This is a genomic window from Streptomyces sp. NBC_00659 (assembly GCF_036226925.1).
Lineage (GTDB): Bacteria > Actinomycetota > Actinomycetes > Streptomycetales > Streptomycetaceae > Streptomyces.
On record NZ_CP109031.1, the window covers coordinates 4,597,554 to 4,652,283 of the forward strand.

Here is a 54,730-nt window from a genome sequence, read left to right on the forward strand (position 1 = left end):
GGCCTTGGCCACCGCCTTGAGCTCCTGCTGGGTGAATCGTTCCTCCAGCTCGGCCACCAGGTCGCTGCGCGGACGCCGCCGGTTGACCGCGTGCAGGACTTCCAACGGATCGGCGTGCTCACGTTCCTCCGGGGTCAACAGCCTTCGCATCCCCTGCTGTTCGAGCCACTCGACCAGATCCCTGGCCACCTTCTCGGCGGCGTGCCCCGCGTACAGCCGGCAGACCGGCCCGTCGAAGTCGAAGAGCACGAAGCGCGCGCCGGTGATCGTGTCCCGCAGGTTCTCCGTCTGTGTCGCCACCGCATCAGTCTGCGTCGTATCAGAAGTCACTACGAGAGTCTGAGGTCCTTGGTGATGGTTTCCCAGAGGGCGTTGAACCACTTCTGGGACTCGTCCACGAACGCGGTGTCCCGGCCGCCGGTCCGCTTCTCGAAGGAGAAGAGCAGGGACTCGGCGCCGAGGGCGTCGTAGATGTCCAGTTTCTCGTCGTCCGAGATCTCCTCTTCCCGCCTGGTGATCGTGTAGTACGCCATCAGCGCCTCCGACCCGTTGAGCAGGTACAGCTTCACGGGCGGGGTGAAGGGCAGGGCCCGGAAGGTCACATGGACCTCGATGCCGTGGGAGGAGCGCAGGGACTGGAGGTTGTGGCGCAGGACGTGGCCCTGGGCGTTGCGCTGGTCCAGCCAGCGCTTGTGGACCGGGTCGTCGTCGCCCTGGTCGTCGACGGAGACGGGGAACGCCAGGTTGATCTCCCGGCTGGGCAGCAGGATCCGCACGTCGATGCGCTCCGGGCGGATCCTTCCGTCGTGGATCTGGCGGACCGGCTCGGCGAGCGCCACCATCAGCGTCTCCGCGGTGAGGCAGGCCGCGTCGATCCGCACATGGGGGACGGAGAACGCCTCGGTGATGCGCGGGGCGAGGGCCACCATGGTCGGCTGGGGCCCGTTCCGGGTGGGAGTGACTTCCGCGATCCGCGGCGGACTGCCCTTGCTGACGTTGCTGAGCAGGCCGCCTTCCTGGAGCTCGCGCAGGGCGAGGCGGACCGTGCCGCGCTCGACGCCGAACTCGTCGGCCAGTTCCGCCTGGGTGGGCAGACGGTCGCCGGCCTTCAGCTCACCGGTGCGGATGCGCTTCCGCAGGACGTCGGCGATCTCCTGGGGCGAAAGCCTTCTGCTGCTGTCACTCGCCACAACGTTCTCCTGAGTCACGACCAAACGGTACAACTCTCTCCCATCTTTGGGGAGTTACTCGAAAGTTGTTTATCGATACTTACCAAGTGGGGACAACCTAACCAGAGTTGGTTGCCAACTTGGCCAAGATGGCGGAAGTTTTGCCTCCCCTCGCCCATCCGTGGCACCGAGCACCCCGAGCAGGTCACCGATAGAGAAGCAGGAGGAACCACCATGCCCGCCATCGCCCTCCTCTCCGCCGTCTTCGTCGTCGGCTTCGAGCAACTCGTCCAATGGCGGTACGGCCCGACGGGCATCGTCGGACTGCTGCTGCTCACCATCGGGATCAAGGCGAAGAACCCCACGTGCAGCACCATCGGGGCCGTCGTCCTGGCCCTGCTGGTGGCGGGGCCGGCCGTCAGTTCGTGATCAGCAGTTCCGAACTGATCGTCTCCCACAGCGCGTTGAACCAGAGGTGGGACTGTTCCACGAACGTGGTGTCCCGCAGTCCCACCCCCTGACCGAAGGGGAACAGCATCGACTGCGTACCTTCGGCGTCGTACATCTCCAGGTATTCATGGTCGATCTCCTCGCCCCGTCGGGCGAGTGTGTAGTACGCGAAGAGCGCTTCGGCCTCGTTGAGCAGGTACAGCTTCACGGGCGGGGTGAAGGGCAGCGCGCGGAAGGAGACCCGCACGTCGATGGCGTGCGTGGCGCGCAGCGCCATCAGGTTGTGCCGCAGCACCTGCACCTGGGCGTTGCGCTGGGCCAGCCAGCGGCGCCGCGGACGGTCGTCCGTCATGTCGTCGACCGGCGCGGGGAACGCGAGGTCGATGTCCCTGCTGGGAAGCAGCACCCGGACGTCGACCTTGGCCGGTTTTATGCGTCCCGCGTGAATCTCGCGCAACGGCTCACCCATGGCGAGGGTGAGCGACACGGCGGTCAGACACAGCGCGTCGATCTCCACGTGCGGGACCTCGAAGGCCGCCGTGATCCGCGGGGCGAGCGCCACCACGGTGGACTGCGGCTTGTCCTGCGGCCCGGTCGGAGCCCGCTCGGGATGGTCCGCGACCGTCGCCGGGCTCCCCTTGGACACGTTGACGATCAGGTGCTCCGACTGGAGGATGCGCAGCGCCTGGCGCACCGCGCCGCGTTCGACGCCGAACTCGTCGGCCAGTCTGGCCTGGGTCGGCATGCGCTGGCCGGCCCGCAGCTGACCGGACCTGATCCGGCTGCGCAGCTCGTCGGCCACCTCTCGGTGTGACCTCGGCGGCCGTGGTGACCTGTTCCGTCCGTTGACGACGGCATGCTTCGGCTCCACAACCAGAACACTACAACTTCCCGCCATCTTTTGGCAGTTGCCGGACAGGTGGTTATGAGTCGTCCCAACACGGAGATAACCAAGAGTGAGTTGGTCGCCAACTTGCTCAACATGGTCAAACTTCCGGAGGGTTGGCCGCCGAAGTTCCGCCCGGATGCTGGGCGGTCGGGGCGGACGGTCCTCAGCGGGGGTCCGCCTCCCCGTCCCGAAGGAGGGACCGTCATGCCGCTCATCGCCCTCGCCATCGCCGCCCTGGCCATCGGATTCGAGCAACTCATCCAGTGGGAGTACGGGCCGATGGGCATCATCGCGTTCGTCGCGCTGTCCGTCGGGCTCAAGGCCCGGAACGCCACCGTCAGCGGCATCGGGGCCGTGATCCTCGTGATGCTGCTCGCCCAGTCCGGCTGAGCGGACGCCACGTCCGCCAGTCCGGCTGACCACGCTCCCCTCCGGAGGGGAGCCGGGAGCATGGTCGGTCCGCACCACCGCGTCAACCCGCACCACCACAACTGAATCGCTACGGATCGGCAGTCCCAGCAGTCGACACCCGCACGGGAAGGAGAACGTCCCTACAGGCAGCCGCAGTTCAGAAGATGTCCGGGCACCACGGTCGCCTGGACGTCCGCAGCAGGGCGTCGGCCAGACGGGCGGCGCCCTCTTGCCGTTCCCGGACCCGGCCCAGCGCCGCCAGCCGCACCGCGGACTCGTCCCCGAGCCACAGCGTCGCCAGATCGGCGATGGAGAGCGACAGGGCCGCCTCCTCGGTGGTCGGCGCGCAGGTCGCCGTACCGTCCGACGCGGCCCGGAGCCGATAGCGGCCTCCGTCCGGTCCGCTCTCGTCCGTCACGTCGAGCACGAGCGTCCCGGCGGTCCCGTACGTCCGCGCCTCCAGAGCCCGTACGACATCCAGGATCCGCACCCAGAGCCAGTCCGACTGGCTGGTGACACGGGCGGCGCGCGGGTCCGGCAGGAACAGCGGCAGCAGGTCGTCGGGGGCGCGCCGGCCGGACTTGACCCGGGTGATCCAGTCGATCGAGCAGAGGTAGCTCCACAGGGCGCGCTCGGCCGCCGGCGTCACCGCGAGCAGCCAGTTCACCTCCGCCGTGTTGCGGGGCTGGTTGGAGTCGCCCCACTCGTCGTCCGAGGTGTAGGAGACAAGGCCCTCGATCTCGCCCGTCGCCGAGCGGTACGCGGCGTAGAACGGTTCCTTCCAGGGGAAGCCGCCGAACCTCAGCAGACCGGTGTTCATCTGCCACCAGCGGGCGTCGCGGCTGATCACGCCCGGCCGGTCGCGCCGCAACCGTTCGTGCAGTTCGGGTCCCGCCTTGCGGACGTCCTCGGCGTCCAGGAGGTCGACACGGCCGCCGTCGGCCGGACCCGCCCAGCGGGGGTCGAGACCGGTGCGCGGTACGTCGACGGTCCACTCGGTGGTGCTGGTCGCGGGGCCGAAGCCGTAGCGGCCGTAGATCGGGTACTCGGCGGCGATGAGGGTCGCGACGACATCGCCCCGCTCCCTCGCCGCCGCCAGGTCGGCCTTCATCATGCGGGTGAGCAGGCCCCGGCGGCGGTGCGTGGGCGAGACGGTCACGCCGGAGATCGCGTCCGCGGGGACGGCCGCGCCGCCGACCGCGGTGAGCTCCTGCGGGAACGACCTGAACGTCGCCACGCAGCGGGAGCCGTCGAACGCGCCCTGGGTCCTCCCCAGGATGAACGCCGCTCTGCGGTTCTCGACGTCCTCGTCCGAGATGACCGGCTCCTGCAGGAACCCCGTCTTCACGGCGCGCAGCCAGTCGGGGAGGTCGGAGGCGGTGATCGACCGTACGTCGATCGTGTCGCCGGCGTCTGTGGCGTCGATGGCGTCGCTGGCATCATGCGGGGTCATGGAGCCACGCTAGGCGGACCCCTGCCGGGGTGTCGCGCGGATTTCCGCACGGCCCCTCCCGGCCGGTCCTCCCTCTCCCCACCCGTATCCCGGGCAGGCCGGAGGGCCGCACGATCCCGGGCCGGAGAGCCACAGGGATCCCAGGCCGGAGGGCCGCACGGAGTCCAGGCCGGACACACCCGGACCCCGGGCTGGAGGACCACACGAACCCCGGGCCGAACGCACCCCGATCCCGGACCGGGAGACCACACGGATCCCCGGCCGGACACACCCCGATCCCGGACCGGAAGGCCACACGGATCCCCGGCCGGACGCACCCCGATCCCGGACCGGAAGGCCCTACGGATCCCAGGTCCGACCCACCCGCCCCCGGGTCAGAAAGCCGCCCGGATCTCCCCCACCTCGCGGCCGCCGCCCAGCAGGGGCGCGCTGCCGATCCTCGTCACCACCGGCCCCTCCACACCCAGCAGGCCCAGAGCGCGGGCCAGGACGGGGCCCAGTGCCCGGCCCCCGCCGTCGTCGATCTTGAAGGCGAGGGCGCGGCCGTCGGGCAGCGCGACCGCCTGGACGGCTTCGGCGCCCATCTTGGACAGGGCGCCCGGGACCTCGCGCATCAGCCAGGTGTCGGGGCGCCGGGTGCCGGCGACGTACTCGGGGTGGGTGCGCATGGCGTCGGCCACCCGGCGTTCGGCGGAACCGGGGGCCGCGAGGACGAAGGAGCGGAAGGCACGGGCGAGACCCGTGAGGGTGATCGCCATCAGGGGCGCCCCGCAGCCGTCCGTGCCGACCGCCGCGACGGGCTCCCCGGCGGCTTCCTCGACCACGGAGTGGATGAGCTGCTGGAGGGGGTGCCCGGGATCGAGGTAGGACTCGGTGGACCAGCCGCGCTGCGCGCACACCGCAAGCATCGCCACGTGCTTGCCGGAGCAGTTCATGGTGACCCGGTCGCGGACGGCACCGGAGGCGAGGTAGGACTCCGCCTCGACGGGGTCCAGCGGCAGGTCCGGCGGGCACTGGAGCTGCCCGGCGTCCAGCCCGTGCTCGACGAGCATCCTCTGGACCAGGTCACGGTGGAAGATCTCGCCGGAGTGGCTCGCGGCGGCCAGGGCGAGGCGTTCCCCTGCCAGGTCGAGTCCCGCGCGCAGGACGCCGGCCGCCTGCATGGGCTTGTTCGACGAGCGCGGGAAGACGGGTGCCGCGACGTCGCCGAGCGCCAGCTCGACCGTCCCGTCGGCGGCCAGCACCACCAGGCTGCCGCGGTGGTGCCCCTCGACGAAGCCGGAGCGAACGACCTCGGCGAGCACCGGGAGCACGTCGGACGTGCCGGACCGAGGACTCCCCTCGGACACGGGAGCCGTGCCGGGCGTACGGGCGGTGTCGAGCGTACGAAGCGTGCCAGGGGTGCCGGAGGCGCCCGGTGTGCCGGCCTCACCCGGTGCACCCGGTGTGCCGTCGGATATGGGCGGGTCTTCGGGCGTGCGGGGAGCTGCGGACATCGGCGGTGGCCTTCCGGAACGGGGACCCGCTCGGAAGGCGGGAGCCGGGTCGTGTCCCGGACCGCGCCCCCACCCGCGCGGAGCGGAAGCGCGCCTCCTGGATTCCGGCGCGCCCCTCGGCCCCGGGATCACCGGTGCCGCCACGTCACATGAGCAGGTCGTCTACTTGTGCTTCCCCTTCACGGTACCTGCGGGCGATCTCGGCACTGCAATCGTCGGCCGTGCGCTGGAGCTGCTGGCGCCGCCGGGAGACCTGCTGCTCGTAACGGACGAGTCGGCCGAGTCCCGCGCCCAGCTCTTCGTCCGTACGGGCCTCCAGGTCCGACAGCTCCACCTCGGCGAGCATCTCGGCGGCCAGCGCCCGGTACTCCTCGCCGTGCGGCGTGCCCACGGTGACATGGCGGGCCGAGGAGCGGTACCGGGCCGGCGCGTCCGTGAGGATCTCCGAGAGCCGCTCGACGACGGAGTGCTTCCCCCGGCCCACGGGCGAGAGGTGTCCGGAGGCCGGGGCGGGCATCCGGTGCTCCCCGCGGCGCGCGAGCTCCGCGCGCAGGATGTCGATGCGTCCCTGGAGCAGCCGCCGGACATAGCTGAGGTCGGCCTCGTCCCGCTGGGCGTCCCGGCGCAGCGTCCGCAGTTCGGGCAGCCGGAGCACGGTGACGCCGGTCGGGGCCGGATCCGCCGCCAGCGGGCCGCTGTCGGTGCGCTGCACCGGCGGCCGGGCGGTCATCGCTTCCGCCCGTGCGCTCGTGCGGGTCAATGACACGGCTCCGGTCTGCTGCCCGGTCCTCGATGTGCTCATGTACCTCTACCGTCCCCTCGACCGGCGCGGTCCGCCCAACGGCCGGACCGCAACACCCCGCATGGTGCCACCCCAGATGGCCGCTATGTGACCGAGTGACCCGATCAGCCCCAGATGGCGGGTTGGTTACCCCGGAAAATCACGCGAAGGGCCCGCACCGCGCGACGGGACCATGACACGGCATCATGGTCCGCATGCGTGCGGTGGTGCAGAGAGTGGACGGCGCGAGCGTCGTCGTGGACGGCGAGACGGTCGGCGAGATCAGCGGTGAGGGCCTGTGCGTCCTCGTCGGGGTCACCCACGAGGACACCAAGGAGAAGGCGGCCCAACTGGCCCGCAAACTCTGGTCCGTCCGGATGCTGGCCGACGAGCGGTCCTGCTCCGACATCGACGCGCCGCTGCTCGTCGTCAGCCAGTTCACGCTCTACGGCGACGCGCGCAAGGGCCGCCGCCCCACCTGGAACGCGGCCGCCCCCGGCGATGTGGCCGAGCCCCTCGTCGAGGAGGTCGTCGCCCAGCTCCGCGCTCTGGGCGCCACGGTGGCAACGGGCCGTTTCGGCGCCCGGATGCGGGTCTCCCTGACGAACGACGGCCCGTTCACCGTCCTCCTGGAGATGTGAGCCCTACGGCTCGACGACGACCTCCTGGGCCGCCGCCGTCGAGTCCGCCATCAGCGGGGCGTCCACGGGCACGTTGCGCTTCACGAGGGCCAGCGCGATCGGGCCGAGTTCGTGGTGGCGTACGGATGTGGTGATGAAGCCGATCACGCGGCCGTCGGGGGCCTCGTCCGCGACGCGCAGCTCGGTGCCGTGCGGGGGCAGGACGACCTCGCTGCCGTCGAGGTGCAGGAAGACCAGGCGGCGCGGGGGCTTGCCCAGGTTCTGGACGCGGGCGACCGTCTCCTGTCCGCGGTAGCAGCCCTTCTGGAGGTGCACCGCGGTACCGATCCAGCCCAGCTCGTGCGGGATGGTGCGGTGGTCGGTCTCGAAGCCGAGGCGGGGCCGGTGCTGCTCGACGCGCAGGGCCTCGTGGGCGAGGAGTCCGGCGGGCGGTCCGGCCTTCTCCGCCCAGGAGTCCAGGTCCGCGCGCGGCAGGAAGAGATCACGGCCGTACGGCGTCTCGCGGACGACCACGCCCTCGGGGGCCTCGGCGATCGAACCGGCCGGAAGCTCGACGACCGCGAAGTCGGCCGTGCGGTCGGCGACTTCGACCCGGTAGAAGAAGATCATCGACTCCAGGTAGGCGACCAGCGCCTCCTGGGTGCCGGGTTCCGTGTGCATCCACACCGTCGTGCCGTCGTCGACGAGGTACAGCGCGTGCTCGATGTGGCCGTTCGCGGAGAGGATCAGCGCCTCGGTGGCCTGGCCGGCCGGGAGGTCGGTGACGTGCTGGGTGAGCAGGAGGTGCAGCCAGGCCAGCCGGTCGTCCCCGGTGACGGTGACGACACCGCGGTGGGAGAGGTCCACGAAGCCGACGCCGTCGGCGAGCGCGCGCTGCTCACGGAACAGGTCGCCGTAGTGGGCGGCGACGCCTTCGTCCACACCTTCGGCTGGAACGGCGCCGGGCAGGGACAGGAGGGAACTCTTCATGGACATACACACTACGACCGCGCGGTGACCGATTTTATTTCTGCCGGCTCTGCCAGTCCTGCCGACTCTGTCAGTCCTGCCGACTCTGTCAGTTCTGCTGGGCCTGCTGGGCCTGGCAGTCCGTGCAGCGGCCGAAGATGGCGAAGTGCTTCATCTCCGTCTCGAAGCCGAAGGATTCCCGGAGCTTGGCGGTGAACTCGGCAGCGACGGAGACGTCGGCCTCGATGACGTTCGAGCAGTCGCGGCAGACGAGGTGGATGTGGTGGTGCCGGTCGGCCAGGTGGTAGGTCGGCGCGCCGTGTCCCAGATGGGCGTGGCTGACCAGCCCGAGCTCCTCCAGGAGCTCCAGGGTCCGGTAGACCGTGGAAATGTTGACCCCCGACGCCGTCTTCCTCACTTCGCCGAGGATGTCGTCGGGGGTCGCGTGTTCCAGGGTGTCCACTGCTTCGAGGACAAGCTGGCGCTGAGGCGTCAGCCGGTAGCCGCGCTGCCTGAGGTCGCTCTTCCAGTCGGTGCTCACCACACTGGAAGTCTAGGACCATTCCGGTGGGCACCGCCCTGGGGAACGGTACGGCGGCCGGAGACCGGGCGGCGGCCTCCTACTTGAAGAAGGCGATCCCGTCGTCCGGCATGTCGTCGGGCAGGTCCTTCGCCCAGCGCTCGACGTCCTCCGGCGTGACGACCTTCTTCAGGTGCCCGGACATGTAGGGACGCAGCTCGACCTCGGGGGTCGCCTTCTCGCCGACCCACATGAGGTCGCTGTTCACATAGCCGTACAGTCGCTTGCCGCCGCTGTAGGGACCGGAGGCGGCGGTGCGGGCCACGGCGTCGGTGACCAGGTCGATCTGCGGCTTCTTGTCGGCGAGCTCGCCGTACCAGATCTCGACGACGCCGTCGTCGCGGGTCATCACGACCTCGACCTTGCGCTCGGCGTCGACGCGCCAGAAGCCGGTCTCCGTCTCCAGCGGCCGGACCTTCTCACCGTTCTCGTCGAGCACCCAGCTGTGCGAGCGGTACTCCAGGAAGTCCCGCCCGTCGTGCGTGAAGCTGACCTCCTGCCCGAAGTTGCACTTCTCGGAGCCGGGGAAGTCGTGGACACCGACTCCGGCCCACTCGCCGAGCAGGAAGACAAGGGGGACCAGGTCCTTGTGGAGGTCCGACGGGATCTCGATCATGAGCTGAACAGTTCCTTGGTGGGGGTCAGCGCTGGCCCTGGTACAGCTTCTTCACGGTCAGCGCGGCGAAGGCGAGCACGCCGACGCAGACCAGGGCCAGCAGGGTTTCGAAGAAGATCTCCACGCGGTGCTCCTCGGTGAGCGGAACGGGGTCCCCGCTCGGGCACAGCCGAGATGGGGGGAGTACACAAAAGCCGGGCCCCAGCTTACGCGGCCGGGGCCCGGCGCTCTCTTCCAGGTGGGCCCTGTCGGGGCCTTCGCACTCAGCCGAGCAGTTGACTCTGGAGAACCACCGTCTGCTGGAAGGGGATCGCCCGCGCGGAGCCCTTGCGGGACTGCACCACCAGACCGAGGGTGTCCCCGGCCGCCAGGTACGCCTGCCTGACCTGCTCGGCGCCGTACGGCTTGGTCTCCGTGTACGTGTAGCGGGCGATGTCGTCGAGCTGGGCGACGCCCGCGAAAACCTCGTCGCTCTGCATGGAGGCCGCGCCTCGCAGCGCGAAGCCCGGGCTGCCCCAGTTGGTGAACTCGTCCTGATAGAGCAGGTCGACGACCGCGGCGGTGTCGAACTGGAGCAGATAGATCTGCGTGTGCGTGCCGTCCGGAGTGGTCCAGCCGCGGGCGGCGATGTGCCGCAGGGCGTGGTCGGTCAGCACCTGGTCGACGGTGTCCCGGTCCGTCTTCTCCGCGTACTGCGCCACGAAGGACTTCTTCGCCAGCCAGCCGTCCTCGCCGCGCAGCGCCGGGTCCGCCTTGGCGCCCTTCGGGGAGGGGAGCAGGAGCTTGCGCAGGTCGGCGGAGTGGACTCCGGCCTTGTTGGACTCGGCGAACGGCCCCGGGCTGCCGGACGGCAGCGGCGGCTTGACGATGGCCGGGTAGTCCCAACGCCCGTCGGCCTTCGTCGCCAGACCGGGTACGTCGGTGCGCTCCATCCTGGTGATGCCGTACGCGACGGACGAGCCGACCGCCGCGAAGACCAAGGTGGCGGCGGTCCAGCGCAGGACGGCGCGCAGCACCCGACGGTCCTTCTTGACCTTGACCAGCGGCACCTCGGGCTCGCCGGCCACGGGCGGCGCGACAGGTGACGGCGGCACCGCGGCCTCGGCCCCGGCCTCCGTGCCGGCTTCCGCCACGACAGTCGGCTGCTCCGGCTGCGGTACGGGAGCCTGCGGCTCGGCGGCGCGCGGCTCGTCCCGCTCGGCGGACGCCTCCTGCTCGACCTGTGTCGTGTCCTCGACCGGCCTCATGTCGTCGACCGGTGTCGTCTGCTCGGTCATACCGCCTCTCCCGGCTCCTGGATGCGGTCGAGCTGCTCACGGAGCAGGTACGCGACCCCGTCGGTGGTCATCGGCTTGGCCGCGTACGCGATGGCACTGACCAGCACGTCACCCTGATAGGCGGAGCAGATCATCATGTCGAGCTTCTCCTCCTTCTCCTTGGGCGACAGGAAGCACTTGGCGTTCTTGTGGCCCTCGATCTTCGGTCCGGAGCGGAAGATCTTGAGGGCGTCGAACAGCTCGTTCTGGAACGTCGACATGTTCCGCACGGCCCGCTTGTCCTCGATCTGCGCCAGTTGGATGCTGACGGTGACGACGCCTTCGTCGGGGAAGCGGCCGTCGAGGTAGCTGCGCATGGCCATGCCCTTGGTGTGCTGCTTGTCGATCCCCTTCTCGATCTGCCGCCGCTGGGAGCGGGGCAGGCCGCGGACCGCCTCCTTGCGCAGGGCGGTGGCCTCGCCCCCGCTGAGCGCGGCGTCGGAGCCGAACCGGGCGATGTCCGGACCCCGGCTCCAGGTGTCGTCGTACGGCACGAGCACGGCGGCGAGCGAGGAGGCCGCCTTCGTCTTGGCCTCGCCGCTCGTGGCCTTCGGGAACTTCCAGGTCGGCGCGCCCGCGTCCCGGTCGGCGTCCTGGACGGTCACCACGGTGTAGGCGCTGCCCGCGACGACAGCACCGACGAGCAGCACGGAACCGGCGATGGCGGCGATACGGCCACGCCTGACGGGCTTCCTGGCAGGAGCGGGTTCGGCGGCGGCCACAGCGGACTCGGAGGTGACCGCTTGCGGTACGACGGACTCCGGCAGGGTCGGTTCCGGTGTCTCAGGTTCCGCCGCCGCGGGAACCGTCGGCTCCGGTGCGGCCGACGCCGGAACGGGCTCCCCGGGGTTCACGGCTTCCGCGTTCTCCGGGTTCGGGGATTGCTCGTTCACAGCCGCTCCAACTGCCGCTTGGCCAGGTCCATGATCTTCGACTTCGGGATCGGCTTGGAGTCGTAGATCCAGATCTCCATGGCGATGTCACCGCGCGAGGCCGTCGCCTGAGCCCTGTAGAGCGGCAGGTAGCCGGCCTTCCTCTCCGGCTTGAAGAGGTAGACCATGCCGTCGCTCGCGCCTGGGAGGGGCCACTCGCCACTGGAGCCGTACACGTACCAGTCACTCGCCCGATCCGCGGCACCGAGCTTCTCCTCCTGGCGGTACTGCACCAGCCGGATCTCGGCGTTGCCGTCGCTGCCCACGTTCCAGCTGACCCCGACGCCCCGGCGGAACTCCACCTCGGCCAGACGGCCGAACGCGCGGCCCGATTCCTTCAGCGAGTGCGCATAGGCGGCCATGTCCAGCCAGCCGTCCTGCTCCAGCGCCCAGTCGGGCACCTTCGTACCCTTCGGCCGGGGAAGCAGCAGCTTGCGCAGGTCGCCGTCCGTCTTCACCCGGTGGTCCTGGGCGGCGGACAGCGGCTCGGGGCCTTCGCCCTTGGCCTGGGCCACCACCGGCTGCGACAGCGAGGGCAGCTTGGTGGGCTCGCGGTCGGCCTGGACCAGATATCCGGCGCAGGTACCGGCGACGAGACCGAGCACGGCGGCCGTGGCGATGAGCAACGTCGTACGACCGCGCCGACGGGGCCTGGGCCCTGACGGAGCGTCCGACGCCGTACCGGGATCGACGACCGGCGCGTCGTCGGGCGCGCTCGGTCTTTCCGGTGTTTCGGGTCCTTCGGGTACTACCAAGACGTCCCCCCACAGAACGTGAAGTGCGGATTCCGTATCCGCGCGCACAGGAGACCCATGGCTGGTACATGGGGTTGCGCGGATGTTGATCACGATTCGGACTACCATGGCGGCCATGGCGGCCATGGCGAACAAGCTCGTGATCAAGGTGACGGCGGGGGCCGATGCCCCGGAGCGGTGCTCACAGGCGTTCACCGTCGCCGCGGTGGCCGTGGCCAGTGGTGTGGAGGTCTCCCTCTGGCTGACCGGCGAGTCCTCCTGGTTCGCGCTGCCGGGCCGCGCCGCCGAGTTCGAGCTGCCGCACGCGGCACCGCTGCCCGATCTGATCGACTCGATCCTGGCGGCCGGGCGCATCACCCTGTGCACCCAGTGCGCGGCCCGGCGCGACATCACGGAGAAGGACGTCCTGGAGGGTGTACGGATCGCCGGTGCGCAGGTGTTCGTGCAGGAGGCCATGGCGGACGGGACGCAGGCGCTGGTCTACTGACCGGCGTTCCGCCGACGGGGGGCGACCCTGCCGACGGGGGTGGCCCTCGTCGCCGTCGGTCCGCGGGCCGCTACTGACCTCGTCTGCGCCGCCCGCGGGTGTCCACCCAGAGACAGAAGGGGTGGCCCGCCGGGTCGAACAGCACCCGTACGTCCTCCTGGGGCTGAAGCTCGGCGAGCCGGGCGCCCTGCTCCACGGCGCGGGCGGTCTCCTCGGCCAGGTCGTCGACCTCGATGTCGAGATGGAGCATCATCCGCTGGTCGCCTGGACCGGCGGGCCACACCGGCGCCGTGTAGAGCGGTTCGGTCTCGAAGGCGAGCGCGACCTCTCCGAACGGCGGGCCGATGAGCACCCAGTCGGGTTCCTCGGCCCGCACCTCGTACCCGAGCAGCCTCCGGTAGAAGCCGGCGAGTTCATGGGCATCGGGCGCGTCGAGCACCACGGTGGACAACCTCGTACGCGACATAGACGCTTTCCGCTCCTACTGCTGGCGCCGTTTCTTGCCGTCCAGCTCGTCCCACCACTCGTCGGACTTCGGGTCCCCGGACGGGTCGTCCCACCATCGGTCCTCGGGCCCCCGCCGGTTGGCCACCATCGCGGCCACCGGCGGAATCAGCATGGCCACCACGCACATGGCGACGGCCGCGGGGACCGACCACAGCCGTACGACAGCCCAGGCGAGGACGAACAGCACGACGCACGTCCCCATCATGGCGAAATACAGATGACGCCTGCGCGCGTACATACCACCAGCGTAGGCCCGGACAACCCGTCCGGCGCAGTGCCGACGGGCCCCGGAGAGCCCCCGGGCACGGGCCGGAGCGCAGGCCGGGGCACAAGGGCACGGCGGGCGGGCGACGCGGGTGCCGCGCGGGCAAGCCGAAGGGCCGCACCCCGATCCGGTAAGCGTCCAACCCCCGGGGGTGCGGCCCTTCGGCCGTTCAGTCGACTGCCGTCAGGGACGGCGGTCCGCCGTTCAGACGGCGATCGCGACCTCGGCGAGGCCGCCCGTCTGGGCGACGACCGTGCGGTCGGCGGTGCCACCCGGGACCAGGGCCCGGACGGTCCACGTGCCCTCGGCCGCGTAGAAGCGGAACTGACCCGTCGCGGAGGTGGGGACCTCCGCGGTGAACTCGCCGGTCGAGTCCAGGAGACGGACGTAGCCCGTCACCGGCTCGCCGTCGCGGGTCACGTGACCCTGGATCGTGGTCTCACCGGGCTTGATCGTCGAGGCGTCGGGGCCGCCGGCCTTCGCTCCACACATATTTCGATTCCGTCCTTCAGGCCTTGGGGGTTACTTGTTGGCGCCGAGCTCGATCGGCACGCCGACGAGGGAGCCGTACTCGGTCCAGGAGCCGTCGTAGTTCTTGACGTTCTGCACACCGAGGAGCTCGTGCAGCACGAACCAGGTGAGCGCGGAACGCTCACCGATGCGGCAGTAGGCGATCGTGTCCTTGGCGAGGTCGACCTTCTCGGCGGCGTAGAGCTCCTTGAGCTCGTCGTCCGACTTGAAGGTGCCGTCGTCGTTGGCGTTCTTCGACCACGGGATGTTGCGGGCGCTCGGGACGTGGCCCGGACGCTGCGACTGCTCCTGCGGAAGGTGCGCCGGGGCGAGCAGCTTGCCGCTGAACTCGTCGGGCGAACGGACGTCGACCAGGTTCTGCGAGCCGATCGCGGCGACGACGTCGTCACGGAAGGCGCGGATCGAGGTGTTCTGGGCCTGGGCCTTGTAGGCGGTGGCGGAGCGCTCGGGGATCTGCGAGCCGTCGACCAGGTCGCGGGAGTCGAGCTCCCACTTCTTGCGGCCGCCGTCGAGCAGCTTCACGTTCTCGTGGCCGTAGAGCTTGAAGTACCAGTAGGCGTAGGACGCGAACCAGTTGTTGTTGCCGCCGTAGAGGACGACCAGCGTGTCGTTGCCGATGCCCTTCGACGAGAGGAGCTTCTCGAAGCCCTCCTGGTCGATGAAGTCACGGCGGACCGGGTCCTGGAGGTCCTTGGTCCAGTCGATCCGGATGGCGTTCTTGATGTGGTTCTTCTCGTACGCCGAGGTGTCCTCGTCGACCTCGACGACCGCCACGTTCGGGTCGTCCAGGTGGTCCTGGACCCAATCGGCGTCTACCAGGACGTCGCTGCGGCTCATGCTCGTTCTCCTCCGGGGCAGTTGCGGCGGGGTGGTGCGTTTGGAGAGGGTGCGCGGTGCGGTGCTGCATGCCGGTGAGGGCTGCGCGGCGCAATCGTGGCCCGGACAAGAGAGGTCCAGGGGCCCGGCTCGCGGAAGACGGAAACGCTTCCGCTCAGAAGGTGCGACAGAGCATGGCGGCGACGCGGCACAGGTCTACTGCCCGCCGCTTCGTGAGGTCCGCCTGTCGCTTCATGGGTCCGATCGTAGGGACGGACAGGCGGGCATGTCACCGGCGTGTCGAATGCTGAGACGCGATCGTCCGCACTATGATACGCGAACGCCGTCGAAGCCCGGCCCGCACGGATTCCGGTGGGCCGCGTCGGTCATCGCTTCGACGGCGTATCTGCGGTACGGACAGGGCTGTCTCGCCTTTCGGACAGCCGCCCCTCCGACGGGGGTCTTCCACCGGACACTTCCGGAAATTCTTCGTCCCGGACGGGCCCGGACCGGTCCGGTAGGTCTTTCTACGAGCCCGATCCGGCACGACTTCTGCCGGACCTGGTCCGGCACGACTTCTGCGGACCTGGTCCGGCAGGACTTCTGCGGGCCAGGTCCGGCGGCAGGGCTTCCAGGGGCCTGGTCCGGCAGAGCTCCTACGGGCCGGGGCCGGCGGACTGCCTTCTACCCGACCAGCCGGACGTCCGAACCCTTCACCGTGATCTCGACACCGCCCGGGGCCGCCTGGACACTGTCGAGCTTGATGCCGCCGGGCAGCTGGTCGATCTTCTGCTGGAAGTCGGTGATCGAGCGGATCCGGCCCTCGGCGAGCTGGACGCCCAGCTTGGGCAGCGAGTCGGCGTGCACCTTCACGGTGTCGCCGGAGACGCTGAGGGAGCTGAGCACCGAGACCGGCTCGGACAACTTCTTGCCGAAGACGGTTGCCGAGACGGTCACCTTGATCTTGCCGTTGCCGCCGTCGGAGAGGCCGATGATCTGGGCCTTGACGCCAGGCGTCACCTCCGTGGGCCCGGGCTTGGCCGCCTTGAGCAGTTCGGCGTACGAGATCGACGCGCTGCCGGTGGCGCTGCCGGCCGTGGCGGAGCTGTAGCCACCGTTGAAGGAGACGCCGTGCATCTCGGCGTCGAGGTCGTCGATGCGGATGGTGCCGGCGGAGGAGTCCGTACCGCCGGTCGACGCCTCGTAGCTCTTGATGCCGATCTTCACGTCGTCGAGCTCGCCGCCGACGACCTGGGTGAGGAACGGAAAGCCCCCGATGGACACGTCCGGGGTGGTCGCGAGACCTTCTGCGCTCTTGATCCGGCCGGCCGCCTCGTCCTCCGCGAACCCGACCGCGACCCGGTCGGCGAGCACGAACAGACCGCCGAGAACGATCACGAGAATCAGGGTTATTCGCAGTGCGCGCATGCTCGATGTTCCCCCACCTGGGACGGCCCCGTCTGAGCGGCCGAGTAGCCGCCCGAGCGCGAGCCTAACGCCGAAGGGCCCCCGAATCGGGGGCCCTTGAAGGCAGTTGTCGATCACCTGTGACGATTCGGCGCCCCGTCGACCGGATCCGGCCGACGGGATCCGGCCGACGGGATCGGCGGTCAGCCGAGCGCGCGGCCCAGGAGGTAGACCGCCGGAGCGGCGGCGGCCAGCGGCAGCGCCACACCCGCGGTGAAGTGGACGAAGCGGGACGGGTAGTCGTAGCTCGCCACCCGGTGCCCGATCAGCGCGCAGGCACCCGCGCCGAGGCCGAGGAAGGCGCCCTGCGTGCCCAGGTCCGTCATCCCGCCGACCGCGATGCCGGCGCCCGCGGCGGCCAGCAGCGCGACGACCACGGAGGCCGCCGTGGGCAGCGGCAGCGCCCGGGCCAGGATCGCCGCGGCGACCGCGGCCGCGCCCACCGTCACGGCGTCCGGCTCGGCCGCCAGATGACCGGCCGCGATGATCGACAGCGCCGCGGAGACGACGGTCGCCATCAGGCCGTACATCCGCGTGTCCGGGTCGGCGTGGCTGCGGAGCTGGAGCACGAGGGTCAGCAGGACCCACACGCCGAGGGTGCCGAGGATCGCGGCGGGCGCGTTCTCCCGGCCGGCGACGAGCAGCGCCACGTCGGCGGTCACCGCGCCCAGGAACGCCAGCGCGATGCCCTGCCGGGCGGGCCACATCCCGTTCAGCCGGAACCAGCCGGCCGCGGTGACGGCCTGGAGCAGGACGAGCGGCACGACGAGCGCGTACTCCCCGATCGCCGCCGTCCCCGAGAGCAGCAGCGCGAGCAGCGCCGTCAGCGCGGCCGGCTGGATGCCCGGCTCGATGACCGGCGACCGTCCCTCGGCACGGGCACGCTGCGCGTCGGTGATCCGGCTCTGCCCGGTGACCGTCGCGGGCCCGTAGGCGACACCGGCCTCGCTCACGCTCTCGGGCAGGGTCCCGCTGTCACGGAGCGTCCCGCCGGGGCGGGACGGGTCCGCCGGGCCGCCGGCGGCCGGAGCGTGGTCCGGGTTCCACGGCTGCGCCGGAGCCTCGGGCGGCAGGGTCGCCCCCGCGACGCCGCCGTACCCCTGGGACTCGCCGTAGGTCTGGTAGCCCTGCGGAGGCAGGTGCGAGCTGTCGGCCTCCTGGACCGGTGCCTGCGCCTGCGTCTCCCAGGTCCGCCCCTCCCACTGCTGGGTGTGCTGGGGCCAGTCGGCGTGCTGCCGGGGCTCCTGCGACGGGTGCCCCTGCGGTTGCTGATACGGGTCGTATCCCTCGCGGCGACCCTCGTACGGCTGGTTGCTCATCGTCTCGCTCACCCTCCTGCGAACGGCGGGAGCACCTCGACCGTGCCGCCCTCGGCCAGCCGTACCGTCTCATGCCCGCGGGTCCCCACGGGATCACCGTCGATCAGGAACGAGCATCGCCGCAGGACGCGGACGAATTCGCCGGGGTGCCGTTCGCGGGCCGCGTCGAGCGCCTCGGCGAGCGTGCCGGCGTCGTACGGCTCGTCGCCGACGCCTGCCGCGGCCTTGGCGGCGGCCCAGTAACGCACCGTGCCCTTTGCCATCTCGTTCCTCAATCAGCGATCTGGTGTGCTCTTGTGTGTGGTGTCCTCGCACCTGTGTGCGTGGACCCCGCCAGGCTAGTTCCTGTCGTCAAATTCCCGCATGGGCGGCGCCCCAGCCCGCGATACGGCTGAGCAGGCCGTCGGCGGCGGCGTTCTCCGCGTGCCCCATGCCGTGCTCCAGCCACAGTTCGGCGTGCCCGCCGGAGGCGTCGGCCAGCATGCGCGGGTGGTCGACCGGGAAGTAGCCGTCCCGGTCGCCGTGGACGATGAGGAGCGGCGTCGGCGCGATGTGCGGGACGCACTCGACCGGGGACGCCGGCACCGGGTTCCAGTCCCGGTGGTGGATACGGGTCCGCAGACCGACCCGGCCCACGATCCGGCCCGCCGGACGGGTCACCAGCCAGTGCACCCGTCGCATGGGGGCCGTACCCCGGTAGTACCAGCGGGCCGGCGCGCTCACCGACACCACCGCGTCCGTACGCGCCTCCGTGCGCCCCTCGTGCTCCAGGCCGGGCACCGGCTCACCACCCGCGGATTTCCCGCCGTAGAGCGCCGCGTGCCGCAGCACCACCGAGCCGCCCATCGAGAAGCCGACCGTCACGATCCGGGTGTGCCCGAGTTCCCGCGCCCAGGCGACCGCCGCCGCCAGATCGTGGACCTCACGGTCACCGACCGTGGAACGGCCGCCCGATCCGCCGTGACCGCGGAAGGAGAAGGTGACCACCGCCCCTTCGCGGGCGAGGACGCCGGCCGCGCGGCGGACGTGCGGACGGTCCAGACCGCCCGTGAATCCGTGTGCGACGATGAACGCAAGGTCACCGGAAGACTCCGCTCCGGGGTCGTACGCCGCATCGATCGTCACACCGTCGACCGTGCGCAGAAACGTCCGCGAAGGGACGCGTGGCGTTGTCTCAAGGCGTGGACTTTTGAAAGATCGCGTCACTTGACCTGCCGGACCTGAGCTCATGTGGGCTATTCTGCTGGGCATGAGGACTCGGGCAGAGTAGCCCCCGGGTCCTTTTGTGCTTTCGGAAGCGTTGTATACGAAGCGGGAAACCGCAGGTGTACGGGCCGCGAAGGCGCAGCGGATCCTGGAGGCGCGGGAGCCGCGAGTACCAAGCAGTGCCGCAAACGTCCTCGCAGGGACCGAGGAGGAACCAGACGTTATGGGCGAGCGAACCGTGCACGAAGGCAGGACGACCCGAGTGGGTGAGGCTCGATGAGCTCTCTCCTGCTCCTGACCAACGCCCTTCAGCCGTCGACGGAGGTGCTTCCCGCTCTCGGCCTGCTGCTGCACAACGTGCGCGTGGCGCCCGCCGAAGGCCCGGCCCTCGTCGACACCCCCGGTGCCGACGTCATCCTGATCGACGGACGCCGTGACCTCCCGCAGGTGCGCAGCCTGTGCCAGCTGCTGCGCTCCACGGGACCCGGCTGTCCGCTCGTCCTCGTCGTGACCGAGGGCGGCCTCGCGGCCGTCACGGCCGACTGGGGCATCGACGACGTCCTCCTCGACACGGCGGGCCCCGCCGAGGTCGAGGCGCGCCTGCGGCTCGCGATGGGCCGCCAGCAGATCGTCAACGACGACTCCCCGATGGAGATCCGCAACGGCGACCTCTCCGTGGACGAGGCGACCTACAGCGCCAAGCTCAAGGGCCGGGTCCTCGACCTGACCTTCAAGGAGTTCGAGCTCCTGAAGTACCTGGCGCAGCACCCGGGCCGCGTCTTCACCCGCGCCCAGCTCCTCCAGGAGGTCTGGGGCTACGACTACTTCGGCGGTACGCGGACGGTCGACGTCCACGTACGGCGGCTGCGCGCGAAGCTCGGACCCGAGCACGAGTCGCTGATCGGGACCGTCCGGAACGTCGGTTACCGATTCGTTACCCCGGAGAAGGTGGAGCGCGCCGCGGACGGGGCGAAGGCCAAGGCGGCCCAGCCAAAGCCGGATGATGCGGACGAGACGGCGCACACGGACGCCGCCGCCCCGGCACAGGCCCCGGCACAGGCCGCGGTGGAGCCCCAGGAAGCCGCCGTACGCCCTGCCCAGAGGTAGGTCCATCCGCGTAGACTCCGTGCGTGGCCAAGGTGACTAGGGATGACGTAGCGCGACTGGCGGGTACGTCCACCGCCGTCGTCAGCTATGTCATCAACAACGGACCCAGGCCGGTCGCCCCGGCCACGCGCGAGCGCGTTCTCGCCGCGATCAAGGAGCTGGGGTACCGGCCCGACCGGGTCGCCCAGGCCATGGCCTCGCGGAAGACCGAGCTCATAGGACTGATCGTGCCGGACGCGCGCCAGCCCTTCTTCGGGGAGATGGCGCACGCCGTCGAACAGGCCGCCGCCGAGCGCGGGAAAATGGTCCTGGTCGGCAACTCCGACTACATCGCCGAGCGCGAGGTGCACTATCTGCGCGCCTTCCTCGGCATGCGGGTCTCCGGACTGATCCTCGTCAGCCACGCGCTGAACGACCACGCGGCCGCCGAGATCGACGCGTGGGACGCCCGTGTGGTGCTCCTCCACGAGCGCCCCGAGGCGATCGACGACGTCGCCGTCGTCACCGACGACATAGGGGGCGCCCAGCTCGCCACCCGGCACCTTCTGGAGCACGGGTACGAGTACGTGGCCTGTCTCGGCGGTACGGCCGAGACCCCCGCCGTCGGCGACCCCGTCTCCGACCACGTCGAGGGCTGGCGGCGTGCCATGCAGGAGGCCGGCAAGCCGACCGAGGGACGCCTCTTCGAGGCCCCGTACAACCGGTACGACGCCTACAAGGTCGGCCTCGAACTGCTCGCCGGACCGCACCGGCCTCCGGCCATCTTCTGCTCCACGGACGACCAGGCGATCGGTGTCCTGCGCGCCGCGCGCGAGCTGCGCATCGACGTGCCGGGGCAGCTCGCGGTCGCCGGGTTCGACGACGTCAAGGAAGCGGGCCTGACCGACCCTCCTCTGACAACGATCGCATCGGACCGGCCGGCGATGGCCCGCGCGGCCGTGGACCTCGTGCTGGACGACGGACTACGGGTGCCCGGCTCCCGCCGCGAGCGGTTGAAGCTGTTCCCCTCGCGCCTGGTGGTACGCCAGTCCTGCGGCTGCGCGTAGGCCCCTCCGGGGCGGCCTGCCGCCCCGCGCACCGCACGTGCGGACCCCGCGAACGGACACCACATGCGGACACCACACACGGACGACAGCGGAGATCCCCGCGCCCCTGAGGGGACGCGGGGATCTCTGTGTGCTGCGACAGGTCTGATGGGACCTAGAACAGCAGGTTGTACTGGTTGAAGCCGGTGCCGAGGCTCTTACGGGTGCCGAAGAGGCTGCTGGAGGCCCTGTTGGTGCCCGGGTAGAGCCAGAGCGTGCCGCCCGAGTCGCGGGCGATGACGTCCGCGATCCCGTCACCGGTCACGTCGCCGTTGGCCACGTTCGAGGTGAAGTTCCAGCCCGTACGGACCTGGATGCGCGCGGAGAACGGGGTCTTCTCGACCTGCGTGCCCCGGTAGAGGTACAGGACGCCCGAGCTGTTGCGGACCAGCAGGTCGGCGCGGCCGTCGCCGGGGGACGGCGTACGACTTTTGACTTGCGCTCCCTCCTGAAGCAGGGAGATTCTGGCCTGCTCGCTCGATGCTGTGCCGCTACGCGGCACGGGTGTCGGGCGGGCTTCCGTGGCTTCCTGTTTCTTCGCGCTGTGCCGGGACGAGTCCTGGTCCTACCGGCGCTCCGCAGGCTGTCACCGCCAGTCCGGCGGCCGTTCTGATGTTGATCGCGGCATTGTGGTCCCGGTCGTGGAGGGTGCCGCAGGCGATGCAGGTCCATTCCCGGATGTGCAGGGGTTTGGGGCCGTCCTTGACACCGCAGGTGGAGCAGGTCTGTGAGGTCGGCTCGAACCGGCCGATCTTGACCAGGGTGCGCCCGTACCGGGCGGCCTTGTACTCCAGCATGTGCACGAACTGTGCCCAGCCCGCGTCGTGCACGCTCTTGGCCGGCCTCGTGCGCGCCAGTCCTTTGACCGCCAGGTCCTCCACACCGATCGCTTGGTTCTCGCGGATCAGCCTCGTGGAGAGCTGGTGGTGGAACTCGTGGCGGGCGTCGGCCACTTTCGCGTGGGCGCGGGCGACCTTGAGGCGGACCTTCTCCCGGTTCCTGGATCCCTTCTGCTTGCGGGACAGCTCCCGCTGGGTTCGTTTTAGTTTCTTCTCCGCGCGTCGCAGGAACCGCGGGGAGTCGGTCTTCGTACCGTCGGAGAGGACGGCGAAGGAGGTCAGGCCCAGGTCGATGCCGACCGCCTGGTCGGTGTCGGGCATCCGGGCGGCGTCCGCGGCCGGGTCGGTGTCGATGACGAACGAGGCGAAGTACCGTCCGGCCGCATCCTTGATCACGGTGACCGAGGACGGCCGTGCGGGCAGGGCGCGGGACCACTTCACCTTCACCGCCCCGATCTTCGGGAGGTTCAGTTTCCCGGAACCGGTGATCGACCAGCGGGCATTGGCCGTGAACCGGATCGACTGACGGCTGTCCTTGCGGGACTTGAACCGGGGCGCACCGCTCTTCGCCCCCTTGCGCTGACCTTTGAGGGAGGCGAAGAAGTTCCGGTACGCGGATTCCGCGTCGCGCAGGGACTGCTGGAGGACGACCGCAGAGACCTCACCCAGCCAGGACCGCCCCGGTGTCCGCTTGGCCTCGGTGATCAACTTCTGGGACAGTTCAGCGGCCTTCGGGAACGGCTCGCCCGCCGCGCGGGCGTCCTCGCGGGCGCGCACGGCATCGTTGTACACGACGCGAGCGCACCCGAACGCCCTGGCCAGCGCGATGCGTTGGCCCGGTTGCGGGTACAGCCTGAAGGCGTACCGAAGCTGCATGCGGCGATCGTACGAACGAGCACCACCCGCCACCAGCGGGAACATACGTACGGCCGGTACCCCCCTTGAGCCGGGGAGCGGAACAGGGGACGTTACCCGGCTTCGCCGGAGCGGGGCGGGACCACACCCCGTGCGCGACCGAGTACGCGGCGAAGTGCGGCGCAACCGCTCGGCGCACCCGGCGAGGACGCACAGGCGGTTCTCAAGTTGCCCGCAGGGGTCTCTCAGGCGGCTCGCAGGAAGCGCCTTTATATAGGGCATACGAGGTTCTGTCGGGCTTCTCAGGGGCCACTCAGGGAGCTCTCATGATCGGGGGACAGTCTTTTTTCATGACCGAGAGCTTCCGCCGTAGCGGCGAGTACCCCCAGGGCGACCACCACGGGTCCGCGTACCCGGAGCAGCAGTCGCACCCCTCCTCCCCCGTGAACCCCGAGTGGCCGCCACCCCCGGCGTACGACCCGGCCGCGCCCGTCCACGTCGAGCCGGGCACCACCGTGTGGCCCGGCTCCGGTCACGGCGGCAGCGGCGGGCACGGCGGCCACGCCCCGTACGCCGGGCACCCCGAGCCCGAGCCCGCCGGCACCACCGCCGTGTTCGCCACGGTGGGCGCCGGCCACCCCGAGCCCCCCGCCGACGCGACCTCCCGGCGGCGCGCCAAGGGTCCGTTCGCCCTGCTCGCCGCCGTGGCGATCGTCGCGGCGGCGATCGGCGGCGGTACCGCGTACGCCTTCCAGGAGCTGACCGGCAACGGCACCGTCGCCACCTCCAGCACCACCAGCGCCAACGTCGTGCCCACCAGCCAGCGCGGCACGGTCTCCGGCGTCGCCAAGGCGGTCAGCCCGAGCATCGTCGAGATCAGCGCGACCTCGAACGCGGGCTCGTCCACCGGCTCGGGCGTGATCATCACGACCGGCGGCGAGATCATCACCAACAACCACGTCGTCTCGGGCGCCTCCGCGATCAAGGTGCAGCTGAACAACGGCACGTCGTACGCCGCGAGCGTGGTCGGCACCGACAGCAAGAAGGACCTCGCGCTGATCAAGCTGGACAACGCGCCGTCCGATCTGAAGCCCGCGACGCTCGGCAACTCCGACGGCGTCCAGGTCGGCGACCAGGTCGTCGCGATCGGCTCCCCCGAGGGCCTGACCGGCACCGTCACCAGCGGCATCGTCTCCGCCCTCGACCGGGACGTGACCGTCTCCACCGACGAGAGCCAGAGCCAGCAGCAACAGCAGGGCGGCGGCAACGGCCAGTGGCCGTTCGAGTTCGGCGGCCGGCAGTTCAACGGCGACACCGGCTCCTCCACCACGACGTACAAGGCCCTCCAGACCGACGCCTCGCTCAACCCGGGCAACTCCGGCGGCGCCCTCATCGACATGAACGGCAACATCGTCGGCATCAACTCCGCGATGTACTCGGCCGCTTCGGACTCCTCGTCGTCCTCGTCCAGCGCGGGCAGCGTCGGCCTCGGCTTCGCCATCCCGATCAACACCGTCAAGTCCGACCTGGCCACGCTGCGGGCCGGCGGTTCCGACAGCTGACCCCGGAGGTCGCCATGATGATCAAGAGCGTCCAGCACACCGCGCCGGCCGCCGACCCGGCCGGACTCGGCGTCGCCCTGGCGGTCGCCCGCGAACTGCACCCGCCCGTCCGGCGCGCCCCCGAACTGGCCCCCGCCGTGTCCCGGCCCGCCCAGCGCCGCACGTCCGGCCGCCGCCGTACCGTACGAAGCTGATCCATTCCGGGACAGCCAGGAACGTGCGAGGCTGAAAACACCGGATCACACCCCATCCCACCCGAGGAACCCGACGCCCATGAGCTCCGCCGAAGGCGACCGTGACACCCAGCGCATCCTGATCGTCGACGACGAGCCGGCCGTGCGCGACGCACTCAAGCGCAGCCTCGCCTTCGAGGGGTACGACACCGAGGTCGCCGTCGACGGCGCGGACGCCCTGGAGAAGGCGACGGCCTACCAGCCCGACCTGGTCGTCCTCGACATCCAGATGCCCCGTATGGACGGCCTCACCGCGGCCCGTCGGATGCGTGGCGCGGGCACCACCACGCCCATCCTCATGCTGACGGCCCGGGACACGGTCGGCGACCGGGTCACCGGGCTGGACGCCGGGGCGGACGACTATCTCGTCAAGCCCTTCGAGCTCGACGAACTCTTCGCCCGGATCCGCGCGTTGCTGCGGCGCAGCTCGTACGCGGCGTCCGCGGGCGCGGTGGTCGAGGACGACGCGCTGGCCTTCGGCGACCTGCGCATGGACCTGTCGACGCGCGAGGTCACCCGTGCGGGGCGCCCGGTGGAGCTGACCCGCACCGAGTTCACCCTGCTGGAGATGTTCCTGGCCCACCCGCGCCAGGTCCTCACCCGCGAACAGATCCTGAAGGCCGTCTGGGGCTTCGACTTCGAGCCGTCGTCGAACTCCCTCGACGTCTACGTCATGTACCTGCGCCGCAAGACGGAGGCGGGCGGCGAGCCGCGCCTGGTCCACACGGTGCGGGGCGTGGGGTACGTGCTGCGGTCCGGTGGCGCGGAGTGATGCGCAGATTCAGGTCGCTGCCCCTGCGTTCCCGGCTGGCCCTGCTGGTAGCCGCAGCCGTGGCGTTCGGCGTGGCGACGGTCTCGGTCACCTGCTGGTTCATCGTGCAGGGGAAGCTGTACGAGCAGGTCGACAACGATCTGCAGAGGGGCATGAGAGGCCCGCCGGGTGCGATCCTCAACGCCCTCAACTACTGCTCCGTGACCCCGGACAACACTGATTCCCCCTTCCGGAACAACTACGTCCAGGTGGTCAAGGAGAACGGAACCGCCTGCCTCGTCGACAACTCCGTCGGCAAGGTCAAGGTGACCCAGTCCGACAGGACGGCTATCAAGAGCGGCGAGCTCAACAAGTCCTACTTCCGTGACGGCACCGACGAAGACGGCAACGCGGTGCGTGTGATGCTCAAGCCGCTGACCACCGCCACCGCCGATGGGCAGCCCGGCCCCAACGTGGGCCTCATGATCGCCGCCTCTCTGAAGAGCACCCAGTCCACGCTGAACGACCTGGCCCTGGTCCTGCTTCTCGTCTCCGGACTCGGAGTGGTCGGCGCCGGGGCTGCCGGGCTCTGGGTCGCGCGGGCCGGGCTTCGGCCGGTCGACGAACTCACCGACGCCGTGGAACACGTCGCCCGCACCGAGGACCTCACCATCCGCATCCCCGTGGACGAGGAGAGCGACGACGAGATCGCCCGGCTCTCCCGTTCCTTCAACTCGATGACCGCCTCCCTCGCCAGCTCCCGCGAGGTCCAGCAGCAGCTCATCGCCGACGCCGGACACGAACTGCGGACGCCGCTCACCTCCCTGCGGACGAACATCGAACTCCTCACCCGCAGCGAGGAGATCGGCCGCCCGATCCCCCCGGCGGACCGCAAGGCACTGCTCACCTCGGTGACCGCGCAGATGACCGAGCTGGCGGCGCTGATCGGCGACCTTCAGACGCTGTCGCGATCGGACGCGGGACACCCGGCCGACCGGGTGGAGGTCGTGGCACTCCAGGACACCGTGGAAGCGGCCCTGCGCAGGGCCCGGCTGCGCGGCCCGGAACTGACGATCACGGCCGACCTTCAGCCCTGGTACGTCCGGGCGGAGCCCTCCGCGCTGGAGCGGGCGATCGTGAACATCCTCGACAACGCGGTGAAGTTCAGCCCCGCGGGCGGAACGATCGACGTCCGGCTGAAGGGCGGCGAACTGACCGTGCGCGACCACGGCCCCGGCATCCCCAGCGAGGAACTCCCCCACGTCTTCGACCGCTTCTGGCGTTCCCCGGACGCGCGAGCCCTCCCCGGTTCGGGCCTCGGCCTGTCCATCGTGGCCCGAACCGTCCAGCAGTGCGGCGGCGAGGTGACGCTGAGTCCCGCGGAGGGCGGCGGCACGATCGCGGCCGTACGGCTTCCGGGGGCTCCGACAGCCCCGCCCGACACGCCCTGACCCGCTCTCCGGCGCGAGCGAGCCCCCACCCGTCAGCGGGTGGGGGCTCGCTCGTCATCGGTCGGCGTCCGGACCGGGCCGCTCCGGACCGGGCCGCTCCGGTCCGGCGGACGAGCGCCGGACCGGTCGGTGGTTCCGGCTACTTGACGATCGTGATCCGGTCCGCCGCGGGGACCGGGTACGGCGTCGCGGCCGAGGAGCTGGCCGTCAGGTAGGCACCCAGGGCCGCCAGGTCGTCGCCGCCGACACGGACGTTGCCGCCCTTGCCGAGCTCGGCGAAGCCGTCGCCGCCGCCCGCGAGGAAGGAGTTCATCGCGACGCGGTAGGTGGCGGCCGGGTCGATCGCGGTGCCGCCGAGCTTGACCGAGTCGGCCACGACCCGCGCCGCGCCGGTCTTGGTCAGGTCGAGGGTGTAGGTGAGGCCCTTGGAGATCTGGAGGATCTTCGGGGAGGCCTCGTTGGCGCCGCTGACCTGCTGCTGGAGCGCGGTGATCACCTGGGCGCCGGTGAGGTCGACCAGGTTGACGGTGTTGGCGAACGGCTGGACCGTGTACGCCTCTCCGTAGGTCACCACACCGTCTCCCTCACCGCTGCTCGCGGTGTAGGTGAGTCCGGCGCGGATGCCGCCCGGGTTCATCACCGCGAGGTCGGCCTCGGGGTCGACGGACTTGGCGTACGCGAGCTGCGCGTCGGCGATCAGGTCGCCGGCCTGGGACTCGGTGCCGGTGTTGGCGATGTCGCCCGCGATGTAGCCGAGGGGACGCGAGGCGACCGGCGCGGAGAGCGCCTTCCACTTGGTGACCAGCGACGTCATGTCGGCGGCCTTCGCGACATCACGGGTGACCACGTGGTTCGCGGACTTCACCGCCGTACGGGCGATGTCGCCGGTCCAGCGGTCGTACGTCAGGGTCGTGTCCGTGTACAGCCGGCCGAAGGAGGAGGCCGAGGTGACCATGCGGGGCCGGCCCGCCGGGTCGGGGATGGTGCACGCGTACGCCTGGTGGGTGTGGCCGGTGACCAGCGCGTCCACGGCCGGCGTGACGTTCTTGGCGATGTCGACGATCGGCCCGGAGATGCCGTTCCCGGCACCGGGGCTGTCGCAGTCGTAGTTGTACGCCGTCGACGCGGGCGACCCGCCCTCGTGGATCAGCGCGACGATCGACTTCACACCCTGGCGCTGGAGCTCCTTGGCGTACTTGTTGATCGTCTCGACCTCGTCGCCGAACTTCAGGCCCTTGACGCCCTCGGCGGACACGATGTTCGGCGTGCCCTCCAGCGTGACGCCGATGAAGCCGACCTTGACGCCGTTCTTCTTCCACACCCAGTAGGGCTTGAGGATCGGCTTCCCGCTCTTCTCGTCGGTCACGTTCGCCGCGAGGTAGGGGAAGTCGGCGCCGGTGAACTTCTCGCCGCCGTAGCAGCCGTCCGTCGGGTGGCAGCCGCCCTTCTGGAGCCGGGCCAGTTCCTTGGCGCCCTCGTCGAACTCGTGGTTGCCGACCGAAGTGACGTCGAGGTCGAGGCCGTTGAGCGCCTCGATCGTCGGCTCGTCGTGGAAGAGGCCGGAGATCAGCGGGGAGGCACCGACCATGTCGCCGGCGGCCGCGGTGATCGAGTACGTGTTGCCCTTGCGGGCGTTGCGCAGATGCGTGGCCAGGTATTCGACACCACCCGCGTCGACGGTCTTCGTCGTACCGTCCGCCTGGAGCTCCGTGACCCGGCCCGAGGAACCGGTCGGCGGCTCCAGATTGCCGTGCAGGTCGTTGAAGGACAGCAGCTGGACGTCCTGGTAGCGGCCGCTGCCGTGGTGGTGCGACGGTGTCGGCTTGTCCTGGTGCGCACTCGCCGGGATCGCGGCGGCCAGCGCCCCCACGGTGGCGAGGCCGGCGGCGGCCGCGAGGAGTCGATGCGTGCGTCTGTACCGGATCGTGGGCGGCATGGTTCCCCCTGGAGAACGGTGAAAGGCCGAAACTGTGTGCTGTGCTGGAGCCGAGCGGGTGGTGCGTGCCCTGCGCGTCGTGCGTGAGCCGAGCGGATGGTGCGTGCCTGCGCGTCGTGCGTGAGCCGAGCGGATGGTGCGTGCCATGGGTGCCGTGCGGACCGTGTGCGAGCTGATGAACGGCCGTAGCTTTGCACGCACTTTAGAATCAACGCGCGTAGCGCGAAAGGGGGTTACGGGTTACGGACTGATTGCCATCACCACACCGGAAGCCGACAACCACGTCACCGCAGCTCCCCGCCGCACCCTTCGTCTCTCTTCCGCGAACCAGGGAAGCCCGCTCCCGGCCTCCCCTGCCGAAGCGCGATCCACCCTCCCCGGCCGCCCCCTCCCGCCACGATCCGTGTCCGCGTCGCCCAACTCCTCGTCCCCCCATCGCCGAGCCGTACCCTCGTATCCATGACCAGCGACGACGCGGCACCCTTCGCCCTCTCCCGCTCCATCGAGACCTACTCCGTGCTCTCCCCGGACCAGGCCGAGGACGTGCTCCAGCTGCTCGCGCAGGCCGCTCGGGCCGATGGACAGCAGGCCGTGTCCGAGCAGGGCCGCCTCCAGCTGAAGGGCGGGAGCCGTGAGGGCGTCCGGCATCTGCTGCTGACCGTCGGCGACGAACTGGTCGGCTACGCACAGCTGGAGGACACCGACCCGGTCGAGGCCCCTGCCGCCGAACTCGTCGTCCACCCGGCGCACCGGGGGCACGGCCACGGGCGGGCGCTCGGCTCGGCGATGCTCAACGAGTCCGGGAAGCGGCTGCGGGTGTGGGCGCACGGCGGTCACTCCGCCGCCCGGCATCTCGCACAGGTCCTGGGCCTCACCCTCTTCCGAGAACTGCGCCAGATGCGCCGCCCGTTGGAGAACCTCGACCTGCCCGAGCCGAAACTGCCGGAGGGCGTGACCGTCCGGACCTTCGTACCGGGCCAGGACGACGCCGCCTGGCTCGCCGTGAACGCCGCCGCCTTCGCCCACCACCCCGAGCAAGGCTCCCTCACCCAGCGCGACCTGGACGACCGGACCGCCGAGCCGTGGTTCGACCCGGCCGGCTTCTTCCTCGCCTTCCGGGGCGAGGAACTCGTCGGCTTCCACTGGACCAAGGTGCACGCCGAGGAGGGGCTGGGCGAGGTGTACGTCCTCGGTGTGCGCCCCGGCGCCCAGGGCGGCGGGCTCGGCAAGGCCCTGACCACGATCGGACTGCGCCACCTCGCCGCGCAGACCCTGCCCACCGCGATGCTCTACGTCGACGCCGACAACAAGGCGGCGGTCTCCGTCTACGAGCGTCTCGGCTTCATCACCCACGAGACGGATCTCATGTACCGCACGGAGTCCTGAGCCCGCGGCGTGCGAGGGCCGTTCCGGAGTCCTGAGCCCGCGGCGTGCGAGGGCCCTCCGGAGGCCGAAGTCAGCGGCGGGCGAGGACGGTTGTCCGGCGTCGCCGCAGGGGTTCGCCCAGGGAGCGGGCCCCCGCCAGCACGACCACGACCAGGACGGCCGCCCATCGTCGGTGCGCGTCGTCCCAGTGCGGGTCGGACGGACCGACGAAGAGCTCCCAGCGCGCGGGAAGCAGTACCGCGGCGGCGAAGAAGGCGCCCACCAGTCCGGCGGATATCGCGATCCCCGGTTCGGTGGCCCCCGAGTGCCGCACGGCGATGAGCCCGGAGGTCAGCGCGAGGGTCATGACAGCGGCCGCTTCCAGGGTGATCGCGCCCATCGGGGGCCGTCCCTCGACGGGTATGAGGAACAGCGCGGCCGTCCAGCACACCGCCATGAACGGTACGACGAGCACCAGCCGCAGCCCCGTCCGCACCGGGCGTCTGGTCGGCACCGTGGCCGTGGTGTGCCGGGCCGGGTCGTCGAACAGGAACGCCAGCCCCAGGCCGAAGGCGAGGGCGGCGGCCCGCAGCAGGTTGAGACACAGCCACGGGTCCGGTTCCTCGGAGACCGTCCGGGAGGATCCGGCCAGCACCAGCCCGAGGACGGCGCCTGTCATCACGGCCCACCGGGGCAGACCGCGCCACACCGGGCGGACCAGGGCGCGGGCCACGACGTGCGTGGGTGGGGGCCCGGCGGGTTTCGTGCGGCCCTCGGTGGAAGCCTCTGTCATCGTCTTCACTCCTCCTCGCACGAGCCGCTCCCCGAGTCCGCCGCGATCCCCTTGCCTCCGGCCGGTACGCCGAGCAGCTCGGCCACCCGTGCCGTGGACGTCTTCGCGGACGTCAGTTCCGTCCAGTGCGCCTTGACCTTCGCGGCGACGCTGTAGTGCGGCTTCTGAAGCAGCTCGCGCACCACGGTGGTCTGCTGGGCGGACATCGAGACAGGGCTCGTGGGGGCCAGCGCGACCGCCGAGCCCTCGATGGTGTCGTCGAGGCGGACATCGCGCAGGGACTGCATCGGGTCCGGCTGGGTGCTCAGAGCCAGCCACATGATGGTCACCACGCGGGCGTCGCACATCTCTCCGGCGGTCTTCTCGGTGCCCGCGACCAGGACCGAGGCGACGCCGACCGCGAACTCGGGAAGGCGGTTGCCGCCCCAGCTCGTGCCGACGGTGACATGTCCGGGCGTGGTGGAGGGGGGAATCGCGGCATCGCTCTGAAGGCCGTAGCGGGCGTCGATCCTCTGGCGTACGGTCAGCCGCTCACCTCCGGCGGAACCGCCCGCGCGGGACTGGATGCGGTCGACCGCCTCGGCCCAGTCGGCGGTGCGGCCGGTCCACTCCGGGAAGGCGCAGTACGTGGACCGTCCGTGCCGTACACAGGTCTGTTCCTTCTGCGGGCTCACGGACGCCTTGGTGCGGGCGGCGATCAGCGAGGCCGGCTCGTCCGGGGACTGCCCGGCCACGCCGACGGCCGTCGCGGCGAGGGCGAGAACGGTCACCGCCGTGATCAGCCTCGTCCGGCCGCCGCTCACCAGCAGGGCGACGCAGAACAGCAGAACCACGAGGCCCGTCAGATAGAGCGCGTGCCAGGCGGCCGGGCGGCCCAGCAGTTCGGAGGGGAAGGGGCCGGCTCCCTCTTCCACGACGACCGGTCCGAGCCAGCTCACCCAGTGCTTTCCCTGGGTGGCCGCGGAGACCAGGGTGGTGAGGACGAATCCGCCGATCACGAAGGGCGGGGCGACGAACCCGACCGGTATCACCCGGGCGAGCAGGACGCCGAGGACACCGGCCAGCAGGACCACCAGCGGGCCCACGACCAGCTCGGCGGGTGAACCGTGACCGACGGCGCCCGGCTTCAGCGCCGCCCAGGTGTACTGGAAGCCGACGACGAGCGCCGTGATCGCGCCGAGGGGCAGGACGGACAGCGCGTGTGCCGCCGTACGCCGCCAGTGCTCCATGGGCAGGATGTCGAAGTGCTGGTCGGTGGACTGTCGGCGGGACCGCAGCACGGCGCGGTTGACGCAGACGAACACGGCGACGGCCAGCAGCATGGGTGTCGGCTGGGTGGCCCTGTCGGTGTCCTGGAGGACCGGGAAGTCGTCCATGCCGTCGCCCCCGATGAACAACCTCCAGCCGGCAAAGCCGACATACAGCGCGAGGAAGAGGAGGACCGGGATCTGGAGCAGCAGTTCGTGTGCTTCGAAGCGGGCGAGTGCCAGGACCGCGGCCGGCCGGGACACCTGGACCTCGGCGGACGGCTCCACCCCCGTGGGAGCCGTCCGCCTGACCGTGTCGGTGGTGCTCATGCGGCCACCTCCGCGGTCCGGGTGTCCAGCGTGAGCAAGTAGCCGTCCTCCAGGGTCGGTTCGAGGAGGTCGGCACCCTCGGGCGGATCGCCGACATTGCGGAAGGCGCCCGTGCCCGTACGCCATCCGGCTCGGGCGGACGGATCGCGTTCCGTGCTGCTCCACACCCGGCCGGCCGCTCGCTCGGTCAGCTCCGCGGGGGTGCCCTCGAAGCGGATACGGCCGGCGTCCATGACGATCACGCGGTGGCAGAGCATCGCGACGTCCTCGGTCTGGTGGGTGGAGAGCAGGACGGTTCGGCCCTCTCCCGCCTGTGCGATCAGTTCCCGGAAGCGCATGCGCTGTTCGGGGTCGAGCCCGACGGTCGGTTCGTCGAGGACGAGGAAGCCGGGGTCGCCGATCAGGGCCGCGGCCAGTGCGACCCGTTGGCGCATGCCGCCGGACAGCCGCTTGATGCGCTTGCCCCGCACATCGGACAGGCCGACGCGGTCCAGGACGCGGCGCACCTCGCGGTGCCGGGCCCCACGGTCGGTCAGCTCCTTGAGAATGGCCACGTATTCGACGAACTCGAAGGCGGAGAAGTCCTGGTGGAAGCCGGGGGTCTGCGGAAGGTAGCCCAGCGCGCGCCGCACGTGCAGGCGTCCGGCGGTGGTGCCCGGGTCATGGCCGAGGACGGTGAAGGAGCCCCGGTCGGTAGGGACGGCGGTGGCGAGCACCCGCAACAGGGTGGTCTTTCCGGCGCCGTTGGGCCCGAGGAGTCCGGTGACCCCTTCTCGTAGGCGGAGAGAGACGTCGTCGAGCGCGAGCGTGCCGCCGAAACGGAGTGTCAGCCCGGAGGCGGAGACGGTGGGGATCATGCTGCGTTCCTGTCGGTGAAGTCGGTGAACGGGAGGCGGGACGCGTCGAACCGGTCCCGTGCGAGATAGAGGAGTACGGCGGCCAGTGCCGCGACGGCTCCGGAGACGCCTTGCCCGGCCGCGGTGAACGGGGCGAGCGTGGTGTCGGACTCCGAGGTCGCCCGGGCCACGGCCAGCAGGCCGACCCAGCCGCCACCGACCAGCGAGGGGGCGAGGACGGGACCGAGCCGGGAGCTGAGCGCGAGTCCGGTCGCGGTGAGGGCGAGGGCGGGCAGCAGCCAGGCCAGGGCGTGCAGTCCGTAGGAGGGGAGGGCGAGGGTCGCGAGGCCGCTGAGCCCCAGGCACACGGTCAGTACGGCGACCGTGCGGATCATCAGCAGCCGGAAGCCGTGCAGGGGTGAGACCACGGCCATCTCGTACGTCGGGTCGATCCCCGGGCCGTAGGACACCGCGACCCCGGCGAGCGGGAGCAGCGGCGCGAGGGCCAGGAAGAGCGTGGGCGTGGTCCCGGCCCGCACCGCGTCGGCCGCGACCACGGTCATGACCAGGAGGGCGCCGATCGCGCCCAGCCAGGAGCGGCGCAGGGCGGGGGAGGCGGTCAGCAGCCGTGCCGTGTGGTCGGCGACGCCGAGCCGGATGAGCAGCCATTCGGCGGGGCCCGGCCGCGGGGCGTCGAGTTCGGCGTCGAGCCGCTCCCACCCGGCGTCCAGGGCGACCGGGTCGCTGATCGCGGCGAGTGTCTCCCGGCACCGCGCGCACGCGGCGAGGTGGGTGTCGGCGGACCACAGGTGGGGTGCCGTCAACTCGCCCTGGACATAGGCCCGGAGGTCTTCCTCCGGCACGTGCCAGGCCGTACGGCCGTGACCGTTCATCTCGTCGCCATCGCTTCCGTGACGGTCGTCGCTCATGCCAACGCCTCCCGCAACTGCTTGCGCGCACGCAGTGCCCGCGTCTTGACCGTGCCCGGCGGAATGCCGAGCAGGACGGCCGCTTCCCTGGTGGTGAGTCCGTCGATCACCGTGGCCTGGAGCACCGCCCGGAGTTCGGGCGAGAGTCTGGTCAGCGCGCCCGCCAGGTCCCCGTGTTCGACGCCTGCCAGCACGCGCTCCTCCGCCGAGGCCTCGTCGCGGTGCCTGAGCCGGGCCAGCGCGTTGCGGAGCCGGCCGCGCGCGCCGTCGCCGCGCACCGAGTCGACGAGGCGCCGTGAGCCGATGCGCCACAGCCAGCCGGCCGGGTCGCCCTCCTCGCGGTAGCGGGCGGTGCCGCGCCAGACCGCGAGGAAGGTCTCCTGGACGACGTCGTCGACGATCCCGGCGTCGGCGCACCGGCCGCGCAGCCGCGCGGTCAGCCATGGCGCGTACCGCCGGTACAGCTCTTCGAAGGCGCGACGGTCCCCGTCCGCCGCGATGGCCCGCAGCAGCTCTCCGTCGCTTCTCGTTTCCCTCACATCCCCTCATCGGACGAGCCCCGCCGATCGGTTCACACATCGGCCGGGAATTTCCGAACGCGTCGCGCACCCGCCGGACAGCCTGATCCGCCACAGGATCCATCACGGGACTGACCAGCGGATTCCAGCGGATTCACCAGCGGATTCACCAGCGGAATCACCGCAGGATCCACCGCCGGAGCCACCGCCCCGCAGTACCGGGGCGGTACCGGAGCAACACCGTCCGCTCGTCCGGGACTTGACCTCGACCCCTACCTTGCATCACCCTTTCACTACTCAATTAGTGAAAGGGTGGTTGTCCGAGTGCTCGCGTACCGCATCGACCGGCGCAGCGGCGTCGCCACCTACGTCCAGATCGTCCAGCAGACGAAGCAGGCGCTGCGCCTCGGCCTCCTCGAACCGGGCGACAAGCTCCCCACGGCCCGCGAGGTCGTGGAAGCCACCGCCATCAATCCGAACACCGTCCTGAAGGCGTACCGGGAACTGGAGCGCGAGGGACTGGTCGAGGCCAGGCGCGGTCTCGGCACGTTCGTCCGCAAGACCCTCGGCGCCGCCCCGGCGGACTCGCCCCTGCGCGAGGAGCTCGACGCCTGGGCCCGAAGCGCCCGCGCCGCGGGCCTCGACCACGAGGACGTGGCGGCGCTGTTCGCCTCCGTACTGGACGCACATTTCCCGAAGGGGGACCAGTGAGCTCCACCAGCACCACCCGATCCACCGTCGCCATAGAGGCGCACGGCCTCACCGTGCGCCACGGCCGGCGCTCCGCCGCGGCCCTGGACGACTGCTCCTTCCGCCTCCCGGCCGGGCGGGTCAGCGCCCTCGTCGGCCCCAACGGCGCGGGCAAGTCGACGCTGCTGGCGACCGTGGCCGGGCTGCTGCGCCCCGCCGCCGGCACCCTCACCGTGCTCGGCTCCGGCCCGGCCGAGGCCCGCGAGGCCATCGCCTACCTGGCCCAGGACAAGCCCCTGCACCCCCAGCTCACGATCGCCGAGACCCTGCGCCTGGGCGCCGAGCTCAACCCGGCCCGCTGGGACGCCGCGCACGCAGCCGCGATCGTGGAACAGGGCTCGCTGGACCCCGGCACCAAGGTCCGGAAGCTGTCCGGCGGCCAGCGGACCCGTGTGGCACTGGCCCTCGCGCTGGGCAAGAGGCCCGACCTGATGCTGCTGGACGAACCGATGGCCGACCTGGACCCGCTGGCCCGCCACGAACTGCTGGGCACCCTGATGGCCGACGCCGCCGAACACGGGACCACGGTGCTGATGTCCTCGCACATCGTCACCGAACTGGCCGACGCCTGCGATCACCTGCTGCTCCTGGGAGGAGGACGCGTCCGGCTCGGCGGCGGCCTGGACGACCTGCTCCTCGCGCACACCCTGGTGACCGGCCGCGGCACCACCGCCGACCTCGCCCCGCACCTCGTCGTCGAGTCCCGCGCCGCCGGCCGCGGTCTCACGGCCCTGATACGCAACGACGGACCGGTGGACGAGCGCTGGGAGGCCGAACGCCCCTCCGTGGAGGAGCTGGTCCTCGCCCATCTGCGCTCCCCGGAAGCCCCCGCGCTGCTCACCCCCGGCACGACCGTGTCCCCCGCGGCGGTGACCCGATGAGCGCCACCACCACGACGGCTCCCCCGCGCCGCGCCCTGCCCGCCCCGCGCGGCCTGGTCTGGACGGTCCTGCGGCTGCACCGCACCGCGCTGTGGGTCTGGACCGGCTTCGTCGCGCTCACCGCCGGACTGCTGCTGTGGCTGTACGGCCCCGGCGCCGGCCACACGCAGCACCTGCTCGACACGTTCGGATACGCGGGCGTGCAGGAGGACGCCTGGACCGTCGGGATCACGGGCACGCTCTCGGGCACCTACAACGACCTCTTCCAGGACCCGGCCTCCCTGCTGAACATCGCCTCGTTCGCCGTCGCGGTCTTCGCGGCCGGGTCGCTGACCTCCCGCGAACTGGAGAACGGCACCGCGCGGCTGGCCTGGACCCAGTCCGTCACCCCGGCCCGCTGGCTCGCCGCCAAACTGGCGGTGCCCGCGCTGTTCATCACCGTGGGCACGGGCCTGCTGGTCGTGCTGTACCGGATGCTGTGGTCCGCCCACGCCAATCTCCTGCTGGCAGGCATCGGACCGCGCGCCCTGTACTTCTCCATCGGCCCGGCCACCGTCGCCGCCCCGCTCCTCGGGCTGGCCATCGGCGCCGTCGCCGGTCTCGCGCTGCGCCGCACCCTGCCCGCCCTGGCCGTCGCGGGTCTCGCGCAGTACGCGGTCAACGCGTTCCGCGCGAACTCCTGGCCCTTCCAGGGCAGTTACCAGCAGCCCGAACTGTCCGTCCGGAGCCGGGCGATCACCTCCACGGGCGCGGAGATCCCCGACCCGGGCTGCTACGACAGCCGCGCCTGCCTGGCCCGGCACGACGTCGTCCGCTTCACCCGCGAGTACCTCCCCTCCCCCGACTACTGGCCCCGCCAGCTCCTGGAGACCGGCGTCCTGCTGGCCGCCACCGCGATCCTGGTCACCGTCGCCTTCGCCGTCCTGAGGAGGAGGTCGACCTCATGAGCGCCCCGACCCTGCACCGCCCCTCCGGCCCGTCCCCGTACCGCCCGCCCCGCCCGTCCCCGTACCGCCCGTCCGGCCTGACCTGGACCGTGCTGCGCCTGCACCGCACGGCCCTGTACGCCTGGGGCGCCGCCCTGCTCATCGCCGCGGCGGCCCTGATCTGGATGCACGCCATCGGCCCCGACGCCCGCACGGCAGCCGACGGCTGCGACGCGGGGGACCCGTTCCCGATGGACTGCGGAATCATCAAGGAGACCGCGGCGGACAAGATCTACGCCTACGGTCTGGCGCTGGTCTCCTCCTGTGTCACGTATCTGATGTACGCGGTCGCGGTCTGGGCGGGTGCCGCGCTGATCGGCCGCGAACTGGAGAACGGCACCGCGCGGCTGGCCTGGACCCAGTCCGTCACCCCGGCCCGCTGGCTGGCCGCCAAGCTCGCCGTCCCGGCGGTCCTGCTGACGGCGGGCACCACACTGGCCGTTCTGCTCGGCGCCTGGGCACGCCGTGCCGGGAACGGGGAACTGTCCGGCGGCTGGTTCATCACGAAGGTCTTCATCTCCTCCGGGCCGGTGGCCGTCGCGTACGCCCTCGCGGGACTCGCCCTCGGGGCGCTGGCGGGCCTGTTCCTGCGCAGGGCCCTGCCCGCCGCCGCGGCCGCCCTCGCCGCGGCATACGTCCTGCACGAGGTGCTGGACAGGTTCCGGATGAGCCTGTGGCCTGCCGAGACGGCCACCGGACGGGCCGCACTCCAGCTCCCGCACGGCACCCTGGTCCTCGAACACGGTGCCGTCACCGGCGACGGCGAGCGGCTGGGCAACAACATGGCCTGCGTCGGAACCGACAGCGCCGCCGCCCTCGGGAAGTGCGTGAAGCGGACGGGGCTGACCGATTTCTGGACGACTTATCAGCCGGAGTCCCATTTCTGGCCTCTCCAGCTCGTGGAGAGCGGCCTGCTGCTGGCCGTCACGGGGCTCGCGGTCGCCGCGGCCTTCGCCCTGCTGCGCCGACGGTATTCGTAACCGGCGGTAGCACCGACGGACGCGCACGCGGCGCGGGCGGGTGTTTACAGGGCTCCCGGACATGCAGACGTCCGGGAGCCTCCCCCAGATATCCCGCACGTCATGTCGTCGTAACCATCGATTCAGGTGACCTTGCGACGCTCAAGGAATGCAGCCCGCCGTGCCCGAGCCTTCTCCCCCGCCGGAGAACGAGTCCTCACCGCCCACGGGGAGTCAGCGTACGCCAGCCAAGCGGAACGGGATCATCCGCATGAGCGCGCTGGTGCCCGCCCTCTCCGACGCGCCGGTCTCGCCTCCGGCACGGAAGAATGGGTCCATGACCCAGCGAAGCGCCCAGGCACCCGTTCAGCACCCGCAGCCCTCCGTCGGCTCCATCGCCGCCCACCGCCCGCACACCGTGGCGGCGAACGTGTCCGACCTGGAGCCCGACCTCGACGCCGACCTCGACGAGTACGAGGACCTGGAGCAGGACGGGATCATGCTGCCGCAAGGCCGCTTCCTGGACCGCGAGCGCAGCTGGCTCGCGTTCAACGAGCGCGTTCTGGAACTCGCGGAGGACCCGAACACGCCCCTCCTGGAGCGCGCCAACTTCCTGGCGATCTTCGCCAGCAACCTGGACGAGTTCTTCATGGTCCGGGTGGCCGGCCTCAAGCGCCGCATCGCCACCGGTGTCGCCACCAAGTCCGCGTCGGGCCTCCAGCCCCGCGAGGTCCTGGAGATGATCTGGGCCCGCTCACGCGAACTCATGGCCCGGCACGCCGCCTGCTACCAGGAGGACGTCGCCCCCGCACTCGCGGAGGAAGGCGTCCACCTGGTCCGCTGGAGCGAGCTGACCGAGAAGGAGCAGGCCCGCCTGTTCACTCTCTTCCGCCACCAGATCTTCCCGGTCCTGACCCCGCTGGCGGTCGACCCCGCGCACCCCTTCCCGTACATCTCGGGACTGTCCCTGAACCTCGCCGTCGTCGTACGGAACCCGGTCAGCGGCCACCGCCACTTCGCGCGCGTCAAGGTCCCGCCGCTGCTCTCCCGCTTCCTGGAGGCCTCCCCGAACCGCTACGTCCCCATCGAGGACGTGATCGCGGCCCACCTGGAGGAGCTCTTCCCCGGCATGGAGGTGCTGGAGCACCACACCTTCCGGCTCACCCGGAACGAGGACCTGGAGGTCGAGGAGGACGACGCCGAGAACCTGCTCCAGGCCCTGGAGAAGGAGCTCATGCGGCGGCGCTTCGGTCCGCCGGTGCGCCTGGAGGTCGAGGAGTCCATCGACCGCTACGTCCTCGACCTGCTCGTACGCGAACTGAAGATCTCCGAGGCCGAGGTGTACCCGCTGCCGGGTCCTCTGGACCTCACCGGCCTCTTCGGCATAGGAGCTCTGGACCGGCCCGAGCTGAAGTACCCCAAGTTCATCGCGGGCACCCACCGCGATCTCGCGGAGGTCGAGTCGGCGTCCCCGCCCGACATCTTCGCCGCGCTGCGTGAACGCGACGTCCTGCTGCACCACCCGTACGACTCCTTCTCCACCTCCGTGCAGGCGTTCCTGGAACAGGCCGCGGCCGACCCGGACGTGCTCGCCATCAAGCAGACGCTCTACCGGACCTCCGGCGACTCGCCGATCGTGGACGCCCTGATAGACGCGGCCGAGTCCGGCAAGCAGGTCCTCGTGCTGGTCGAGATCAAGGCCCGCTTCGACGAGCAGGCCAACATCAAGTGGGCCAGGAAGCTGGAGGAATCCGGCTGCCACGTCGTGTACGGCCTCGTCGGTCTGAAGACCCACTGCAAGCTGTCGCTCGTGGTCCGGCAGGAGGGCGACATCCTGCGCCGCTACTCCCACGTCGGCACCGGCAACTACCACCCGAAGACCGCCCGGCTGTACGAGGACCTCGGACTGCTCACCGCCGATCCCCAGGTCGGCGCGGACCTCTCCGACCTCTTCAACCGGCTCTCGGGCTACTCGCGCCGCGAGACCTACCGCCGTCTGCTCGTCGCACCCAAGTCACTGCGCGACGGGCTGATCGCCCGGATCAACAAGGAAGTTCAGCACCACAAGGCCGGGCGCCCCGCCTTCGTCCGCATCAAGGTCAACTCGATGGTGGACGAGGCACTCATCGACTCGCTGTACCGCGCTTCCCAGGCCGGCGTGCCGGTCGACGTGTGGGTGCGCGGGATATGCGCCGTCCGCCCCGGCGTCGCGGACCTGTCCGAGAACATACGGATCCGCTCCGTCCTCGGCCGCTTCCTGGAGCACTCCCGGGTCTTCACCTTCGGCAACGGAGGCGAGCCCGAGGTGTGGATCGGCAGCGCCGACATGATGCACCGCAACCTCGACCGGCGGATCGAGGCCCTGGTCAGGGTCACCGACCCGGCTCACCGCGCAGCCCTCAACCGGCTGCTGGAGACCGGCATGTCCGACACCACGGCCTCCTGGCACCTCGGCCCCGACGGCGAGTGGATCCGCCACGCGACCGACGCGGAGGGTCAGCCCCTGCGGAACGTCCAGGAGATGCTCATAGACGCCCGGAGGCGCCGGCGTGGCACAGCAGCACCTTGATCCCCCCACCGGCTCCGTGACCGGGGCGGCACCCCTCGGCGAGGGAGACATCCCGATCGGTGACGCCCTGGCGATCTACCTGCGGGCCCAGGCCACGGAATTCCTCCGCTCGCTGCGCCAGCACCGGGAGACCGGTGGCGCGGCGAGCGGAGGAGGCGAGTCCGGCGACGCGGCGCGCTCCCTGCGCCACTCCGCCCGCCGTATCAGCGGCAGCCTGCACACCTTCCGGCCGCTCCTCGACGCGGACTGGTCGGAGGGGATGCGCCCCGAACTGGCCTGGCTCTCGGGCACCCTGGCGCGCGAACACGCCTATGCCGCGCGCCTGGAGCGGCTGATCGGCGCGCTGAACCGGCTGTCCGGCACGGCCGCCCTGCCCGGCCAGACCGGGCGCGCCCCGGCCGCGGCACCCAAGGCCGGCCGCCTCACCGTCGGGGCCGCGAAAGCGGGCGCGCTCCTGGACCGCCAGCTCACGCTCGCCCGTACCCGCGCCCACTCGGCGGCCCTCCAGGCGCTCGGTTCCTCCCGTTTCCACGCCGTCGCCGACAACGTCGCCGTCCTGGCCAGCGAGGTTCCGCTGGCCCCGGCCGCGGACACCGCCGATCTGCGTCCGCTGGCCGCCGCGGCCCAGGACCGGCTGGCCGACGCCGTCAGCGCGCTGCCGCTGGTCGTCGCGGGACACCCCTACAACGCCGAAGCCCTGGTGCACGGCCTCTCCGCCGACACCGCTCCCCAGCCGCAGGACGCGCCCTGGCACCAGGTCCGGCTGCTGCTGCGGCTGCACCGCTACGCCGGTGAGGTGCTGCACGGGGGAGAGTTCCCCGTCGACGTGCGCCTGCTCGGCGCGGGCAAGGCGCTCAACCGGCACCGGGACGCGGCGGAGGCGGCGTCCGCCGCGGCGTCGGCGGCCCGCACCCCGCGCATCGCTCCGGCGACGGCGTACGCGCTCGGTGTGCTGCACGCCGAGCAGCGGCACGAGGTGGAGGCGGCCCGGTTCGCCTTCCAGCAGGCCTGGCAGAAGGAAGCCGTACGCATCCCCTGAGGGAGGCCCCATGGCCGACGACACCATTCACGCGGCGGGCTGCGTCCTGTGGCGCCGCTCCCCGGTCGACTCCGCGCTGGAGATCTGCCTCGTCCACCGGCCCAAGTACGACGACTGGTCGCACCCGAAGGGCAAGCTGAAGCGCGGCGAGGGGTTCCTGACCGGCGCGCTGCGCGAGGTCGAGGAGGAGACGGGCTACGACGCCGTCCCCGGCGCCGTCCTTCCCACGCTCCACTACCTCGTCGACGGACGCCCCAAGGAGGTCCGTTACTGGGCCGGTGAGGCCGCCGCCGGCCGCTTCGCCCCGAACGACGAGGTCGACCGCGTGCTCTGGCTCTCCCCCACCGCCGCACGCCACCGCCTCACCCAGCCGCGCGACCGTGATCTGGTGGATGCCCTGCTGGACGCGCTGCGTCCGGCCTGACGTGTTCCCCTGTATATGAGCGCTGCTCCTGGCGTCCGGCATATGCGGGCACCGTTCCTGGCGTCCGGCGCGGCGCCTCGGCATACGCGGAAACCAGCCCGGGAGCCGACGACGGGCACTCACCGTAGTGAGCGGGCCCTTCGCTGTGGCTCATGAGGAAATCGGGGCGAACGAGCTATGACGGGAACATGGGCACTGCCCGTCACGTCCGCACCCGTTCGATTACCTGGAGTTTCCCTTCCGGCCCCCTCAGCCGGGACACGGCCGTGTCCTCGACGTGAGCGTTCCGTGACCTCACCGCACCGCCGTCAGGGGTTCACCCTGCGTTCACCTTCGACCTTCGGCGCCTTCACCTGATCTGCTTAATTTCGGCCTTACGCGGTGCGAGGGACGCCTTGGTGCGAACCCTTCGCCTCGCTACAGAACGCAGTTCACAGACATCGCACGCCGCCACCTGACGGCGGCTCCTGGAAGGAACTCCCGAAGTGAAGCTTCAGCGCATGAACCGGCGTGCCCTCACCCTCGGTGCTCTCGCCGTCTCCGGCGCCCTGGCCCTCACGGCGTGCGGCTCTGACGACACCGGCAACACCAACGGTGGCGGCAGCTCGGCCTCGGCCAGCAACACCGGCGCCATCAAGTGTGACGGCGCCAAGGGCCAGATCCAGGCCTCCGGCTCCTCCGCGCAGAAGAACGCGATCGACGCCTGGGTGAAGGCCTACACGGCGGCCTGCAAGGACGTTCAGATCAACTACAACCCGACGGGCTCGGGCGCCGGTGTCACGGCGTTCACCCAGGGTCAGACCGCGTTCGCCGGTTCGGACTCGGCCCTCAAGCCCGAGGACGCCGCGGCCGCCAAGAAGGCCTGCGCCGGCAACGCCGCGGTCGACCTGCCCATGGTCGGTGGCCCCATCGCGCTCGGCTACAACGTCGACGGTGTCGACAACCTGGTCCTGGACTCCGCGACGATCGCCAAGATCTTCGACGGCAAGATCAAGACCTGGGACGACGCGGCCATCAAGAAGCTGAACCCCGACGCGAAGCTCCCCAGCACCAAGATCCAGGCGTTCCACCGCTCGGACGAGTCCGGCACCACGGACAACTTCACCAAGTACCTCATCGCCACCGCCCCGTCGGACTGGAAGTACTCCGGCGGCAAGGCGTGGCAGGCGAAGGGCGGCCAGTCCGCTCAGGGTTCCTCCGGCCTCGCCCAGCAGGTGAAGCAGACCCCGGGTGCGATCTCGTACTTCGAGCTCTCCTACGCCGCTGACGGCATCAACACCGTCGACCTCAAGACGGACGCCGCCACCCCGGTCAAGGCCACCGTCGAGAACGCCACCAAGGCCATCTCGACCGCCAAGGTCGTCGGCACCGGCAACGACCTGGCCCTGGAGCTCAACTACAAGCCGACCGCCGAGGGCGCCTACCCGCTCACGCTGGTCACCTACGAGATCCTCTGCGAGAAGGGCAACAAGGCCGACACCCTGGCCGCCACCAAGTCCTTCCTGACCTACATCGCGAGCGAGGACGGCCAGAACCAGCTGACCGCCGCCCAGTACGCCCCGATCCCCGCCGAGATCATCACCAAGGTTCGTTCCACCATCTCGAACCTGGGCTGATCCGAGTGTGCGGCCCGCCTCGCCGAGGCGGGCCGCACCGTCCGGTGCACCGCCGCCTGGAGCCGCCACTCGATCCGGCTCCGCAGACCGGAGACTCATGATGGACATAACGACACACAACACCGAAGCGCCTCCCCCCACCCCACGATCTTCGGGTGCCTCGCGGAAGCGCGCCGTCCGCGGCGCCACCCGCCCCGGCGACCGCGTGTTCCTCGCGCTCTCCCGCGGTTCCGGCATCCTCCTCCTGGTGATCATGGCCGCCATCGCGGTCTTCCTCACCTATCGCGCGTCCCTTGCGCTCAGCAAGAACGAGGGCAACTTCCTCACGACGTTCGAGTGGAACACCAACACCATTCCGCCGGTCTTCGGCATCGCGGTGCTGGCCTTCGGCACGGTGGTCTCCGCGATCATCGCCATGGCCCTCGCGGTCCCGGTCGCCGTCGGAATCGCGCTGTTCATCACGCACTACGCGCCGCGCAAGCTCGGCGGACCCATCGCGTACGTGATCGACCTGCTCGCCGCCGTCCCGTCCATCGTGTACGGCCTCTGGGGCGCCATCGTCCTCGTACCGCACCTGAACGGCCTGTTCGGCTGGCTCGACCACTACTTCGGCTGGACCGGCATCTTCGCCTGGCAGGGCGGAGCGCCCCGCTCGATGCTCACCGTCGGCCTCCTGCTCGCGATCATGATCCTTCCGATCGTCACCAACGTGAGCCGTGAGGTCTTCCGCCAGGCGCCGCAGATGCACCAGGAAGCCGCGCTGGCCCTCGGCGCCACGCGCTGGGAGGTCATCCGCATGTCGGTGCTGCCCTTCGGCCGCTCCGGCGTGATCTCCGCCTCGATGCTCGGCCTCGGCCGCGCGCTCGGCGAGACGATGGCCGTCGCCACCGTGCTCTCCCCGAGCTTCGACATCCAGGCCAGCCTGCTCGACCCGGGCGGCGGCACGTTCGCGCAGAACATCGCGAGCAAGTTCAACGAGGCCACCGTGTTCGGCCAGGACGCCCTGATCGCCTCGGGTCTCGTCCTGTTCATCATCACGCTGCTGGTCAACGGCGCGGCGCGCTACATCATCAACCGCCGCAAGGAGTACTCGGGGGCCAACGCATGAGCAACGCACCCGTCACCCGGAAGCACGCCAGCACGCTGCGCGGCAACACCCTCCCCAAGTGGTCCTCCTGGGCCATCGCCGCGGGAGCCGTCGCCGTGGCCGTGGGCATCGGCCTGGGCGCCGGCCTGGACAGCAAGGTCCAGTGGGGCCTGATCGCCGCGATCCTCTTCGTCCTCGGTACGTTCGTCGTCGCCGCACGCGTCGAGGGCCGCCGCCAGGCCAAGGACCGCGTCGCCACCACCCTGGTGTGGACCTGCTTCGTCGTCGCCGTCATCCCGCTGGCCTCCCTGATCTGGGAGACCATCGAGCGTGGCGCGAAGGCTTTCGACATGTACTTCCTGACCCACTCCATGGGTGTCGTCGCCGACAACGAGCCCGGTGGCGGTATCTACCACGCGCTCCTCGGCACCCTGGAGCAGGTGGGCATCGCGACCCTGATCGCCGTGCCGATCGGTGTGCTCACCGCGATCTACCTCGTCGAGTACGGACGCGGCAAGCTCGCCGGCGCGGTCACCTTCTTCGTCGACGTCATGACGGGCATCCCGTCGATCGTCGCCGGCCTGTTCGTTCTCAGCTTCTGGATCCTCATCCTGGGTATGGGCTACTCCGGCTTCGCCGGCGCGATGGCCCTGGCGATCCTGATGATGCCCGTGGTGGTCCGCTCCACCGAGGAGATGCTCAAGCTCGTCCCGAACGAGCTGCGCGAGGCCTCCCTCGCGCTCGGCATCCCGAAGTGGCGCACCATCATCAAGGTGGTTCTGCCGACGTCCATCGGCGGTATCACCACGGGTGTGATGCTCGCGGTCGCGCGTATCGCCGGCGAGACCGCTCCCGTGCTGCTGTTGGTGTGGGGTACGAACTTCATCAACAACAACCCGTTCGACGGCCCGCAGGCCTCGCTCCCGCTGTACATCTACCGCCAGTACAGCGCCGGAACCGATGCGGCCACCGACCGGGCGTGGGCCGCAGCACTGGTCCTCATCCTCTTCGTCATGATTCTCAACATGGGGGCGCGCGCCATCGCACGCTGGAAGGCTCCCAAGACGGGCCGCTGACGCGGCCGATCAGCGACCCGATCCTTTCGAAAGAAGCAGTGACTGACATGGCCAAGCGAATCGACGTAAGCGGTCTGACCGCCTACTACAGCGCCCACAAGGCGATCGAAGACATCTCCATGACGGTCGAGCCCCGCTCCGTGACGGCCTTCATCGGCCCCTCCGGCTGCGGCAAGTCGACCTTCCTGCGCACCCTGAACCGCATGCACGAGGTCACCCCCGGTGGCCGCGTCGAGGGCAAGGTGCTCCTGGACGACGAGGACCTGTACGGCACCGGCATAGACCCGGTCGCCGTGCGCCGCACCATCGGCATGGTCTTCCAGCGCCCCAACCCCTTCCCCACCATGTCGATCTTCGACAACGTGGCGGCGGGCCTGAAGCTGAACGGCAGCTACAAGAAGTCCGAGCTCGCCGACGTCGTGGAGCGCTCCCTCAAGGGCGCGAACCTCTGGAACGAGGTCAAGGACCGGCTGAACAAGCCCGGGTCCGGCCTCTCCGGCGGTCAGCAGCAGCGTCTGTGCATCGCGCGGGCGATCGCGGTGGAGCCGCAGGTCCTTCTCATGGACGAGCCCTGCTCGGCCCTGGACCCGATCTCCACCCTCGCCATCGAGGACCTGATCGGTGAGCTGAAGGAGCGCTTCACGATCGTCATCGTGACGCACAACATGCAGCAGGCCGCGCGCGTCTCCGACCGGACCGCCTTCTTCAACCTCTCCGCGGTGGGCCAGCCCGGCCGCCTGATCGAGATCGACGACACGGAGCGCATCTTCTCCAACCCGTCCGTCCAGGCCACGGAGGACTACATCTCCGGTCGCTTCGGCTGACCGGACCGCCTCCCGGAACCCCTCGCGGTGCTGCATGGCGGTGCCACCGCGAGGACGAGAAGGGCCCGCCCCTGGCTCCCAGGGGCGGGCCCGTTCGTTTTCCCTTCCGAGGGCCGCTTCCGAGGGCCCGTTCGTCTTCCCGCACTGAGCCTGGCGTTGGACACCCCGGCCGCTGATCTTCGGCCCGTCCGGCGTTCGAGGACGAGGCCGTTCAGACCGACACGGGGGTCCGGGGGCGGCAGCCCCCAGGTACGGGACGGGTAGCGGTGGGAGGGGGCGAAGTCCCCGAGGCCGGACCACGACGGACCTGCTCCCACGCGAACTCCCGAGGCCGGACCACGACGGGCCGCGCCCACACGAACCCCCGGGCCCCGGAAACGCAAAAGGCCGGCCCCGAAGGACCGGCCCGCGCTCTGCCGGACACCCCAGCAGCGATCACGTCCTACAGGAACGCCAGGTTCACGACCCAGAAGGCGCACGCCGCCACGATCGCCGCGGCCGGCATGGTGATGAACCAGCCGAGGACGATGTTCTTGGCGACACCCCACCGCACGGCGTTCACCCGCTTCGTCGCCCCGACACCCATGATCGCCGAGGTGATGACATGGGTCGTGGAGATCGGCGCCTTGAAGAGGTAGGCCGACACGAACATGATCGACGCACCGGTCGTCTCGGCGGCGAAGCCCTGCGGCGGATCGAGCTCGATGATCTTCCGCCCGAGCGTCCGCATGATGCGCCAGCCACCCGCGTACGTCCCCAGCGACAGCATCGCCGCGCAGACGATCTTCACCCAGACCGGGATCGGGTCGTTCGGCCCCTGTTCGCCGGCGATGACCAGCGCCATCACCACGATGCCCATCGTCTTCTGGGCGTCCTGGAGACCGTGCCCGAGCGCCATCCCGGCCGCGGACACCGTCTGCGCGATACGGAAACCGCGCTTGGTCTTGTGCGGGTTGGACCGCCGGAAGATCCACATGATCGCGGTCATCACGAGATAGCCGACGAGCAGACCGACGACCGGCGACAGGAACATCGGGATGATGACCTTGTCGAGCAGCCCGCTCCAGTAGACCGCCGTGCCACCGGCCAGCGCCGCGCCGACCATGCCGCCGAACAGGGCGTGCGAGGACGAGGACGGAAGACCGAAGTACCAGGTGATCAGGTTCCAGGTGATCGCGCCGACGAGCGCCGCGAAGAGGATGCCCATCCCCTTCGAGCCCTCGGGCGTCTGGATCAGCCCCTCACTGACGGTCTTGGCGACCCCGCTGCCGAGGAACGCGCCGGCGAGGTTCATCACCGCGGCCATGGCGAGCGCGGCCCGCGGCGTCAGGGCACGCGTGGACACGGAAGTGGCGATGGCGTTCGCCGAGTCGTGGAAGCCGTTCGTGTACGTGAATCCGAGCGCGACCCCGATGGTCACGATCAAAGCGAAGGTGTCCATGAACGGGTCAGGACTCCTTGACGGCGATGGTCTCCACCGTGTTCGCCACATGCTCGAACGCGTCGGCCGCTTCCTCCAGCACGTCCACGATCTGCTTGAGCTTCAGCACCTCCATGGCGTCGTACTTGCCGTTGAAGAGGTGGGCGAGCAGCTTGCGGTGGATCTGGTCGGCCTGGTTCTCCAGACGGTTGACCTCGATCCAGTACTCGGTGAGGTTGTCCATGGTCCGCAGGTTCGGCATGGCCTCGGCGGTGAGCTCCGCGGCCCGCGCCAGCACCTCGATCTGCTGCTCGACGCCCTTGGGCAGTTCCTCGACCTGGTACAGGACGACCAGATCGACGGCCTCCTCCATGAAGTCCATGATGTCGTCGAGGGACGAGGCGAGGTTGTAGATGTCCTCGCGGTCGAACGGCGTGATGAAGGAGGAGTTCAGCTGGTGGAAGATCGCGTGTGTCGCGTCGTCACCGGCGTGCTCCGCGGCCCGCATACGCTCTGCGATCTCGGCCCGAGCGGAAGTGTCCGCCCCGAGCAGTTCCATCAGGAGTTTCGAGCCCGTGACGATGTTGTCCGCGGATGCGGAGAACATGTCGTAGAAGCTCGTCTCCCTGGGGGTCAGACGAAAGCGCACGTTGGGGTCCTCGGGGTGCTTCGATTCGGTCAGGCTGATGCTAGGCGCATCATCCGGCCACGGCTAATGGGCCGCCACCCAGTGTCGCCCATCAGCCACGGTGATCGGCACGGGGTCCGGTACCGGTGCCGGGCAAGGGCTCCTTACCCAGCAAAGTTCGGTACGATATACCCACCAGGGGTATATGTAAGTGGCGTTTCAGACAGGATCGCCGATCGGATCCAGCAGGAGGACGCGATGACGACCACCGAGGCCGGCGCGACGACGCCCTCCGGCGACGCGCAGAAGATCGTGACCGACCACGACCGCGGTATCCACGGCTACCACCAGCAGAAGGACGAGCACCTGAAGCGGCTGCGCCGCATCGAGGGGCAGATCCGCGGCCTGCAGCGGATGGTCGACGAGGACGTCTACTGCATCGACATACTTACCCAGGTGTCCGCCTCCACCAAGGCGCTCCAGTCCTTCGCCCTCCAGCTCCTGGAGGAGCACCTGCGTCACTGCGTGGCGGACGCGGCCCTCAAGGGCGGCGACGAGATCGACGCGAAGGTCGAGGAAGCGACGAAGGCGATCGGCCGCCTGCTGCGCACCTGAGCCGCCCGCCGGCAGCGCAAACCACGAGAAGCACGCGAAACGTGAGAGATACGACGCATGTGACATCCGCGACGCGCGCGCCTCGGCCACCGGACGGGGCCGCATGGGGGCCGGAAAGGACTAGTCCTCCACGCCTCGCTGCCCGGGAGCGCGTTCTTCGGCCACTTTCAGCACCGCGTCGATGCTCTCCAGGCTGAGGCGGTCCTCGTGCGCCGCCGAGGCCGCGATGATCAGCTCGGCGCACAGGTCGATCTCGGCGAGGGCCACGTGGTCCTGAACTGCCGCACCGCCGACCGGAGCCACGCGCATCACCTCTTCCTGCCGTAACCGACTTCCTAGAGTAGGGAGCGGCCTACACACCGCGCATGGCACGGAAGGGCCATTTCCAGCCCTCCTCTGAAGCTACGGCTCCGGATGCTCTTGCCCATCTCTCCGGAAGCCACTACTCCGCGATCTTCCCGGCGTAGATGTCCGAGGAATCCGGGAGCCGTACGACGGCGGGGCTGCCGAAGTCGTACAGCAGGAGCGTCGAGGCGACCGCGACGGTGCCCGTCCGCTGTCCGTTGACGAAGCTGAACCGGTGCCGGACCTTGCGCAGCCGCCCCTCGTCGTCGAGGTAGGCGTCGAACGGGACCTCGGTGGTGGCGAACCCCTTCGCCGCCGCCCTCAGCGCCGGCCGCTGCCCCGCCGAGGCGTCCCGCGCGGCGGTGCCGAGGTCGGCGGTCCCTCGGTAGTGCCGGACGGAGATCCCGGCGACCTCGGTCTTCCCCACGTAGGTCACCGACCGCGCGCCGCGCAGCAGTTCGGCCGCGGCGTACGGGTCGGTGGCGCCACCCGTGACCAGGTTGCCGTCCGTGAGACCGGCCGTCTCCACGCGCACCCATTTGTCGGCGGGCACCCCGGCGCCCCGGTTCTTCATGAACAGAGCGCCCGGGGAGAGAAGTTCGGTGATCGGACGGTGCTCGGCGGCTCCCGCGGGGTCCTGCGGCAGCAGCACCTTCAGCCGCCCGGTCTGCTTCCTGAAGTCGTACACACCCTGCCCGCGGATGGTGACCCGGGTCCCGCCGGTGGCCATCTCCATCGACGTGCTGGCCTTCGCGCTGCCGGCGCGCTCCAGGACGGCCACCGCCTGGCGCAGCGTCCCGGCCGTGTCCGGCCCGGCGCGGACGTCCTCCGCGGCCACCCCGCCGCCCGAGCACCCGGTGCCGCAGACGATCAGCCCCGTCGCGACGAACGCGACCAGGACCGCCGCCCGTTCCTGCTGCTGCGCCACCATCGTCCACCGACCCCCAGCCGGTCCGTCCCGGGCCTTCCCGTCGTTCCGGTTAACGACAGGTGAGGGCACCCGTCACGCGGCAGGAGTCCGTTCACCGGGCTTGGGTAACGTTGGGCGTGTGGAGCATCTGGATGAGACGGACCCTCTCCCCGGCCACCGGACAACCACGGTCGAGCAAGGCCCCTTCTGCCTGGCCCGCTGCACCTGCGGCTGGCGAGGACCGGCCCGCCGCGCCAGGAGCCAGGCCCGCACGGACGCGGCGACCCACGCCCTGGCGATGACCTCCTGAAACGGTCCGCCGCACCAGCCTTCTCTCGCCCCTCCACCCCTGCCCGACCCGTACCCGGGGCTCCGCGCCCCACCCCCCGCCGTCTTCGCCCGGAAACCGGCGTGCTGGGATGCCGAGTGCTGTAGCCGTTCTGCGACACAGCCGCGCGGAACCCCGGGGCCCGGGGACCCGTCTCGTTCCACGGAACCCACGGGAGGCACACATGCAACGGCGTTCGTTCATCGGCGGAGCCACCGCCGTCCTCGCGGCGGCGACGACGTCCGCCTGCAACGGCAGCGACCAGGGCGGCGCGGGCGCCGACGGCAAGGCCGGGAGCACGAGCGCCACGAGCACCGCCGCCGAGAGCACCGGCATCCGCACGGAGACCGCGGCGAACCGCGCGTCCGCCAACTGGACCGCGCTGTCCCACCAGCTCGACGGCGCCCTGATCCGCCCCGGCGACCGGAGCTGGCCCGCCGCCCACCAGCTCTACAACACGCGCTTCGACAATCTGAAGCCCGCCGCCGTCGCCTATGTCGCGCACGCCGACGACATCCGCACCACCATGGACTACGCCCGCGCCCACGGTGTGAAGGTCTCGATCCGCAACGGCGGCCACTCCTACGCGGGTTGGTCCTCCGGCGACGGCCGCCTGATCATCGACGTCTCCAAGCTGAACAAGATCCGCGCGTCCGCGAACGAGGCGGTCGTCGGCGCCGGTTCCAAGCTGATCGACGTCTACCGCGCGCTGGCCGCCAAGGGCGTCACCATCCCCGCAGGCTCCTGCCCCACCGTGGGCGTCTCCGGACTGACCCTGGGCGGCGGCCACGGCGTCGTGTCACGGGCGTACGGACTGACCTGCGACAGCCTCACCCAGGCGACGCTGATCACCGCCGACGGCAAGCAGCTCACCGCGAACGCGACCGAGAACAAGGACCTCTTCTGGGCGCTGCGCGGCGCCGGAAACGGCAACTTCGGCGTCGTCACCGAGCTCCGCTTCAGGACGCATCCCGCGCCGCAGGGCGTCTCGGCGTACATGACCTGGCCGTGGGCCAAGGCCGCCGCGGTGGTGAAGGCCTGGCAGGAGTGGGGCCCGAGCCAGCCGGACGAGATCTGGTCGTCCTGCCACCTGTCCAACGCGGCCGGCGGCACACCCACCGTCTCCATAGCCGCCTTCTCCCTCGGCACCTACGGCGAACTCCAGAACGCGGTGGACCGGCTGGCGGACCGGATCGGCTCCCCCGCGCGCAGCGTCTCCCTCAAGAGGCGTTCGTACGAGGAGTCGATGGAGGTGTACGCGGGCTGCTCGTCGTTCTCGGCCGACGCCCAGTGCCACCTGCCGGGGTCGACGCCGGGCCGCAGCCCGCAGGGCGCCCTCGGCCGCGAGACGTATGCGGCCCGTTCGGACTTCTTCGACCGGTCGATCTCGGCGGCCGGTGTCCAGACGCTCCTGAACCAGATCTCCGCCGTCCGCGGCGGCGCGGGCAGCATCGCGCTCACCGCGCTCGGCGGCGCCGTCAACCGCGTCGCGCCCACGTCCACGGCGTTCGTGCACCGCCGCTCGCGCATGCTCGCCCAGTACATCGTCTCCTGGCGGGCGGGCACCTCCGGCACCACCGCCCAGTCCTGGCTGACCGGCGCCCACAACGCGATGGCCCGGTACGCCTCGGGCGCGGCCTACCAGAACTACACCGACGCGACCCTGACCGACTGGCGCAAGGCCTACTACGGTGACGCGGCCACCCGCCTGACGGCCCTGAAGCGCCAGTACGACCCGCACCGCTTCTTCTCCTTCCCCCAGGCCCTGTGAGGGTGACCGGGGGTGCCGTGCGGGCGCCGTGACCGGTCCCGGGAGTTACGCGGCGAGGTCGCGTTCCTCGGTGTGTTCGGTGCGCGCCCCCGGGATCAGGGCCTCCTGCCCGGCGGGTGCGGTGCCGCGCGCCCGGATCAGCCGGCCCGCGCGCGGAGCCCTCTCCACGGCCTTCATGACCGGGGTCAGCAGGGCCGTGGCGAGGGGCGACAGCAGCAGGACGACGGCTGTGCCGAGGGCGAATCCACCGATGACGTCCGTCGGGTAGTGCGCGCCCATGAAGACCCGGCAGAACCCTTCGAGCAGCGCCAGCGCGATCCCGGCGAGTCCGAACTTCCGGTGGACGACGAAGAGTCCGACGCCCACCGCCATGGTGATCGTCGCGTGGTCGCTGACGAAGGAGAAGCCGGTCCTGCCGCCCACGAGGACGTCCAGGCCCGTGTGGTCCACGGAGGGGCGCGGACGCTCCACGAAACCTCTTATCGGGACGTTCACCAGGAGCGCGATCCCGGCCGCGAGCGGTGCCCAGACGAGTGCGGCCATGGTCGCCGCCGCGTCGTCTCCGCCCCGCCGCCGCACGGACGACCAGCACCACAGGACCAGCAGGACCATCGCGAGCAGCAGACCCCACTCGCCGACGGATTCCATGACCCGGTCGAGCCAGTGCGGCGCGTGCTCGGCCAGGCCATTGATGTCGTAGAGCAGGTCGACGTCGGGGTTCGAACCGGATTCGGCGAGTTGCGCCATGGCGCTGCGGCCCCTTCGTCGTCTTTCCCGCGACCGCGCCCTCGCGCGCCGCTCGATCCACCCCCGTGGTTGTAGATCAGTTCTCTACGTCAAAAGGAACGCACGGTCCCCTCTCATACGTTCCACCCTCCACCGAATGATCACGCACACGTTATCGAAGAGAGATATCGCCGCAGATCAGAGGGTGGATTCATACCGAAGTGGGCAATGCTTTCGCGCCATCTTCCGTCACCCGGGTGGCCCCGAAGTAGTCGGGCGTGTCGATGGGGTCGAACCGGATGACGGCACCGGACCGGGGGGCGTCGATCATGTATCCGCCGCCCACATAGATACCCACGTGCCGGATGGCGCGGGAGTTGGTGAGGTCGTCCGAGAAGAAGACCAGGTCCCCCGGCAGCAGTTCCTCCCGCTTGGGGTGCGGCCCCGCGTTGTACTGGTCGTTGGCCACCCGCGGCAGGCTCACCCCGACACTGTCGTACGAGGCCTTGGTCAGACCCGAGCAGTCGAACCGTCCGCCCTGGTCAGCCGTGCCGTTGCCGCCCCACAGGTAGGGTGTGCCGAGCTTCTTCTGCGCGTACGTGATGGCCGCCGCGGCCTGCTTCGAGGGGTCCACGCGGGTCACCGGGGCCGCGAAGCTCTTCGCCAGCGTGGTGATCGTCTTCACGTAGTTCCGGGTCTCCGCGTACGGCGGCACACCCCGGTACTTGATGACCGCGTAGGCGCCCGCGTTGTAGGCGGCGAGCATGTTCTCCGTGGGGTTTCCCGGAGCGTTCTTCACATAGGACGCGAGCTCGCAGTCGTACGAGGCGGCCGACGGAATCGCGTCATTCGGGTTCCATACGTCGCGGACGCCGTCCCCGTCGCCGTCGACCCCGTGTGTGGC

At 70.5% G+C, this 54,730-nt stretch carries 60 protein-coding genes (2 of these 60 only partly in view); 25 read left to right on the top strand and 35 right to left on the bottom strand.

The features are described from left to right. On the bottom strand, positions 1 to 330 hold the 5' end (the start) of the coding sequence (locus OG410_RS19855; RefSeq protein ID WP_329300422.1) for an HAD family hydrolase. 408 nt of this gene lie to the left of the window's left edge; the window shows 330 of its 738 coding nt (coding positions 1-330); it begins with the start codon at positions 328 to 330; its stop codon lies off the left edge, out of view. Further along, positions 330 to 1,214 carry a GntR family transcriptional regulator gene (locus OG410_RS19860; RefSeq protein ID WP_329300423.1) on the bottom strand — a complete coding sequence of 295 codons (885 nt, stop codon included), beginning with the start codon at positions 1,212 to 1,214 and terminating at the stop codon, positions 330 to 332. The genes OG410_RS19855 and OG410_RS19860 overlap by 1 nt, the downstream gene beginning before the upstream one ends. 189 nt (positions 1,215 to 1,403) lie before the next feature. On the opposite strand from OG410_RS19860, the gene OG410_RS19865 reads away from it, so the two are divergent. Next, a complete protein-coding gene (locus OG410_RS19865) occupies positions 1,404 to 1,598 on the top strand; it encodes a hypothetical protein (protein WP_329300424.1) in 195 nt (64 codons plus the stop codon). Here OG410_RS19865 and OG410_RS19870 read toward each other — a convergent pair. Then, on the bottom strand, positions 1,588 to 2,517 hold the full coding sequence (locus OG410_RS19870) for a winged helix-turn-helix domain-containing protein (protein WP_329300425.1): 930 nt from the start codon (positions 2,515 to 2,517) through the stop codon (positions 1,588 to 1,590). The genes OG410_RS19865 and OG410_RS19870 overlap by 11 nt on opposite strands. Before the next feature lie 195 nt (positions 2,518 to 2,712). Here OG410_RS19870 and OG410_RS19875 point away from each other — a divergent pair, with 195 nt between their 5' ends. After that, positions 2,713 to 2,898, top strand: a complete 186-nt coding sequence (locus OG410_RS19875; protein WP_326786989.1) for a hypothetical protein — start codon at positions 2,713 to 2,715, stop codon at positions 2,896 to 2,898. Positions 2,899 to 3,076: 178 nt separating this feature from the next. On the opposite strand, the gene OG410_RS19880 is transcribed toward OG410_RS19875, so the two are convergent. The 3 genes from OG410_RS19880 to OG410_RS19890 form a co-directional block, all read right to left on the bottom strand. Continuing rightward, positions 3,077 to 4,372 (bottom strand): GNAT family N-acetyltransferase, encoded by a 1,296-nt coding sequence (locus OG410_RS19880; protein WP_329300426.1) that lies wholly within the window; start codon positions 4,370 to 4,372, stop codon positions 3,077 to 3,079. A gap of 374 nt (positions 4,373 to 4,746) precedes the next feature. Then, the gene (locus OG410_RS19885) at positions 4,747 to 5,868 is read right to left on the bottom strand and encodes an asparaginase (RefSeq protein ID WP_329300428.1); all 1,122 of its coding nucleotides are present in this window, start codon (positions 5,866 to 5,868) and stop codon (positions 4,747 to 4,749) included. A 145-nt stretch (positions 5,869 to 6,013) separates the two neighbouring features. Continuing rightward, positions 6,014 to 6,670, bottom strand: a complete 657-nt coding sequence (locus tag OG410_RS19890; RefSeq protein WP_329300429.1) for an RsiG family protein — start codon at positions 6,668 to 6,670, stop codon at positions 6,014 to 6,016. 194 nt (positions 6,671 to 6,864) lie between these two features. On the opposite strand from OG410_RS19890, the gene dtd reads away from it, so the two are divergent. Next, positions 6,865 to 7,290: a D-aminoacyl-tRNA deacylase gene (gene dtd, locus OG410_RS19895; protein ID WP_329300430.1), complete on the top strand. Its 426-nt coding sequence runs from the start codon at positions 6,865 to 6,867 to the stop codon at positions 7,288 to 7,290. A gap of 3 nt (positions 7,291 to 7,293) precedes the next feature. Here dtd and ygfZ read toward each other — a convergent pair whose 3' ends face one another. The 6 genes from ygfZ to OG410_RS19925 form a co-directional block, all read right to left on the bottom strand. Beyond that, complete coding sequence (gene ygfZ / locus OG410_RS19900; protein ID WP_329300431.1) at positions 7,294 to 8,259, bottom strand: CAF17-like 4Fe-4S cluster assembly/insertion protein YgfZ; 966 nt, start codon at positions 8,257 to 8,259, stop codon at positions 7,294 to 7,296. Between the two features lie 88 nt (positions 8,260 to 8,347). Beyond that, positions 8,348 to 8,782: a Fur family transcriptional regulator gene (locus OG410_RS19905; RefSeq protein WP_329300432.1), complete on the bottom strand. Its 435-nt coding sequence runs from the start codon at positions 8,780 to 8,782 to the stop codon at positions 8,348 to 8,350. Between the two features lie 76 nt (positions 8,783 to 8,858). Beyond that, positions 8,859 to 9,434 carry an FABP family protein gene (locus OG410_RS19910; RefSeq protein WP_329300433.1) on the bottom strand — a complete coding sequence of 192 codons (576 nt, stop codon included), beginning with the start codon at positions 9,432 to 9,434 and terminating at the stop codon, positions 8,859 to 8,861. 263 nt (positions 9,435 to 9,697) lie between these two features. Continuing rightward, on the bottom strand, positions 9,698 to 10,711 hold the full coding sequence (locus OG410_RS19915; RefSeq protein ID WP_329300434.1) for a hypothetical protein: 1,014 nt from the start codon (positions 10,709 to 10,711) through the stop codon (positions 9,698 to 9,700). Beyond that, positions 10,708 to 11,643: a hypothetical protein gene (locus tag OG410_RS19920; protein WP_329300435.1), complete on the bottom strand. Its 936-nt coding sequence runs from the start codon at positions 11,641 to 11,643 to the stop codon at positions 10,708 to 10,710. Before OG410_RS19920 ends, OG410_RS19915 begins: the two co-directional genes overlap by 4 nt. Next, positions 11,640 to 12,308 carry a hypothetical protein gene (locus OG410_RS19925; protein ID WP_329300436.1) on the bottom strand — a complete coding sequence of 223 codons (669 nt, stop codon included), beginning with the start codon at positions 12,306 to 12,308 and terminating at the stop codon, positions 11,640 to 11,642. Before OG410_RS19925 ends, OG410_RS19920 begins: the two co-directional genes overlap by 4 nt. A 253-nt stretch (positions 12,309 to 12,561) precedes the next feature. On the opposite strand from OG410_RS19925, the gene OG410_RS19930 reads away from it, so the two are divergent. Then, entirely contained in the window at positions 12,562 to 12,924 is a 363-nt protein-coding gene (locus OG410_RS19930; RefSeq protein WP_151472712.1) for a DsrE family protein, read from the top strand. A 70-nt stretch (positions 12,925 to 12,994) separates the two neighbouring features. Here the strand turns inward: OG410_RS19930 and OG410_RS19935 are convergent, their stop codons facing one another. The 9 genes from OG410_RS19935 to OG410_RS19970 form a co-directional block, all read right to left on the bottom strand. Then, on the bottom strand, positions 12,995 to 13,390 hold the full coding sequence (locus tag OG410_RS19935) for a VOC family protein (protein WP_329300437.1): 396 nt from the start codon (positions 13,388 to 13,390) through the stop codon (positions 12,995 to 12,997). Between the two features lie 15 nt (positions 13,391 to 13,405). After that, positions 13,406 to 13,669: a DUF3099 domain-containing protein gene (locus OG410_RS19940; protein WP_328450930.1), complete on the bottom strand. Its 264-nt coding sequence runs from the start codon at positions 13,667 to 13,669 to the stop codon at positions 13,406 to 13,408. A 231-nt stretch (positions 13,670 to 13,900) separates the two neighbouring features. After that, complete coding sequence (locus tag OG410_RS19945) at positions 13,901 to 14,188, bottom strand: DUF1416 domain-containing protein (RefSeq protein WP_329300438.1); 288 nt, start codon at positions 14,186 to 14,188, stop codon at positions 13,901 to 13,903. A gap of 30 nt (positions 14,189 to 14,218) precedes the next feature. Beyond that, positions 14,219 to 15,064: a sulfurtransferase gene (locus OG410_RS19950; RefSeq protein WP_329300439.1), complete on the bottom strand. Its 846-nt coding sequence runs from the start codon at positions 15,062 to 15,064 to the stop codon at positions 14,219 to 14,221. 154 nt (positions 15,065 to 15,218) lie between these two features. Continuing rightward, entirely contained in the window at positions 15,219 to 15,299 is an 81-nt protein-coding gene (locus OG410_RS42615; RefSeq protein WP_350310325.1) for a putative leader peptide, read from the bottom strand. Positions 15,300 to 15,727: 428 nt separating this feature from the next. Continuing rightward, positions 15,728 to 16,471, bottom strand: a complete 744-nt coding sequence (locus OG410_RS19955; RefSeq protein WP_329300440.1) for an LmeA family phospholipid-binding protein — start codon at positions 16,469 to 16,471, stop codon at positions 15,728 to 15,730. Between the two features lie 182 nt (positions 16,472 to 16,653). After that, positions 16,654 to 17,829, bottom strand: coding sequence for a hypothetical protein (locus OG410_RS19960; RefSeq protein WP_329300441.1), 1,176 nt, complete (start codon positions 17,827 to 17,829; stop codon positions 16,654 to 16,656). Positions 17,830 to 17,837: 8 nt separating this feature from the next. Further along, positions 17,838 to 18,092, bottom strand: a complete 255-nt coding sequence (locus OG410_RS19965) for a MoaD/ThiS family protein (RefSeq protein WP_037622382.1) — start codon at positions 18,090 to 18,092, stop codon at positions 17,838 to 17,840. An 88-nt stretch (positions 18,093 to 18,180) separates the two neighbouring features. Beyond that, positions 18,181 to 19,059, bottom strand: coding sequence for an alpha/beta hydrolase family protein (locus OG410_RS19970; RefSeq protein WP_329300442.1), 879 nt, complete (start codon positions 19,057 to 19,059; stop codon positions 18,181 to 18,183). A gap of 252 nt (positions 19,060 to 19,311) precedes the next feature. On the opposite strand from OG410_RS19970, the gene OG410_RS19975 reads away from it, so the two are divergent. Next, on the top strand, positions 19,312 to 20,142 hold the full coding sequence (locus OG410_RS19975; RefSeq protein ID WP_329300443.1) for a winged helix-turn-helix transcriptional regulator: 831 nt from the start codon (positions 19,312 to 19,314) through the stop codon (positions 20,140 to 20,142). A 23-nt stretch (positions 20,143 to 20,165) separates the two neighbouring features. Next, positions 20,166 to 21,188, top strand: coding sequence for a LacI family DNA-binding transcriptional regulator (locus OG410_RS19980; protein WP_329300444.1), 1,023 nt, complete (start codon positions 20,166 to 20,168; stop codon positions 21,186 to 21,188). A gap of 154 nt (positions 21,189 to 21,342) precedes the next feature. Here the strand turns inward: OG410_RS19980 and OG410_RS19985 are convergent, their stop codons facing one another. Together OG410_RS19985 and OG410_RS19990 are read right to left on the bottom strand one after the other, a co-directional pair. Continuing rightward, positions 21,343 to 21,729, bottom strand: a complete 387-nt coding sequence (locus tag OG410_RS19985; protein ID WP_329300446.1) for an FG-GAP repeat domain-containing protein — start codon at positions 21,727 to 21,729, stop codon at positions 21,343 to 21,345. Then, on the bottom strand, positions 21,719 to 22,942 hold the full coding sequence (locus tag OG410_RS19990; RefSeq protein ID WP_329300447.1) for an RNA-guided endonuclease InsQ/TnpB family protein: 1,224 nt from the start codon (positions 22,940 to 22,942) through the stop codon (positions 21,719 to 21,721). Before OG410_RS19990 ends, OG410_RS19985 begins: the two co-directional genes overlap by 11 nt. 329 nt (positions 22,943 to 23,271) lie before the next feature. Between OG410_RS19990 and OG410_RS19995 the strand changes: the two genes are divergently transcribed. The 4 genes from OG410_RS19995 to OG410_RS20010 all read left to right on the top strand — a co-directional run bounded on the left by OG410_RS19995 (position 23,272) and on the right by OG410_RS20010 (position 26,918). Then, the gene (locus tag OG410_RS19995; protein WP_329300449.1) at positions 23,272 to 24,483 is read left to right on the top strand and encodes a S1C family serine protease; all 1,212 of its coding nucleotides are present in this window, start codon (positions 23,272 to 23,274) and stop codon (positions 24,481 to 24,483) included. A gap of 14 nt (positions 24,484 to 24,497) precedes the next feature. Beyond that, positions 24,498 to 24,677: a hypothetical protein gene (locus OG410_RS20000; RefSeq protein WP_329304485.1), complete on the top strand. Its 180-nt coding sequence runs from the start codon at positions 24,498 to 24,500 to the stop codon at positions 24,675 to 24,677. Positions 24,678 to 24,756: 79 nt separating this feature from the next. Next, complete coding sequence (locus tag OG410_RS20005) at positions 24,757 to 25,488, top strand: response regulator transcription factor (RefSeq protein ID WP_329300450.1); 732 nt, start codon at positions 24,757 to 24,759, stop codon at positions 25,486 to 25,488. Continuing rightward, complete coding sequence (locus OG410_RS20010) at positions 25,488 to 26,918, top strand: sensor histidine kinase (RefSeq protein WP_329300451.1); 1,431 nt, start codon at positions 25,488 to 25,490, stop codon at positions 26,916 to 26,918. The genes OG410_RS20005 and OG410_RS20010 overlap by 1 nt, the downstream gene beginning before the upstream one ends. A gap of 139 nt (positions 26,919 to 27,057) precedes the next feature. Here the strand turns inward: OG410_RS20010 and OG410_RS20015 are convergent, their stop codons facing one another. Beyond that, on the bottom strand, positions 27,058 to 28,854 hold the full coding sequence (locus tag OG410_RS20015) for a bifunctional metallophosphatase/5'-nucleotidase (protein WP_329300452.1): 1,797 nt from the start codon (positions 28,852 to 28,854) through the stop codon (positions 27,058 to 27,060). Positions 28,855 to 29,313: 459 nt separating this feature from the next. Between OG410_RS20015 and mshD the strand changes: the two genes are divergently transcribed. Then, entirely contained in the window at positions 29,314 to 30,240 is a 927-nt protein-coding gene (gene mshD, locus OG410_RS20020; protein WP_329300453.1) for a mycothiol synthase, read from the top strand. A 70-nt stretch (positions 30,241 to 30,310) separates the two neighbouring features. On the opposite strand, the gene OG410_RS20025 is transcribed toward mshD, so the two are convergent. The 5 genes from OG410_RS20025 to OG410_RS20045 are packed head-to-tail and all read right to left on the bottom strand — an operon-like array spanning position 30,311 to position 34,893. Then, positions 30,311 to 31,012: an ABC transporter gene (locus tag OG410_RS20025; protein WP_329300454.1), complete on the bottom strand. Its 702-nt coding sequence runs from the start codon at positions 31,010 to 31,012 to the stop codon at positions 30,311 to 30,313. 5 nt (positions 31,013 to 31,017) lie between these two features. Beyond that, on the bottom strand, positions 31,018 to 32,589 hold the full coding sequence (locus OG410_RS20030) for an ABC transporter permease (protein ID WP_329300456.1): 1,572 nt from the start codon (positions 32,587 to 32,589) through the stop codon (positions 31,018 to 31,020). After that, positions 32,586 to 33,446, bottom strand: coding sequence for an ABC transporter ATP-binding protein (locus OG410_RS20035; RefSeq protein WP_329300457.1), 861 nt, complete (start codon positions 33,444 to 33,446; stop codon positions 32,586 to 32,588). The genes OG410_RS20030 and OG410_RS20035 overlap by 4 nt, the downstream gene beginning before the upstream one ends. After that, complete coding sequence (locus OG410_RS20040) at positions 33,443 to 34,354, bottom strand: zf-HC2 domain-containing protein (RefSeq protein WP_443063770.1); 912 nt, start codon at positions 34,352 to 34,354, stop codon at positions 33,443 to 33,445. The genes OG410_RS20035 and OG410_RS20040 overlap by 4 nt, the downstream gene beginning before the upstream one ends. After that, a complete protein-coding gene (locus OG410_RS20045) occupies positions 34,351 to 34,893 on the bottom strand; it encodes an RNA polymerase sigma factor (RefSeq protein ID WP_329300458.1) in 543 nt (180 codons plus the stop codon). The genes OG410_RS20040 and OG410_RS20045 overlap by 4 nt, the downstream gene beginning before the upstream one ends. Before the next feature lie 303 nt (positions 34,894 to 35,196). Between OG410_RS20045 and OG410_RS20050 the strand changes: the two genes are divergently transcribed. The 11 genes from OG410_RS20050 (at position 35,197) to pstB (ending at position 47,083) form a co-directional block, all read left to right on the top strand. Continuing rightward, entirely contained in the window at positions 35,197 to 35,583 is a 387-nt protein-coding gene (locus OG410_RS20050; RefSeq protein ID WP_329304175.1) for a GntR family transcriptional regulator, read from the top strand. Beyond that, on the top strand, positions 35,580 to 36,503 hold the full coding sequence (locus tag OG410_RS20055; RefSeq protein WP_329300459.1) for an ABC transporter ATP-binding protein: 924 nt from the start codon (positions 35,580 to 35,582) through the stop codon (positions 36,501 to 36,503). The genes OG410_RS20050 and OG410_RS20055 overlap by 4 nt, the downstream gene beginning before the upstream one ends. After that, positions 36,500 to 37,450: a hypothetical protein gene (locus OG410_RS20060; protein WP_329300460.1), complete on the top strand. Its 951-nt coding sequence runs from the start codon at positions 36,500 to 36,502 to the stop codon at positions 37,448 to 37,450. Before OG410_RS20055 ends, OG410_RS20060 begins: the two co-directional genes overlap by 4 nt. Further along, a complete protein-coding gene (locus tag OG410_RS20065; protein WP_329300461.1) occupies positions 37,447 to 38,469 on the top strand; it encodes an ABC transporter permease subunit in 1,023 nt (340 codons plus the stop codon). Before OG410_RS20060 ends, OG410_RS20065 begins: the two co-directional genes overlap by 4 nt. A gap of 316 nt (positions 38,470 to 38,785) precedes the next feature. Further along, the gene (locus OG410_RS20070; protein WP_329300462.1) at positions 38,786 to 41,017 is read left to right on the top strand and encodes an RNA degradosome polyphosphate kinase; all 2,232 of its coding nucleotides are present in this window, start codon (positions 38,786 to 38,788) and stop codon (positions 41,015 to 41,017) included. Further along, positions 40,998 to 42,056: a CHAD domain-containing protein gene (locus tag OG410_RS20075; RefSeq protein ID WP_443063771.1), complete on the top strand. Its 1,059-nt coding sequence runs from the start codon at positions 40,998 to 41,000 to the stop codon at positions 42,054 to 42,056. The genes OG410_RS20070 and OG410_RS20075 overlap by 20 nt, the downstream gene beginning before the upstream one ends. Before the next feature lie 10 nt (positions 42,057 to 42,066). Further along, positions 42,067 to 42,480 carry an NUDIX hydrolase gene (locus OG410_RS20080; protein WP_329300463.1) on the top strand — a complete coding sequence of 138 codons (414 nt, stop codon included), beginning with the start codon at positions 42,067 to 42,069 and terminating at the stop codon, positions 42,478 to 42,480. A 485-nt stretch (positions 42,481 to 42,965) separates the two neighbouring features. Next, complete coding sequence (pstS, locus tag OG410_RS20085; protein WP_329300464.1) at positions 42,966 to 44,096, top strand: phosphate ABC transporter substrate-binding protein PstS; 1,131 nt, start codon at positions 42,966 to 42,968, stop codon at positions 44,094 to 44,096. A gap of 100 nt (positions 44,097 to 44,196) precedes the next feature. Next, on the top strand, positions 44,197 to 45,204 hold the full coding sequence (gene pstC, locus OG410_RS20090) for a phosphate ABC transporter permease subunit PstC (RefSeq protein ID WP_329304177.1): 1,008 nt from the start codon (positions 44,197 to 44,199) through the stop codon (positions 45,202 to 45,204). Beyond that, the gene (gene pstA, locus OG410_RS20095; protein ID WP_329300465.1) at positions 45,201 to 46,259 is read left to right on the top strand and encodes a phosphate ABC transporter permease PstA; all 1,059 of its coding nucleotides are present in this window, start codon (positions 45,201 to 45,203) and stop codon (positions 46,257 to 46,259) included. Before pstC ends, pstA begins: the two co-directional genes overlap by 4 nt. Positions 46,260 to 46,306: 47 nt before the next feature. Further along, complete coding sequence (pstB, locus tag OG410_RS20100; protein ID WP_329300466.1) at positions 46,307 to 47,083, top strand: phosphate ABC transporter ATP-binding protein PstB; 777 nt, start codon at positions 46,307 to 46,309, stop codon at positions 47,081 to 47,083. A 442-nt stretch (positions 47,084 to 47,525) separates the two neighbouring features. Here the strand turns inward: pstB and OG410_RS20105 are convergent, their stop codons facing one another. Together OG410_RS20105 and OG410_RS20110 are read right to left on the bottom strand one after the other, a co-directional pair. After that, positions 47,526 to 48,524, bottom strand: coding sequence for an inorganic phosphate transporter (locus tag OG410_RS20105; protein ID WP_329300468.1), 999 nt, complete (start codon positions 48,522 to 48,524; stop codon positions 47,526 to 47,528). Positions 48,525 to 48,531: 7 nt separating this feature from the next. Beyond that, the gene (locus OG410_RS20110) at positions 48,532 to 49,152 is read right to left on the bottom strand and encodes a DUF47 domain-containing protein (RefSeq protein WP_326786950.1); all 621 of its coding nucleotides are present in this window, start codon (positions 49,150 to 49,152) and stop codon (positions 48,532 to 48,534) included. A gap of 237 nt (positions 49,153 to 49,389) precedes the next feature. On the opposite strand from OG410_RS20110, the gene OG410_RS20115 reads away from it, so the two are divergent. Next, positions 49,390 to 49,746, top strand: a complete 357-nt coding sequence (locus tag OG410_RS20115) for a metal-sensitive transcriptional regulator (protein ID WP_326786949.1) — start codon at positions 49,390 to 49,392, stop codon at positions 49,744 to 49,746. A gap of 120 nt (positions 49,747 to 49,866) precedes the next feature. On the opposite strand, the gene OG410_RS20120 is transcribed toward OG410_RS20115, so the two are convergent. Together OG410_RS20120 and OG410_RS20125 are read right to left on the bottom strand one after the other, a co-directional pair. After that, the gene (locus tag OG410_RS20120; RefSeq protein ID WP_328669884.1) at positions 49,867 to 50,055 is read right to left on the bottom strand and encodes a hypothetical protein; all 189 of its coding nucleotides are present in this window, start codon (positions 50,053 to 50,055) and stop codon (positions 49,867 to 49,869) included. Between the two features lie 133 nt (positions 50,056 to 50,188). Next, the gene (locus OG410_RS20125; protein WP_329300469.1) at positions 50,189 to 51,022 is read right to left on the bottom strand and encodes a hypothetical protein; all 834 of its coding nucleotides are present in this window, start codon (positions 51,020 to 51,022) and stop codon (positions 50,189 to 50,191) included. 118 nt (positions 51,023 to 51,140) lie between these two features. On the opposite strand from OG410_RS20125, the gene OG410_RS20130 reads away from it, so the two are divergent. Continuing rightward, positions 51,141 to 51,311, top strand: coding sequence for a hypothetical protein (locus OG410_RS20130; protein ID WP_329300470.1), 171 nt, complete (start codon positions 51,141 to 51,143; stop codon positions 51,309 to 51,311). A gap of 202 nt (positions 51,312 to 51,513) precedes the next feature. Further along, positions 51,514 to 53,100 carry an FAD-binding oxidoreductase gene (locus tag OG410_RS20135; RefSeq protein ID WP_329300472.1) on the top strand — a complete coding sequence of 529 codons (1,587 nt, stop codon included), beginning with the start codon at positions 51,514 to 51,516 and terminating at the stop codon, positions 53,098 to 53,100. A 45-nt stretch (positions 53,101 to 53,145) separates the two neighbouring features. Here OG410_RS20135 and OG410_RS20140 read toward each other — a convergent pair whose 3' ends face one another. Both OG410_RS20140 and OG410_RS20145 read right to left on the bottom strand, forming a co-directional pair. Then, positions 53,146 to 53,847: a phosphatase PAP2 family protein gene (locus OG410_RS20140; RefSeq protein ID WP_329300473.1), complete on the bottom strand. Its 702-nt coding sequence runs from the start codon at positions 53,845 to 53,847 to the stop codon at positions 53,146 to 53,148. Positions 53,848 to 54,037: 190 nt separating this feature from the next. Then, on the bottom strand, positions 54,038 to 54,730 hold the 3' portion of the coding sequence (locus tag OG410_RS20145; RefSeq protein WP_329300474.1) for a C40 family peptidase. It continues 315 nt past the right edge of the window; the window shows 693 of its 1,008 coding nt (coding positions 316-1,008); its start codon lies off the right edge, out of view; the stop codon is at positions 54,038 to 54,040.

Bases quoted from the DNA above. Each gene is read 5' to 3' on its own strand.
- OG410_RS19865 (WP_329300424.1), top strand. From the start codon at position 1,404: ATGCCCGCCATCGCCCTCCTCTCCGCCGTCTTCGTCGTCGGCTTCGAG.
- OG410_RS19870 (WP_329300425.1), bottom strand. From the start codon at position 2,517: ATGGCGGGAAGTTGTAGTGTTCTGGTTGTGGAGCCGAAGCATGCCGTC.
- OG410_RS19875 (WP_326786989.1), top strand. From the start codon at position 2,713: ATGCCGCTCATCGCCCTCGCCATCGCCGCCCTGGCCATCGGATTCGAG.
- OG410_RS19880 (WP_329300426.1), bottom strand. From the start codon at position 4,372: ATGACCCCGCATGATGCCAGCGACGCCATCGACGCCACAGACGCCGGC.
- OG410_RS19885 (WP_329300428.1), bottom strand. From the start codon at position 5,868: ATGTCCGCAGCTCCCCGCACGCCCGAAGACCCGCCCATATCCGACGGC.
- OG410_RS19890 (WP_329300429.1), bottom strand. From the start codon at position 6,670: ATGAGCACATCGAGGACCGGGCAGCAGACCGGAGCCGTGTCATTGACC.
- dtd (WP_329300430.1), top strand. From the start codon at position 6,865: ATGCGTGCGGTGGTGCAGAGAGTGGACGGCGCGAGCGTCGTCGTGGAC.
- ygfZ (WP_329300431.1), bottom strand. From the start codon at position 8,259: ATGAAGAGTTCCCTCCTGTCCCTGCCCGGCGCCGTTCCAGCCGAAGGT.
- OG410_RS19910 (WP_329300433.1), bottom strand. From the start codon at position 9,434: ATGATCGAGATCCCGTCGGACCTCCACAAGGACCTGGTCCCCCTTGTC.
- OG410_RS19915 (WP_329300434.1), bottom strand. From the start codon at position 10,711: ATGACCGAGCAGACGACACCGGTCGACGACATGAGGCCGGTCGAGGAC.
- OG410_RS19930 (WP_151472712.1), top strand. From the start codon at position 12,562: ATGGCGAACAAGCTCGTGATCAAGGTGACGGCGGGGGCCGATGCCCCG.
- OG410_RS19935 (WP_329300437.1), bottom strand. From the start codon at position 13,390: ATGTCGCGTACGAGGTTGTCCACCGTGGTGCTCGACGCGCCCGATGCC.
- OG410_RS19940 (WP_328450930.1), bottom strand. From the start codon at position 13,669: ATGTACGCGCGCAGGCGTCATCTGTATTTCGCCATGATGGGGACGTGC.
- OG410_RS19945 (WP_329300438.1), bottom strand. From the start codon at position 14,188: ATGTGTGGAGCGAAGGCCGGCGGCCCCGACGCCTCGACGATCAAGCCC.
- OG410_RS19950 (WP_329300439.1), bottom strand. From the start codon at position 15,064: ATGAGCCGCAGCGACGTCCTGGTAGACGCCGATTGGGTCCAGGACCAC.
- OG410_RS42615 (WP_350310325.1), bottom strand. From the start codon at position 15,299: ATGAAGCGACAGGCGGACCTCACGAAGCGGCGGGCAGTAGACCTGTGC.
- OG410_RS19955 (WP_329300440.1), bottom strand. From the start codon at position 16,471: ATGCGCGCACTGCGAATAACCCTGATTCTCGTGATCGTTCTCGGCGGT.
- OG410_RS19960 (WP_329300441.1), bottom strand. From the start codon at position 17,829: ATGAGCAACCAGCCGTACGAGGGTCGCCGCGAGGGATACGACCCGTAT.
- OG410_RS19965 (WP_037622382.1), bottom strand. From the start codon at position 18,092: ATGGCAAAGGGCACGGTGCGTTACTGGGCCGCCGCCAAGGCCGCGGCA.
- OG410_RS19970 (WP_329300442.1), bottom strand. From the start codon at position 19,059: ATGAGCTCAGGTCCGGCAGGTCAAGTGACGCGATCTTTCAAAAGTCCA.
- OG410_RS19975 (WP_329300443.1), top strand. From the start codon at position 19,312: ATGAGCTCTCTCCTGCTCCTGACCAACGCCCTTCAGCCGTCGACGGAG.
- OG410_RS19990 (WP_329300447.1), bottom strand. From the start codon at position 22,942: ATGCAGCTTCGGTACGCCTTCAGGCTGTACCCGCAACCGGGCCAACGC.
- OG410_RS19995 (WP_329300449.1), top strand. From the start codon at position 23,272: ATGACCGAGAGCTTCCGCCGTAGCGGCGAGTACCCCCAGGGCGACCAC.
- OG410_RS20000 (WP_329304485.1), top strand. From the start codon at position 24,498: ATGATGATCAAGAGCGTCCAGCACACCGCGCCGGCCGCCGACCCGGCC.
- OG410_RS20005 (WP_329300450.1), top strand. From the start codon at position 24,757: ATGAGCTCCGCCGAAGGCGACCGTGACACCCAGCGCATCCTGATCGTC.
- OG410_RS20010 (WP_329300451.1), top strand. From the start codon at position 25,488: ATGCGCAGATTCAGGTCGCTGCCCCTGCGTTCCCGGCTGGCCCTGCTG.
- OG410_RS20015 (WP_329300452.1), bottom strand. From the start codon at position 28,854: ATGCCGCCCACGATCCGGTACAGACGCACGCATCGACTCCTCGCGGCC.
- mshD (WP_329300453.1), top strand. From the start codon at position 29,314: ATGACCAGCGACGACGCGGCACCCTTCGCCCTCTCCCGCTCCATCGAG.
- OG410_RS20025 (WP_329300454.1), bottom strand. From the start codon at position 31,012: ATGACAGAGGCTTCCACCGAGGGCCGCACGAAACCCGCCGGGCCCCCA.
- OG410_RS20030 (WP_329300456.1), bottom strand. From the start codon at position 32,589: ATGAGCACCACCGACACGGTCAGGCGGACGGCTCCCACGGGGGTGGAG.
- OG410_RS20035 (WP_329300457.1), bottom strand. From the start codon at position 33,446: ATGATCCCCACCGTCTCCGCCTCCGGGCTGACACTCCGTTTCGGCGGC.
- OG410_RS20040 (WP_443063770.1), bottom strand. From the start codon at position 34,354: ATGAGCGACGACCGTCACGGAAGCGATGGCGACGAGATGAACGGTCAC.
- OG410_RS20060 (WP_329300460.1), top strand. From the start codon at position 36,500: ATGAGCGCCACCACCACGACGGCTCCCCCGCGCCGCGCCCTGCCCGCC.
- OG410_RS20065 (WP_329300461.1), top strand. From the start codon at position 37,447: ATGAGCGCCCCGACCCTGCACCGCCCCTCCGGCCCGTCCCCGTACCGC.
- OG410_RS20070 (WP_329300462.1), top strand. From the start codon at position 38,786: ATGACCCAGCGAAGCGCCCAGGCACCCGTTCAGCACCCGCAGCCCTCC.
- OG410_RS20080 (WP_329300463.1), top strand. From the start codon at position 42,067: ATGGCCGACGACACCATTCACGCGGCGGGCTGCGTCCTGTGGCGCCGC.
- pstC (WP_329304177.1), top strand. From the start codon at position 44,197: ATGGACATAACGACACACAACACCGAAGCGCCTCCCCCCACCCCACGA.
- pstA (WP_329300465.1), top strand. From the start codon at position 45,201: ATGAGCAACGCACCCGTCACCCGGAAGCACGCCAGCACGCTGCGCGGC.
- pstB (WP_329300466.1), top strand. From the start codon at position 46,307: ATGGCCAAGCGAATCGACGTAAGCGGTCTGACCGCCTACTACAGCGCC.
- OG410_RS20105 (WP_329300468.1), bottom strand. From the start codon at position 48,524: ATGGACACCTTCGCTTTGATCGTGACCATCGGGGTCGCGCTCGGATTC.
- OG410_RS20115 (WP_326786949.1), top strand. From the start codon at position 49,390: ATGACGACCACCGAGGCCGGCGCGACGACGCCCTCCGGCGACGCGCAG.
- OG410_RS20120 (WP_328669884.1), bottom strand. From the start codon at position 50,055: ATGCGCGTGGCTCCGGTCGGCGGTGCGGCAGTTCAGGACCACGTGGCC.
- OG410_RS20125 (WP_329300469.1), bottom strand. From the start codon at position 51,022: ATGGTGGCGCAGCAGCAGGAACGGGCGGCGGTCCTGGTCGCGTTCGTC.
- OG410_RS20135 (WP_329300472.1), top strand. From the start codon at position 51,514: ATGCAACGGCGTTCGTTCATCGGCGGAGCCACCGCCGTCCTCGCGGCG.
- OG410_RS20140 (WP_329300473.1), bottom strand. From the start codon at position 53,847: ATGGCGCAACTCGCCGAATCCGGTTCGAACCCCGACGTCGACCTGCTC.